Source organism: Chitinophaga chungangae (assembly GCF_017742215.1).
In the GTDB taxonomy this organism is placed as follows: domain Bacteria; phylum Bacteroidota; class Bacteroidia; order Chitinophagales; family Chitinophagaceae; genus Chitinophaga; species Chitinophaga chungangae.
This window is the reverse complement of sequence record NZ_JAGHKP010000001.1, coordinates 865,073-922,743: the sequence shown is the minus strand read 5'-3', so window position 1 is coordinate 922,743 and position 57,671 is coordinate 865,073. Positions and strand designations below refer to the sequence as shown.

At 54.2% G+C, this 57,671-nt stretch carries 44 protein-coding genes (2 of these 44 running past the window's edge); 18 read left to right on the top strand and 26 right to left on the bottom strand.

Annotated elements, in window-relative coordinates:
- The 8 genes from J7I43_RS03950 to rbsK all read right to left on the bottom strand — a co-directional run.
- Nucleotides 1-4, bottom strand: the start of a protein-coding gene (locus tag J7I43_RS03950; RefSeq protein WP_209143465.1) for a TonB-dependent receptor domain-containing protein. 2,462 nt of this gene lie to the left of the window's left edge; only the first 4 of its 2,466 coding nucleotides appear in the window; the start codon lies at nucleotides 2-4; the stop codon falls past the left edge of the window.
- Nucleotides 5-84: 80 nt separating this feature from the next.
- Complete coding sequence (locus tag J7I43_RS03945; protein WP_209143463.1) at nucleotides 85-894, bottom strand: AraC family transcriptional regulator; 810 nt, start codon at nucleotides 892-894, stop codon at nucleotides 85-87.
- Between the two features lie 57 nt (nucleotides 895-951).
- Nucleotides 952-2,466 (bottom strand): ADP-ribosylglycohydrolase family protein, encoded by a 1,515-nt coding sequence (locus tag J7I43_RS03940; RefSeq protein ID WP_209143461.1) that lies wholly within the window; start codon nucleotides 2,464-2,466, stop codon nucleotides 952-954.
- Nucleotides 2,463-3,986: an ADP-ribosylglycohydrolase family protein gene (locus J7I43_RS03935; RefSeq protein WP_209143459.1), complete on the bottom strand. Its 1,524-nt coding sequence runs from the start codon at nucleotides 3,984-3,986 to the stop codon at nucleotides 2,463-2,465. The genes J7I43_RS03940 and J7I43_RS03935 overlap by 4 nt, the downstream gene beginning before the upstream one ends.
- 19 nt (nucleotides 3,987-4,005) lie before the next feature.
- Nucleotides 4,006-5,577 (bottom strand): RagB/SusD family nutrient uptake outer membrane protein, encoded by a 1,572-nt coding sequence (locus tag J7I43_RS03930; RefSeq protein ID WP_209143457.1) that lies wholly within the window; start codon nucleotides 5,575-5,577, stop codon nucleotides 4,006-4,008.
- A gap of 10 nt (nucleotides 5,578-5,587) precedes the next feature.
- Nucleotides 5,588-8,593 (bottom strand): SusC/RagA family TonB-linked outer membrane protein, encoded by a 3,006-nt coding sequence (locus J7I43_RS03925; RefSeq protein ID WP_209143455.1) that lies wholly within the window; start codon nucleotides 8,591-8,593, stop codon nucleotides 5,588-5,590.
- Nucleotides 8,594-8,634: 41 nt separating this feature from the next.
- The gene (locus tag J7I43_RS03920) at nucleotides 8,635-9,639 is read right to left on the bottom strand and encodes a hypothetical protein (protein WP_209143453.1); all 1,005 of its coding nucleotides are present in this window, start codon (nucleotides 9,637-9,639) and stop codon (nucleotides 8,635-8,637) included.
- Between the two features lie 36 nt (nucleotides 9,640-9,675).
- Nucleotides 9,676-10,593: a ribokinase gene (gene rbsK, locus J7I43_RS03915; RefSeq protein WP_209143451.1), complete on the bottom strand. Its 918-nt coding sequence runs from the start codon at nucleotides 10,591-10,593 to the stop codon at nucleotides 9,676-9,678.
- A gap of 203 nt (nucleotides 10,594-10,796) precedes the next feature.
- Here rbsK and J7I43_RS03910 point away from each other — a divergent pair, with 203 nt between their 5' ends.
- From J7I43_RS03910 to J7I43_RS03900, 3 genes are all read left to right on the top strand, one after another.
- Nucleotides 10,797-12,278, top strand: a complete 1,482-nt coding sequence (locus J7I43_RS03910) for a hypothetical protein (protein ID WP_209143449.1) — start codon at nucleotides 10,797-10,799, stop codon at nucleotides 12,276-12,278.
- A 297-nt stretch (nucleotides 12,279-12,575) separates the two neighbouring features.
- Complete coding sequence (locus J7I43_RS03905; RefSeq protein WP_209143447.1) at nucleotides 12,576-13,562, top strand: alpha/beta hydrolase; 987 nt, start codon at nucleotides 12,576-12,578, stop codon at nucleotides 13,560-13,562.
- A 56-nt stretch (nucleotides 13,563-13,618) separates the two neighbouring features.
- Nucleotides 13,619-14,392, top strand: coding sequence for an alpha/beta fold hydrolase (locus tag J7I43_RS03900; RefSeq protein ID WP_209143445.1), 774 nt, complete (start codon nucleotides 13,619-13,621; stop codon nucleotides 14,390-14,392).
- Between the two features lie 100 nt (nucleotides 14,393-14,492).
- Here the strand turns inward: J7I43_RS03900 and J7I43_RS03895 are convergent, their stop codons facing one another.
- Nucleotides 14,493-15,233, bottom strand: coding sequence for an SDR family NAD(P)-dependent oxidoreductase (locus J7I43_RS03895; RefSeq protein ID WP_209143443.1), 741 nt, complete (start codon nucleotides 15,231-15,233; stop codon nucleotides 14,493-14,495).
- Nucleotides 15,234-15,367: 134 nt separating this feature from the next.
- Here J7I43_RS03895 and J7I43_RS03890 point away from each other — a divergent pair, with 134 nt between their 5' ends.
- The 4 genes from J7I43_RS03890 to J7I43_RS03875 all read left to right on the top strand — a co-directional run bounded on the left by J7I43_RS03890 (nucleotide 15,368) and on the right by J7I43_RS03875 (nucleotide 20,629).
- Complete coding sequence (locus J7I43_RS03890) at nucleotides 15,368-15,739, top strand: winged helix-turn-helix transcriptional regulator (RefSeq protein WP_209143441.1); 372 nt, start codon at nucleotides 15,368-15,370, stop codon at nucleotides 15,737-15,739.
- A gap of 95 nt (nucleotides 15,740-15,834) precedes the next feature.
- Entirely contained in the window at nucleotides 15,835-19,011 is a 3,177-nt protein-coding gene (locus J7I43_RS03885) for a sigma 54-interacting transcriptional regulator (RefSeq protein ID WP_209143439.1), read from the top strand.
- Between the two features lie 245 nt (nucleotides 19,012-19,256).
- The gene (locus tag J7I43_RS03880) at nucleotides 19,257-20,021 is read left to right on the top strand and encodes an SDR family oxidoreductase (RefSeq protein ID WP_209143437.1); all 765 of its coding nucleotides are present in this window, start codon (nucleotides 19,257-19,259) and stop codon (nucleotides 20,019-20,021) included.
- 251 nt (nucleotides 20,022-20,272) lie between these two features.
- Nucleotides 20,273-20,629, top strand: a complete 357-nt coding sequence (locus J7I43_RS03875; RefSeq protein ID WP_209143435.1) for a YciI family protein — start codon at nucleotides 20,273-20,275, stop codon at nucleotides 20,627-20,629.
- Nucleotides 20,630-20,725: 96 nt separating this feature from the next.
- Here J7I43_RS03875 and J7I43_RS03870 read toward each other — a convergent pair whose 3' ends face one another.
- The 8 genes from J7I43_RS03870 to J7I43_RS03835 all read right to left on the bottom strand — a co-directional run bounded on the left by J7I43_RS03870 (nucleotide 20,726) and on the right by J7I43_RS03835 (nucleotide 27,758).
- Nucleotides 20,726-21,508 (bottom strand): succinate dehydrogenase cytochrome b subunit, encoded by a 783-nt coding sequence (locus J7I43_RS03870; protein WP_209143433.1) that lies wholly within the window; start codon nucleotides 21,506-21,508, stop codon nucleotides 20,726-20,728.
- A 25-nt stretch (nucleotides 21,509-21,533) separates the two neighbouring features.
- A complete protein-coding gene (locus tag J7I43_RS03865; protein WP_209143431.1) occupies nucleotides 21,534-22,820 on the bottom strand; it encodes an NAD(P)/FAD-dependent oxidoreductase in 1,287 nt (428 codons plus the stop codon).
- Between the two features lie 90 nt (nucleotides 22,821-22,910).
- A complete protein-coding gene (locus tag J7I43_RS03860; RefSeq protein ID WP_262898617.1) occupies nucleotides 22,911-24,155 on the bottom strand; it encodes an RNA polymerase sigma factor in 1,245 nt (414 codons plus the stop codon).
- A 54-nt stretch (nucleotides 24,156-24,209) separates the two neighbouring features.
- Nucleotides 24,210-24,551, bottom strand: coding sequence for a YciI family protein (locus J7I43_RS03855; protein ID WP_209143427.1), 342 nt, complete (start codon nucleotides 24,549-24,551; stop codon nucleotides 24,210-24,212).
- 35 nt (nucleotides 24,552-24,586) lie between these two features.
- Nucleotides 24,587-25,045, bottom strand: a complete 459-nt coding sequence (locus J7I43_RS03850; protein ID WP_209143425.1) for a carboxymuconolactone decarboxylase family protein — start codon at nucleotides 25,043-25,045, stop codon at nucleotides 24,587-24,589.
- 76 nt (nucleotides 25,046-25,121) lie between these two features.
- Nucleotides 25,122-26,129, bottom strand: a complete 1,008-nt coding sequence (locus tag J7I43_RS03845) for a bestrophin family protein (RefSeq protein WP_209143423.1) — start codon at nucleotides 26,127-26,129, stop codon at nucleotides 25,122-25,124.
- Nucleotides 26,130-26,140: 11 nt separating this feature from the next.
- Nucleotides 26,141-26,317, bottom strand: a complete 177-nt coding sequence (locus J7I43_RS03840; protein ID WP_209143421.1) for a hypothetical protein — start codon at nucleotides 26,315-26,317, stop codon at nucleotides 26,141-26,143.
- A gap of 175 nt (nucleotides 26,318-26,492) precedes the next feature.
- Entirely contained in the window at nucleotides 26,493-27,758 is a 1,266-nt protein-coding gene (locus tag J7I43_RS03835; RefSeq protein ID WP_209143419.1) for an MFS transporter, read from the bottom strand.
- A gap of 162 nt (nucleotides 27,759-27,920) precedes the next feature.
- On the opposite strand from J7I43_RS03835, the gene J7I43_RS03830 reads away from it, so the two are divergent.
- Both J7I43_RS03830 and J7I43_RS03825 read left to right on the top strand, forming a co-directional pair.
- Entirely contained in the window at nucleotides 27,921-28,538 is a 618-nt protein-coding gene (locus tag J7I43_RS03830) for a helix-turn-helix domain-containing protein (protein ID WP_209143417.1), read from the top strand.
- A 69-nt stretch (nucleotides 28,539-28,607) separates the two neighbouring features.
- Nucleotides 28,608-29,498, top strand: coding sequence for an alkaline phosphatase (locus tag J7I43_RS03825; protein WP_209143415.1), 891 nt, complete (start codon nucleotides 28,608-28,610; stop codon nucleotides 29,496-29,498).
- A gap of 52 nt (nucleotides 29,499-29,550) precedes the next feature.
- Here the strand turns inward: J7I43_RS03825 and J7I43_RS03820 are convergent, their stop codons facing one another.
- The 3 genes from J7I43_RS03820 to J7I43_RS03810 form a co-directional block, all read right to left on the bottom strand.
- Entirely contained in the window at nucleotides 29,551-30,654 is a 1,104-nt protein-coding gene (locus tag J7I43_RS03820) for a zinc-binding dehydrogenase (RefSeq protein WP_209143413.1), read from the bottom strand.
- Between the two features lie 136 nt (nucleotides 30,655-30,790).
- On the bottom strand, nucleotides 30,791-31,447 hold the full coding sequence (locus J7I43_RS03815; RefSeq protein WP_209143411.1) for a TlpA family protein disulfide reductase: 657 nt from the start codon (nucleotides 31,445-31,447) through the stop codon (nucleotides 30,791-30,793).
- Nucleotides 31,448-31,523: 76 nt separating this feature from the next.
- Nucleotides 31,524-32,756: an ROK family transcriptional regulator gene (locus tag J7I43_RS03810; protein WP_209143409.1), complete on the bottom strand. Its 1,233-nt coding sequence runs from the start codon at nucleotides 32,754-32,756 to the stop codon at nucleotides 31,524-31,526.
- Nucleotides 32,757-33,196: 440 nt separating this feature from the next.
- Between J7I43_RS03810 and J7I43_RS03805 the strand changes: the two genes are divergently transcribed.
- The 9 genes from J7I43_RS03805 to J7I43_RS03765 all read left to right on the top strand — a co-directional run bounded on the left by J7I43_RS03805 (nucleotide 33,197) and on the right by J7I43_RS03765 (nucleotide 48,380).
- Nucleotides 33,197-36,103, top strand: coding sequence for a SusC/RagA family TonB-linked outer membrane protein (locus tag J7I43_RS03805; RefSeq protein WP_209143407.1), 2,907 nt, complete (start codon nucleotides 33,197-33,199; stop codon nucleotides 36,101-36,103).
- An 18-nt stretch (nucleotides 36,104-36,121) separates the two neighbouring features.
- Nucleotides 36,122-37,726: a RagB/SusD family nutrient uptake outer membrane protein gene (locus tag J7I43_RS03800; RefSeq protein ID WP_209143405.1), complete on the top strand. Its 1,605-nt coding sequence runs from the start codon at nucleotides 36,122-36,124 to the stop codon at nucleotides 37,724-37,726.
- A gap of 221 nt (nucleotides 37,727-37,947) precedes the next feature.
- Nucleotides 37,948-38,622 carry a hypothetical protein gene (locus J7I43_RS03795; protein WP_209143403.1) on the top strand — a complete coding sequence of 225 codons (675 nt, stop codon included), beginning with the start codon at nucleotides 37,948-37,950 and terminating at the stop codon, nucleotides 38,620-38,622.
- A 349-nt stretch (nucleotides 38,623-38,971) separates the two neighbouring features.
- Nucleotides 38,972-42,007 (top strand): SusC/RagA family TonB-linked outer membrane protein, encoded by a 3,036-nt coding sequence (locus J7I43_RS03790; RefSeq protein ID WP_209143401.1) that lies wholly within the window; start codon nucleotides 38,972-38,974, stop codon nucleotides 42,005-42,007.
- An 18-nt stretch (nucleotides 42,008-42,025) separates the two neighbouring features.
- On the top strand, nucleotides 42,026-43,690 hold the full coding sequence (locus J7I43_RS03785; protein WP_209143399.1) for a RagB/SusD family nutrient uptake outer membrane protein: 1,665 nt from the start codon (nucleotides 42,026-42,028) through the stop codon (nucleotides 43,688-43,690).
- Nucleotides 43,677-44,765, top strand: a complete 1,089-nt coding sequence (locus tag J7I43_RS03780; RefSeq protein WP_209143397.1) for a metallophosphoesterase — start codon at nucleotides 43,677-43,679, stop codon at nucleotides 44,763-44,765. The genes J7I43_RS03785 and J7I43_RS03780 overlap by 14 nt, the downstream gene beginning before the upstream one ends.
- A 1-nt stretch (nucleotide 44,766) precedes the next feature.
- Nucleotides 44,767-46,047, top strand: a complete 1,281-nt coding sequence (locus J7I43_RS03775; protein ID WP_209143395.1) for an MFS transporter — start codon at nucleotides 44,767-44,769, stop codon at nucleotides 46,045-46,047.
- Nucleotides 46,044-47,441 carry an FAD-dependent oxidoreductase gene (locus J7I43_RS03770; RefSeq protein ID WP_209143393.1) on the top strand — a complete coding sequence of 466 codons (1,398 nt, stop codon included), beginning with the start codon at nucleotides 46,044-46,046 and terminating at the stop codon, nucleotides 47,439-47,441. Before J7I43_RS03775 ends, J7I43_RS03770 begins: the two co-directional genes overlap by 4 nt.
- A gap of 15 nt (nucleotides 47,442-47,456) precedes the next feature.
- Entirely contained in the window at nucleotides 47,457-48,380 is a 924-nt protein-coding gene (locus tag J7I43_RS03765; RefSeq protein WP_209143391.1) for an endonuclease/exonuclease/phosphatase family protein, read from the top strand.
- 120 nt (nucleotides 48,381-48,500) lie between these two features.
- On the opposite strand, the gene J7I43_RS03760 is transcribed toward J7I43_RS03765, so the two are convergent.
- From J7I43_RS03760 to J7I43_RS03735, 6 genes are all read right to left on the bottom strand, one after another.
- The gene (locus J7I43_RS03760) at nucleotides 48,501-48,956 is read right to left on the bottom strand and encodes a response regulator (protein WP_209143389.1); all 456 of its coding nucleotides are present in this window, start codon (nucleotides 48,954-48,956) and stop codon (nucleotides 48,501-48,503) included.
- A gap of 132 nt (nucleotides 48,957-49,088) precedes the next feature.
- Nucleotides 49,089-49,475 (bottom strand): VOC family protein, encoded by a 387-nt coding sequence (locus J7I43_RS03755; protein ID WP_209143387.1) that lies wholly within the window; start codon nucleotides 49,473-49,475, stop codon nucleotides 49,089-49,091.
- Between the two features lie 146 nt (nucleotides 49,476-49,621).
- Complete coding sequence (locus J7I43_RS03750; RefSeq protein WP_209143385.1) at nucleotides 49,622-51,769, bottom strand: hypothetical protein; 2,148 nt, start codon at nucleotides 51,767-51,769, stop codon at nucleotides 49,622-49,624.
- The gene (locus J7I43_RS03745; protein ID WP_209143383.1) at nucleotides 51,766-52,527 is read right to left on the bottom strand and encodes a DUF3823 domain-containing protein; all 762 of its coding nucleotides are present in this window, start codon (nucleotides 52,525-52,527) and stop codon (nucleotides 51,766-51,768) included. The genes J7I43_RS03750 and J7I43_RS03745 overlap by 4 nt, the downstream gene beginning before the upstream one ends.
- Before the next feature lie 16 nt (nucleotides 52,528-52,543).
- Nucleotides 52,544-54,451, bottom strand: a complete 1,908-nt coding sequence (locus tag J7I43_RS03740) for a RagB/SusD family nutrient uptake outer membrane protein (protein WP_209143381.1) — start codon at nucleotides 54,449-54,451, stop codon at nucleotides 52,544-52,546.
- Between the two features lie 4 nt (nucleotides 54,452-54,455).
- Nucleotides 54,456-57,671, bottom strand: the 3' portion of a protein-coding gene (locus tag J7I43_RS03735; RefSeq protein WP_209143379.1) for a TonB-dependent receptor. Its footprint extends 159 nt past the window's final position; the window shows 3,216 of its 3,375 coding nt (coding positions 160-3,375); its start codon lies off the right edge, out of view; it ends in the stop codon at nucleotides 54,456-54,458.

The window sequence follows — 57,671 nt, the reverse complement described above, 5'->3', positions numbered from 1 at the left end:
TCATCCGGATGATTTAAAATCATCGCAAAGATACCCGCCAGAATTTATATCGCTATTGTAATATTCAGGGCAACAGTTGTACAATTATTTTTTGGAAAGCGCCATTTCCCGGTATTGCCCGGGGGTAAGATTGGTGTAAAGCTTGAAGAATTTTACGAAATGCGGCGCGTCGGAGAATTTGAGCGCCGCCGCAATTTCCTTCACCGGGCTGACGGTAGCGGACAACAGCATTTTGGCTTCCAGCAGCACGCGTTCGTTGATTACTGCCGAGGCCGTTTTGCCGCCCGATCTTTTGCAGATCTCATTTAAGGTTCCGGTGGTGGTATTCAGTTTTTCGACATAAAACTTCAATTGCCTGTGGCCGGGGAAATTATCGTTCACCAGGCGTTTGTATTGCTGGAAAATTCCGTCGGAGAACGTAAGCACGTTATTTTTCGTGCGGGACAGCTGTTTAAGTTTTGCGATCAGTAAATGAAGATACGCGCTGTACACCGCATCCCCCGCCGCGGCAACCTTGTATTCCTCGTGCAGGTCTGTCAACAAACGGAATAACGCGGGCTGCTCTTTTAGCGGGATATGCGCTGGCAGATCAAATAAAATGCCGAGATCTTCTTTCAGCAGCAGCTCTTCCCTGAACAGCAGCACGTAACCTTTCGGCAGCGCTGAAAAGTTCCAGCAGTGCGTTTGGCCGGGCCTTATATAAAAAGCGGCGGCCGGCGTTACTTCAAAACTTACGCCGTTGATGTCATGAAATCCCGAGCCCGCATCCAGGAAAACGAACTCATGATAATCCGCATGGCGATGGGGCGACGTGGGCTTTATGACCGTCTTCATCATGCTGATCTTAAACAGGCTTTCCGCGCTGATCTTTGATTTAACCGGGATCGTGTTCATCTGTTTGATAGAATTACCTCAAGATAAACATCCTGGCGATCAGATCAAACTTCAAAGTTAGCGCGCTTCTTCAGGCTGTTTCCAGTACACGGCATCGCCGTAGATCACCGAATCGGCGTACCGCTGGCGGGGCGCGCGGAAACCGGCTTCCTCGAATTTTTTGCGGAAGGCCGCCAGGTCGTTGAAACCTTCGCTGAAAATATTGTTCATCACTTTCCAATAACCGCCGAGCTGCGCCTTCGCTTCCCGCCATGCCTGCGGATGGCTGCGGGCAAGCCGGCGGTCGAAGCCGAGGCATACGGCCATGTAAGCGGCGCGGGCTTTTTCGGGGTTTGTTCCGGTTGTAATGCCCAGCGTCAGCTGCCGGAGCGGATCTTCGCCGGGCAGACCAGCCTGCCGTTCTTTCCCGGTTTTTTGCAGCAGTACCGGCGCCGGCCGCTGTTGCCGGATCAGGTATACCGGCCGGCCGCCGGATAATTCGCGGCGCCCGCCCTGCTGTTCATTTACCATTTCGAACAGCTCCACCAGGCGGTCCGCAAAACTGGTGATCGTTTCATCTGCCGGCATATGGTCGCGGCTGGTATTGGCGTAACGGTCGGTTATTTTCCAGCCATTCGCCAGCATTTTCCGGTAACCGCGCATCGCGCCCAGGATGCTGCCTACCGTGGCGGCGTTGCAATCCGCGTCCCACCCCAGGTTAAACGCCAGCCGCAGGCTCTCCGCGAAGTCGCCCTTCCCGTACAGCAACGCCATCACGATCGCGCCGGTGTTCAGTTCGGTGCCGTTTTTGTCGCGAAGACCGCCGTTTTCCCGGGTGTAACGGTCGTGCAGCAGCTGGCGGGCCTTTTTCCAGTCGCCGGGATTTTGCCGGTGCCAATTGCGGACGCTGTCTATCAGCTGGAAAGTATGGCTGCGGCGGTCTACAGCCGCCATGCCCGCGTTCAGCAGGCTGTCCACATCGTTGTTCACAAATGCCATGGCGATCATAGCGGTGAAAAACTGCGTGGTCTGCGCCGGCTCGCCGCCGATGGCCACCCTTGTATAATGCAGCCCGATCTCCGCGGCGGTTGCGGGCATGGCGGGCGCCAGCAGGCCAAACGTTTCGCAGAGGAACTGGCCGGACACGTTGAAGGCCGCCCAGGGGTTCAGCAACGGGTCGCCGGTTAACGGCGGCAGGAACCCCATGTCCATCAAATGCCGTGCATAGCGGTTAGAGCACCAGATGTTTTTGTTGATGCGCCCTTTCCAGAGCGCGGCGATCGTGTCATAAGGCAGCAGCACCTGGCGGCGCCGCTGCATCTCAAAAATGTACACCCATTCAAAATCCGTGTCGTCGTCCGTCCACGCGCCGCCTGGCAATGCAGGCATGTATTGCTCCACGTTGCCCGGCGCATGGATATATTTATGCTCGTGCGGGATGCCGTTAAGATTGCCCAGCATCTGCCCCAGCAAGCCGCCGCGGATCTTGTCCGTTACAGTGCTTACGGGCAACCGTAATTCAGCGCCGGATGGGGATTGCGCGTGAAGGTTCAATGTGGGCGCCATCGCCAGGAGGATCAGTAACTTTTTCATTTTTTCACCGGGGGATGATCGAATACGATTACTTCCAGCACCTGCACTTTCGCACTGTCGTTTGGGTTTTTCCATTGCAGGGAAGCCACATGGCTGCCGGCGGGCAATTCATAAGCGTACCCCACTTCATCCCTGCGCGTAGTATGGTTTGCGGGCAGGCCCGATGTGCGTAAAGGTTTGCCGTCTACCAGCAGGTCCACTTGCGCAACATAATTCCCGGGGCCCTGTACATATCCTTTAAAAATGATCCCATTGCCGTTGAACTGCACTTCTCCCACTTCCGCAACCGGTTTGTTCACAGCTGTTTTTTTCACGGGGTAATGTCCTTCAAACCCCTCTTCCAGCCTCACGGGCTTCACCGCCTGGTAAGGAATGGTCACATCCGCTCCATTTACTGTTCCGTTATGTTTGCGCACCAGCTGCAATGCATGGTTGTAGCTCATCCTGTACAGATCGTTGAGTGAAGCATCTGTGTACACAAAGTTCCTGGCTTCCACGGGACGTATTGCCGCCAGGTATTTTTCCGGAATGCGGCTGTAACCGATCATCGTGCCCAGGATGCCCGCCGCCGACGCGGGATTGCAGTCCGCATCCTGCCCGCAGCGCATGGAAATATCCATCGTTTTGGTAAAGTCGCCTCCGCCGTACAGCAGGCCGATCAGGATATAAGCGGAATTGGTGGTAGCATCGATGTTGAATGGCGCGAACACGCCATCCGGGCAATGCAGGTCTTCGCTGAAATTGCGCTCCACTTCAAACCAGGTGCGTTTCCAATCGTCGGGGTACTTTTTGTGACCGGCGATAACGGCTTCCATGCATTGGCGGTACCGGCTTTCCTTCGGAATGGCTTGCAGCGCTTCCGTTACGATCCAGTTGATATCGTCGGACACAAACGCCAGCGAATACATGGCCGCGACATAAACGCCGCCGTACCATCCTTCACCGTAATTCATGATATGCCCGATGCTGTCGCAGATGGTAGTGGCGGTGTTCACCATACCCGGCGCCATCAGCCCCGCAAAATCCGCCTCGATCTGGAAGTCGATATCGTCTGCATGCGGATTGTTCCGCCAGTGCCCGCTTTGCGGCGCTTTAACGCCGTTCAGCAGGTTGTAACGGGCAGCCTGGTTGGCGTGCCACAAGGGATAGGAGGCATAGGCAAATGCATTGGCAAAGGAATCCAGCGGCGCGTTGAGGCCGTATTTATCAAATACTTTCACGAAGGTCAGGTCCATGTACACATCGTCGTACAGGCCGGCTCCATGGTCGTACCACCATTCGATGGTGGTGCTGTCCCAGGGCTTTACAGGTATATAATCCTGTACCATGGTACCGTTGAATTTGAACTCGAAGGGCCCGCCGTAGGTGACGCCAATCGTTTGTCCCGCCCAACCTCCTTTGATCTTGTCCTGGAGCACAGCGGTAGTGATCTTTGTGTCCGGGCGGGTGGCGGTTCCCTTGTTTTGCGCGCAGGCTATCGTACTGCACAATGCCACGCATGCGGCGATGATCTTTTTCATATCAGTTTTTTTTGACAGGTTATGGGTTGTAGCCCGGGTTTTGCGGGAAATGTTCTTTCCCCATCACGTTCAGCTCGCTGTTCGGTATCGGCCAGCGCACGTTGTGATCTTTGATGTTGGTGCGCGGCAGCAGGTAATTTTCCGCCGTGTAGGGGTTTTCTTCACCCGCGTGCAGCCGCACCTGGCTAAGCAGCTTGCCGATCCGTTTCAGGAAAAACCAGCGATGGCCTTCCAGCCCCAGTTCTCGCGCCTGCTCGTCCATAATCAGCTGTTCGGAGACGGTGCCCGCAAAAGCCGTATTGCCGGCGCGCTCCCAGGTTTTGTTGTAATATTTCAGGGCGTTAACGTTATCACCCGAACGCATATACGCTTCTGCCGCGAAAAGATACGTTTGGGCGAGACGGTAGACCATGAAGTCTTTGTACGACCAGCCATCGTCTGGCGAAGAAACCGTCCAGGTGTCTACGAATTTGGTGGTGGTAGGATGAAAGGCCGTATAATAGAGGCTTTTATTCGCTTCCGTCACTTTCACCACATCCCCCACCTGCGTGCCGGGCGGCATGCCGGGCACTACTTTCGTTACCACGTATTCCGTTTTGTAGAATTTGGCGTAACGCTGGTCCTTCGCAGGGTCGTAAAGACTGAACAGGTAATCGTTCGGGTACAGCCAGCCCCATCCCCAGCCGCCGTTGGTATAGCTGCGCTCGCCGCATACTTTGTCGTACCAGGGAATAAAATGCGACTGCATCCGGTTGGTGCTCACGTCGTACCCGCCTTTTGCGCTGCGTAACACATACAGCGCCTCGCTGTGATCGAGCCTTGCGCCGGTAAACAGCCTGTCCAGCGACACCAGGGCATAATCCGTGTGTTTAAAGATAGCTTCCGTTTGCGTGATGGCCTCGCTCCAATCCTGCTGCCACATCGCAACATCCGCGCGGATGTGCCTGGCCAGCACTTCCGTTACTTTGCCAGGATCGCGGGCGTCTTTATTGATGTTTTCAATGCTATAATCCAGGTCGCTGTTCAGCAGCGCATACACTTCCGCGGGCGTGGCCGGGCGGTAATCTCTCGGCTGGTTTACGTTTTCGGGCGTGGTGGGCGCAGTGTTGAGCCAGATGCGGTCGTATTTGCGGAACAGCCAGAAGTAGGAATGAGCGCGGAAGTAACGCGCTTCCGCAATGATACTTTTTACTTCCGGGTGTTCTGCGGCCATTTTTTCCCCGTAAAAAATAATCTCGTTTGCCTTGCCGATCACCGAGTAGTGGTATTTCCAGATCGTGGCGGCCACACCGCCGCCGTTCTGCATCTCGATCGGGTCGTAGGTGCGGTAACCGTTGCCCGGGCCGCCATTGGCCACGGTAATGTCCGTGCCGCCGATGATGGACAGGACCTCCGCGCCGTCCCACCACGCGCCGTCGCGCGGGCCGCGCTGTTCGAGGATATACAGGCCCGTCATGGCCTTTTGAAGCCCCTGCGGCGTGGAATATAATTCCACCAGGGTGAGGTTGGTCTTGCTTTCTTCCAGCAGCTGGTCTTTACAGCCGGTGAAAAACAAAACGGCAAATATCATCAGGTTGCAAATCTTTCTCATAACATTCATGTTAAAGTTTGATGTTCAAACCGAACTGGAAAACACGCGGCTCGGGGAAATCCCCGGGATTGGATTCCGGGCTGTAAGACTGGTAGTCCGTGAACGTGAAGAAGTTCTCCAGGCCCGCATACACCCGCACCGACCTGATCCGCGCGGCTTTCGTAAGCTGCGAAGGAAGCGTGTAGCCGAGCGTGATATTACGGAAACGGACATACGAAGCGTCCTGGTAACCGAGCACGTGCAGGTAAGGGTTTTCCATGCCGGTCTCACGCGGGCGCGGCGCGGTATTGGAAGGGTTCTCCGGCGTCCAGTAATCTACTTTCAGTCCGTTGGTAAGCCCCGTGAGCGCGCCGCCCTGGTTGCTGCTGAAAAGATAAGGGTTTTGTTTGTACACCCCGTTCACCCAATACAGATCCCAATACAGGTCGAAACCTTTGAAGCGGAAGGAGGAATTGACGGAAGCCGTGAATTTCGGGTCGCGGCGGTAAATGATCTTGTCTGATTCATTGATCACAAAATCACCGTTGAGATCGGCCACGCGCACGTCGCCGGGTTTTGCGTTCAACGTGGGGTGTGCGTCGGTAAAGTCTTTATCGCCAGTTTGCCAGATGCCGTCGAAACGGTGATCGAAATACACGTTCACCGATTTGCCGATGAACCAGTTGTTGTTCAGATCGTTCACCGGCTGGCCTTTTTCGTCGGTCCTGCCGTCGATCTTCACCAGTTTGTTCACGTTGCGCGAAAACACCAGCCCCACGTTCCAGTCGATATCTTTATGCTGCACCGGCCTGACGTTGATCATTGCTTCCAGCCCGCTGTTCTTCACCTCGCCTAGATTCACCAGCTGCGAAGTATAGCCGAGTATGTTGGGCAGCGATTTGCTCACCAGCAGGTCCGTCGTGCGTGTGCTGTAATATTCGAAGGAGCCGCTGATACGGTCGGCCAGCAGGCTGAAATCCAGGCCCAGGTTGGAAGACAGCGAGGTTTCCCATTTCAGGTTCGGATTGTATAAAGAAGCGGAAGGAAGAAAACCGGAAGTGATGGACGGAGAGCCTGCGTTGTTCATCAGGATGCCCTGGTACAGCACGGTTACGCCCAGCGAATTGTAGGGAGACACTGCCTGGTTGCCCACCGCGCCGTAGCTGGCGCGCAGCTTCAGGTCGGAAAGCCAGTTTTTGTCTTTCAGGAAATCTTCCTGCGAAAGCCGCCACATCAGCGAGCCGGAAGGGAAATAACCGAACTTGTTGTTTTCGCCGAATACGGAAGAACCGTCTGCCCGCATGGTGAACGTGGCCAGGTATTTATCGTGGATGTTGTAGCGGGCGCGCGCCATATAAGACAAAATTTTCCTGTTGGTCACGCTGTGCGTGGGCGTGTTGGGTTTCTGCGCGCTGGCGATGCCGTCTGCCCCGAATTTGTCGTACGGAAAATCGGTGGCGCTCACGCCGCTGGATTCGTAGTCTATTTTGTTGACGCTTTGCACGAGCGTCACGTCCAGGTTATGACCGTTGCTGAAAGAGCGGGCGTAAGACAAAATGTTTTCCAGCAGGAAGTCCGTATTGCGCGTTTCGCTGAGCGAGCCGTTGCCGTTGAAGATCCGGCCGTTCTGATGCAGGCTGGTCTGGTAAAATTTATTGGAAGACGTGTTGCTGTTCACGCTGGTATTGAGCTTGTAACGAAGGCCTTTTACGATTTCCCATTCCGCGAACACGTTGGCCAGCAGGTTGCGGTATTTCGTCTGGTTGGACGATTCGCGGGAGTTCCACAGCGGGTTGGTGCTGTTCGATTCGCCGATGATATAGTTCAGCTCCCCGTTCTCGTTAAAAGGCGTGGCGTAGGGCGGCGCGGTAAGGTGACGGTAAAACCCGTCCCAGGAGCCGTCTTCGAAGGTTTGTGTGGCGAAGGAATAGGCTACATTGGCGCCGAGCGACAGCGAAGACAGGAGTTTATGATCGAGGTTGAGGCGGAAGTTGGTACGATCGTACCCCGCGTCTTTCGCCAGGCCGTCCTGCCCGAGATAACCGCCTGAAAACGCTACGCGGGTGCGGTCTGTGCCGGAGCGCACGCTGGCGTCGTATTTCCGCACCCATGCGTCCCGGAGCATCAGCTTTTGCCAATCCGCGGTTTGACCGTTGCGGATGGCGGAAAGAATAGGAGCGGGAAAAGCCTGTTCGTCCGTCGGGTATACGCCGCCGTTCTTCGTTCTTACCGCTTCGCGGCGCAGCTGCACCCATTCGTCGGGCGAATACAGGTCGAAGTTGCGTTTGAGCTGCTGCAGCGAATGCTGGCCGGTTACTTCCAGCTGGAGGCTGTTGGTTTTCGCGCGTTTGGTATTGACGAGCACTACGCCGTTGGCCGCGCGGGCGCCGTAAATGGCGGTGGAAGCGGCGTCTTTCAGTACTTCGATGGTAGCGATATCGTTGATGTTCACGTTATCGATATCAGACACCGGTACGCCGTCGAGTACGAACAGCGGGGCGTTTCCGCCGTTCAATGAACGCGTGCCGCGAATGGTGATGTTCGCCCAGCCCCCGGGCCTCGCGCTGCCCTGCGTAACCTGCACGCCGGAAGCTTTGCCGCGGATCAGCTCTGCTATGCTGGCGGACGTTTGCGGGGCGAGTTTTTCCGCGTCGATAGACACTACCGAGCCGGAGATATCGCTTTTTTTCTGAACGCCGTAACCGACGATCACGACTTCGCCCAGGTCACCCAGGTCCCGTGCCAGTATTACGTTTACGGCGGAACGGCCGTTCACCGGCACCAGCATGCGCCTGTAACCTACAAAGCTGATCTCGATGGATGCGGTGGTGGAAGAAAGCGTGATAGAATAATTGCCCTGCGCGTCTGCGGTGGCGCTGGCGGAGCCACCTGCTTCACGGAGCGAGGCGTTGGGAAGCGGCTGGCCGCTGAGGCTGTCCGTTACCTGTCCCGTTACCCTGAACTGGGCGGAGGCGAGCTGCGTACAAAGCAACAGCATGAACATGCCGGCCATACTTTTGAATAACCTGTTTTTCATACATGAAATTTTAACGTGTAGCGTGTTGACGAATGGCGGGTTCAGCGGCCTGCGGCTATGATCAGCGCGAGGCCCGCTACAAACAGGACGAACATGCAGGAAACCAGTTTCCGGACGGCGGGCGTGCCGCCTTTAAATTCCTTCCAGATCAGCACGCCCCAGAGCGCGGCAACCAGTGTGGCGCCCTGCCCGAGACCGTAAGAAATGGCCGGCCCCGCTTTGCCCGAAGCGATCAGGTTAAAAAGATTGCCCAATCCCCAGATACAGCCGCCGAGCACGCCTACCAGGTGTATGCCCGGCCTGCCGCGAAACCACGCGGAAATCGCGATGGGCGGCCCTTCCAGCGGACGACGCATCAGGATGGCGTTGAAAATGAAATTACTGGCGAAGATGCCCAGCGAAAAGATCACGAAAGCGGTATAAGGCGTCATTTTACCGGCAGCGGGCGCGTGGAAGTTCTCCAGGTCCATCGCAGCGGCAACGAAAGGATAAAAAGTGGACATCAGCACGCCGGCCACCACGGAAATGACGATCCATTTGCCGACGCCTTTTTTGCCCGTACTGCCCGAATGCCTGCGGTAAGCGAGCGCATTGACGATGATGGCGAGCGTTACCAGCAGCACGCCGGTGAATAGCAGCGCGGGATCGCCTTTCGCGGCCAGCAGGTAATTGAGCACCACGCCGATCACCAATGCCAGTCCAATGCCTACGGGGAAAGCCACCGCCATGCCGGCGCCGGCGATGGCGGCCGTGAGCAGGATGTTGGCGAGATTAAACACGACGCCGCCCAGCAATGCGCTGCGGATGTTGGAAGCCCCGGCCTGCGCGAGGTCGTCCGGGAAAGCGCGCCCGCCGCTGCCCGAGCTGCCAAGCGTAAACGCGCCCAGCAGGGAAAATAAAAGTATGCCGATCACATAGTCCCAATAAAACAGCTCGAAGCGCCATTTTCCGGCTACCAGCTTCTGTGTGTTGGCCCAGGAGCCCCAGCACAGCATGGTTACCAGGCAGAAGATAACGGCGAGGGAATAACTTTCTACGATAAACATAACGTCAGCATTTATTTTGGTCTGTTGGAAGAAAACCTAGGTCATAATATTGAACAACACTTCGTTGCGGTATGGAATGGAAGATTGCGCACCCAGCCTGGTTACCGCGATGGAAGCGGCGTTGCAGGCGAATGCCGCCGCCGCTTCTAAGGGTTTCCCCTCCGCGAGTGCGGTAGCCAGCGCGCCGTTGAACACATCGCCGGCGGCGGTGGTGTCTACCGTTTCCACTTTCGGCGCGGGCACATGGTGAAACTGCCCGTTATGCAGCACCACCGCGCCCTGCCTGCCCAAGGTAACGATCACGCTTTTCACGCCGAGCGACACGATACGCTCCGCCGCGCGTTTGGCGCCGGCAATATCTTTGATCGTGATGCCGGACAACATTTCCGCTTCGTTCTCATTCGGCGTGATCACGTCTACCAGGTGAAGCAACCCGGGAATACGCTCGTTGGCCGGCGCAGGGTTCAGGATCACGAGCAGGCCTTTTTCTCGCGCATAACGCGCGGCATATTGCACCGTTTCCATCGGTATTTCCAGTTGTATCAGCAACACTTTTGCGTCCGGGTGGCGGTCGAATGCCGCGGCCAGGTCTTCCGGCTGCAAATGCGCATTGGCGCCGGGCGCCACCACGATGCTGTTTTCCCCTGCTTCGTCTACCGTGATCATGGCAATGCCCGACGGCGATTCAGGGTCGAACGCCAGCCCGCTGATGTCTACTCCTTCCTGGTCGAATAAATGCGCGGATTGTTTGCCGAAAATATCATCCCCGATCTTTCCGATGAACGCGGCTTTGCCGCCAAGGCGCGCCACCGCAACGGCCTGGTTCGCGCCCTTGCCGCCCGGGTTCATAAAAAACACGCCGCCCAGTACCGTTTCACCCGGCCGCGGAATATGCGCTGTTTTCACCACCATGTCCATATTGATACTGCCTACCACGAGGATCTTGTTTGACATAACCTGGAACTGTTTTGCTGTTGAGTTGAATGGATGACGGCGCACACTGCGGCCGCACAGTTTCAAATATAAAGCGATACATCTCCAGAAATTGGCCACTTTTTCCTATTTTCATGAATGCCGGCAACGGCACAATATGACATAAAAACATATAATTCAATACATTATGATATTCATTCCACTCCATTTTCCTGAATTATAACATGATCGCGCTCGAACTTGAAAAAATGGTCCGCTCCCTGTCTCCCGCGGAAAAAAAACATTTCCGGCTGTCTGCTTCGGGAACCGAAAAAGAAAAAGATTACCTCCTGCTTTTCGACCTGCTGTGTAAGGAAAACAAAAGCCTGGCGGAAGTGGAATCGCTTTTCGGTAAAAAAACGCGCGCCGCATCGTTCGACAATACCGTGCATTATCTTTTCAAAGTATTGACAGACCAGCTGGTAACGGTGCGCGTGGGGCAAGACAAATGGTATGCCCGTCACCACGCTTTCATGAAAGCCCGGCTTTGTTTTGAGCGCTCGTTGCCCGGGCGCGCGCATCATGAATTAAAAAAGACGCAGCAGCTGGCCCTGCAGGCGCAGGACCATACATTGTATTACCAGGCCGTTCGCGAAGAGCTGAATTACCTGGCAGACGTGGGTTTTCCCGGCATGAACGAACAGGAAGTGGTAGACCTGCAAATGCGCTCCAAACAGGCGCTGAAAGAACTGCACCAGATCCACGAGCATCACTCGCTCTACGAATTGCTGAAGCTGCGGCTCATCAACGAACAGATAGGATTGGAAAGGAACGGGAAAATGATCAACGATCTTGTGCTGGGCGAACTGGGCATTATCAGCATGGGCGGCAGGCACCTGTTTGAATCGAGAAAAACGCACCTGCTTTTCCAGTCGTTTTTTCTCGTGCATACAAAACAATATCATCCCGCATTAAATGTCTTCAAAGCGCTGAATGCGTTGTTCGAAGAGAACGAATCATTATGGAACAACCCGCCGTACGACAACCTGTCCGCGCTCGACGGCATTCTCGACAACCTGTACAGCATCGGTTATTATCATGAAATGGATTTTTTTACCGGGAAGCTGGAGCAGCTGATGGCCCGGCCTTATCCCGAGCATTTCCGGAACCTGTGTTACCAGACGTTTTGTTTGCACCGCCTGAGCAGCATGGCAGGCGCGCAGGCGTTCGACGATGCGCTGGCGTTCATCCGGCAGATACACGACACGGTGCTGCTGAATACCGGCTTCCATAAAACGGACAAACAGCTTCAACTGTTATTGTTCGCCACGATCACGTGTTTTCAGCACCGGCAATACGACGAGGCCAACCGTTACGTTTCCTTTGCGCTGAACGGCCACAAGGCGATGAGCGCTGCGCTGGCGTACCGGGCCTGCAGACTGATGCATATCCTTATTCATTATGAAACGGGCAATACGGCCTATCTCGATTACGAGATCAGGGCTTTCAAACGTTTTTACAGCAAACACGGGCGGCATTACCGGCTGGAAAAATTGCTTTTCCGCACCGTGCAGCTGAACCCAAAAATGTGCAGCCAGCCGAGAAAAAAGGCGGCTTATGAAAAGATATCGCCCGCCATCGAAGAAGCGCGTGAAAACCACGATGAAAAACCGATGCTGAAATACTTCGATTTTTTTGAGTGGATAAGCGGTTGTTATACGCGCTGATCTCCCTGTTTTCCCCAACCCCGATTCCACGTAACGCGCAAAAACCGCTTTTTCACTTCCCCATTCCCGATATTCAGGGCCTCCTGTTGCGTTTTTACGAAATACCGCCAAAAAATTCCGGCGCCATTCCCTGCTGCTATTGATTATCAATGATTTGCCAAATGGCGCATCGCTTGCAAATAAGGGAACACGAGAGCAAGGAATAATGTAAAACCTTCAAACCCTTTTTGTATGCAGATCATTTTTACGCGACTAGCGTGCTTGACGATTTTATTCATTCAATTAAACAACACCATCATGGCACAATCCAAAAAACCGGCAAAAGCGGAAAACGACGAACGCATTTTTGTGCAGGTGAGGGGATTCCTGAAACAACTGAATGCCGGTAACGGTAAGCCCATCGAACAGTTGAGCCCCGCCGACGCGCGCAACGTGCTGATCGGCGCGCAAAACAGCGTGACCGTAGATTATTCCGGCATCGAAGAATCGGAAAAGATCATTTCCCAGGACGGCGAAATGGTAAAACTGCACATCGTAAAACCCCTGTATTCCCGGCCCAACGCGCCTGTGTTCATTTATATCCACGGCGGCGGATGGGTGCTGGGCGATTATCCCACCCATCGCAGGATCGTCAGGGACCTCGTTGTGGAAAGCGGCGCCGTAGCGGTTTTCCCCGACTACACGCCTTCCCCCGAAGCGCGATACCCCGTTGCGATCAACCAGGTCTATGCGGCTACCAAATGGGTAGCACAGCATGGCGCCGAAATTGGCGTGAACGGTAAAAACCTCGCCGTTGTGGGCAATAGCGTGGGCGGCAACATGACCGCCGCCGTGGCGCTGATGGCGAAAGATAAACGCGGCCCCGCCATCAAACTCCAGGTGATGCTGTGGCCCGTTACAGACGCGGATTTCAAGACGCGCTCCTACAAAGAAATGGGAAAGGAACGTTTCCTCACCAAAAAGATGATGATCTGGTTCTGGGACAGCTACCTGCCTGACAAAAAAAGGCGGAAGGAGATCTACGCTTCGCCGTTGCAGGCTACCATCGAGCAGCTGAAAGGCCTGCCACCGGCGCTGGTGCAAACCGCGGAGAACGATGTGCTCCGCGACGAAGGCGAAGCTTATGCGCGCAAGCTCGACGAAGCGGGCGTGCCGGTGACCCTCACGCGATACCCCGGCCTGATCCACGATTACGGCCTGCTGAACGCGATCGCCGACGTGCCCGCCGTAAAGACGGCGCTGCTGCAGGCGGCAGCCGTTATCAAAAAAGCTTTACATGAATAACCCTGTTTTACCCCGGCCTTTCATTCCTATTATTTAAAACAAAAAAACCAAATCGTATGTCTATCAAACAAATTGTGACCGCTACGGCCATGACCGCAGCATCCATCGCATCCGATCCCGCCGGCGCGCAATCTACCGCCGCAGCCAAAGGCGTAAAAAATGTCGTGCTGGTGCACGGCGCATTTGCAGACGGCTCCAGCTGGGCCAAAATCATTCCGCAGCTGCAAGCCAGCGGCCTCAACGTGATCGCGGTACAAAACCCGCTGATCTCCCTGGAAGACGATGTAGCGGCCACCAAACGGGCCATCGCATTGATGGAAGGACCAGTGCTGCTCGTAGGCCACTCTTACGGCGGCATGGTGATCACCGAAGCGGGCAACGACCCGAAAGTGGTGGGCCTCGTATACGTTTGCTCCCTGGTGCCCAACGACGGGCAAACCGTGCAGGACGTTACCTCTGCTTTTCCCCCCGGCCCCGGCAGCGCGGAGTTCCGGCAGGATGAATCCGGTTTCCTGAGCCTGTCTCAGAAAGGCATTCACCAGCATTTCGCGCAAGACCTTCCCGCCGAAGAAAGAGACGTGATCTTCGCCACGCAAACGCCCTGGGCGGCGAAAGCCACCGTTACCAAAATTTCCACCGCGGCCTGGAAAACACGTCCTTCCTGGTTTATTATCGGCACGGAAGACGGCATGGTGCCCCTCGATCTCGCAAGAGCGGAAGCGAAAATGATCAAAGCAAAAGTGACTGAGCTCAAATCCAGCCACATACCGATGGTATCGCAGCCGGATAAAGTAGCGAAGATCATCATGGACGCGGCAAAAGAACTTTAACGCCTTGGCAGTATATATCAGTAGAATGTAAAGATGAAAAAACCGGGTACTCTTACCCGGTTTTTTCCAACACTTTCACTGCCTGCCATTCTTCACCTTTTTACGAGATCGATACCCCGCCATCCGCCGGCAGCACGATGCCCGTCGTCCAGTCAGACCAGGAATCGAGCAGCATCACGGCGCTGGCGACGATATCGTCCACATATCCCCTTCTTTGCAGCGGGATGGCGGCCCTTTCCGCTTCGTGGATGGCTTTGACCATTTCATCGTCCAGCCCGGAAGATTTGAGGATGCCGGTTTCGGTGGGCCCGGGTGCAATAGCGTTCACGCGGATACCTTTGGGGGCCAGTTCCAGCGCCCAGATCTTGGTGAGCATATTGAGCGCAGCTTTGGCGGAACCGTACGCGCTGGTTTGCGCATAAGGTTTGATGCCCACGCTGCTGGTGATGTTCAATATCTGGCCTTTCGCCGCTTCCAGGAAGGGAAGGCATGCGGAAGCCAGTATGGAAGGCCCGAACACGTGCGAACGGAACATTGTTTCCATCGATTCGAGATTGATGGCGCCAAGCTCGCTTAACTGCACAATGCCGGCGTTGTTCACAAGAATGTGCAGCTTTCCGTTCCACCGTTCTTTGATAAATGTGGTAATTTTAAGATGATCGTGCTCGTTCGCATTGTCGTATTGCAAGGTTGAAATGCCCGGCATTTCCGTTCCGATCCGTTCCAGCTTTTCTAAGTTCCGGCCGGTGATCAGCACCTGGTACCCTTTCGAAAAGAAATATTTTGCAATACCTTTGCCTATCCCCGACGACCCTCCCGTTATTACTATGTTCTTGCTCATAAAATGTATGTTTTATAATGCAAAAATCAGTCAAAACGAACTGATAAACAATAACTTACACTGACGTAAGCAACCTACGCGGGAGTAGGTATCATTGATTTGAAAGCTTTTATCATGGAAAAAAAATTGCGAAAATGAGTTACCAGAGAATACCCACCCTCAACTGCGAAACCAACCCGGATGCGGATTGTTCGGTAGAAGCGGCCCTGGCGGTATTGGGCGGGAAGTGGAAACTGAAAATATACAAGATCATCCGGGCGAACGAAGTGATGCGGTTCAACGAGCTGGCCGGCGCCATCGGCCGGATCTCCGATAAAACGCTTGCCGCCCAGCTGAAAGAAATGGAGGCGGACGGGCTGCTCATCCGCCGGGTGTACCCCGAAGTGCCGCCCAGGGTGGAATACTGCCTTACCGAACTGGGCAGGTCGCTGGCGGGCGTGTTTTCCGCGCTGGAGGGCTGGGGAAGGCAGTATCTCGATCAGGCGAAGCTGCGGAAAGTGTCTTAATAAAAATTAATGCCGGGATTTGTCCAATTATGGGTTTTCGATTGTTATGTAAATTAACGGGCGCATCCATACGCTGAAAAATCTGTCTATTTAGCATGACAACAACAAAAAGCATCCCTGCCGCCGAAGGGCAGGCAGACCACATCGCATTATTGGAAACGGAACGCCGCATCCTGCTGGAGCTGGGCAACGAGCTGACGAAAGTGCGGGAAAAAACCGACCTGATCATCGTGCTTTCGAAGAAGATCAGGGAGCTTTTTACGTTCTCCCATTCCATCGTTACCCTCATCGACCCCGGGCAGCAAACCTACACGCCGTTCCTGCTCGACCCAAAATCGTCTCCCATCCAGCACCATGCGTTATATCCGAAACTGGTGGCGGGCAAATTCCCGATGAACGAGCCGTTCATCCAGGCGGTGTACAACAACGGCCAGCCGACCGTTTTTATCATGGAAGACATTATCGGCGTGCCCGGCGCGCCGTCGTTCCTCAAAGTCAATTATGAAGCGGGCATCCGCGCGATCATGATGACGCCGTTAAAAGACAAAGACCAGATCATCGGCTTCCTGCATATGTACGCGAAAGACGTGGCCGGTTTCACTGAACAATTCAAAAGCATCATTACCGGCATCGCGCCGCAGATCTCCGGCGCCGTGGCCAATATCCAGAAGAACGAAGCGATGCGGCGCAACGAATCGGTGAACGAAATACTGCTTTCGCTGAGCAACGGGATCGTAAAAGTGCGCAACCGGCAAGACCTGCTGAAAATGCTCGGCTCGCACCTGAAAGACCTGGTGCCGTTTTCTGCCAGCATGATCACCGTGATGGACGAAAAAGAGGAATATTATAAAGCCTACCTGATGGACGGCGACGCCACGCTGAAAGAACTGACCGATTCGATCGACGCGTTCCATATGCCCACGCCGGCGGAAGACGGCATTTACGATATCGCTTCGTTGTATTACAAACCGCTGGTGTTCGACATGCAGGCTTATGAACATGAGAACCTGCCGCTTTGGTTCCGGCTGCATTACGAAGCCGGCGCTCGGGAGATGATCATCAAGATCCTTGGCGGGAACGGTTCTTCCAAATACAGCCTGATGCTGTTTTCCCGCGAAAAAGGCGCCTTTGGCGAAGAAGCCGTCAACATCGTCAACCGCATTTCCAGCCAGCTGTTCGCCGCCATTTCGAACATTGCCGCCAATGAAGAGATCATTAAACGGGAAAACGAAAAATCTTTCCTGCTCGACTTCAGCAACGACATCGCAGCGGTGCGCAGCAAAGCAGACCTGGCAGACGCCGTGCGCAAAAGCCTGAAACAGATCAGCTCGCTCGACGGCTACGTGATCCGCAAGCTCAACGACGACCAGGCCACCACTACCACTTACATTTACGACGATACGCTGAAAATAGAAGACATGAAACTGGTGGAGCAAATGCTCACCGCCCGGCTGCCTATCGACGACGGGTTGCAAAACCGGGTATTGAACAGCGAGATCCCGCTGTTCTTCAGCGTAAACGCGGAGATCAGCCGCGGCAATACCGCTCCTTACCTGCAGATCTGGAAAAAGATCGGGTTCAAAACCGTGGTAGGCACGCCCCTGCGCACCGGCAACCTCAACCTCGGCATTTTGTGGCTCAGTCTTGAAGACATCAATATGCCGCTGCTGCAGGGCATTTGCGCGCAGATCTCCATCGCGATGTACAACATCATCGCCAACGAAGAGCTGATGCGCCGCGAAAAAGAACAATCGTTCCTGTACGAGTTCAGCCGCGACATTGCCGCGCTGCATACGAAAGACGACCTGCAGCGCGCCATCACCAACGTGCTGCATCATGTGCTGGACCTCCGGCTGGCGATGCTGCGCATCATAGAAGACGATGGCGTTACGCTCAGTCCCTACATGTCCGACGAACTGATGCTCGGAAATAAAGACGTTCCCCTGTACAAAGAGCTTTCGCAGGCTTCCTACGATATTCATGAAGAATTGTCCGCCCGCGTGCTGAAAAACGACGAGCCTATCGTTTTTGATGTCGCCGAAGAAATAGCCAGCGGTAAAAACAGTCCTGTGATCAGGCTGTGGACGCAGGTGGGGAAGAAAAAAGCATTCGCTTCCGCGCTGCGCGCCGGCAATAATAATATCGGCACGATGTGGCTGCTCGGAGATGAATTTAATATCGAACTGCTGAAAAGCATCTGTGCGCAGATCTCCGTTGCCATATCGAACATCCGCGCCAACGAAAAAGTGCTCGCGTACAAACAGAAACTGGAAAATGAAAACGATTACCTGCGCGAACAGATCAAAACGATCTACAATTTTTCCGAGATCGTGGGCAGCGGTGCGCAAATGCAGAAGGTATACCGTTTGATGACGCATGTAGCCGAATCTTCCTCCACCGTGCTGCTGCTCGGCGAAACGGGCACCGGCAAGGAACTGATCGCGCGCGCCATACACAACGCCTCCCCGCGCAAAAACAAACTGATGGTGAAAGTGAACTGCGCCGCTTTGCCCACCCACCTGATCGAAAGCGAATTGTTCGGCCACGAAAAAGGCGCGTTCACCGGCGCGATAGACCGCCGTATCGGGAAGTTCGAACTGGCCAACAACAGCACGCTTTTCCTCGACGAGATCGGCGAAATGCCGCCGGAGCTGCAGGTGAAATTGTTGCGCGTGCTGCAGGAAAGGGAACTGGAAAGGATCGGCGGGAAAAGCACCATCAAAGTAGACGTGCGCATTATTGCCGCCACCAACCGCAATCTCGAAGCGGAAGTGCAGGCGGGGCGCTTCCGGTCTGACCTCTATTACCGGCTCAATGTATTCCCCATTCAGCTGCCGCCGTTGCGCGAGCGGCTGGAAGATATCGAGCCGCTGGCGAATTCATTTATCCTGAAATTCAGCAAAAACATCGGTAAACGCGTAACCGGCATTTCCGGGAAAGTGCTGCAGCAATTAAAAAGCTACGACTGGCCGGGCAACGTGCGCGAACTGGAGCACCAGATCGAAAGAGGCATCCTGCTTGCGGAAGGTGATGTGCTGAAAGAAGTGCACTTGCCCGGGCGCCAGCAGGAAGAGAACGGCAGCGAACAACCCGGCTCCGCGAGAACGCTGGAACAGATCGAAAGAACGTACATCATCGAAGTATTAAAACGTTGCAGCGGGAAAATATCCGGTGTGGGCGGCGCCGCGGAAATACTCGAGGTGCCGGGCACCACGCTGCATTCCAAAATGAGAAAACTGAAGATCGCGAAAGCGGATTATTTTATAAAATGAATCGGGAACCAATATACGAAAGGCCGGAACGCACATCGTTCCGGCCTTTTTCTATTTACACGGCGGCATTACGCTGTATTTCGTGAAACACCGGTACGATCCTCTTAATACAGTGAAAAAAAACACCTCATGCCAATATAATTAATTGAACTACAAATAGTTAACCTGCTGGCACTCCTCTTGCAAAGTATTCTGCAAATGAAATAACACAGCCCGCACGGGCGTCATCACTAAACATTGAGAACATGAAAATCGTAGTCATCGGCGGGAGCGGCCTTATCGGCTCCAAAACAGTAACAAAGCTCCGTGAACAGGGTCATGAGGTGCTCGCGGCCTCTCCTGCGTCCGGCGTGAACACGATCACCGGCGAGGGCCTCGACGAGGCTTTGGCGGGCACTGACGTGGTGATAGACGTTGCCAATTCCCCTTCTTTTGAAGACAACGCCGTGATGGAATTTTTCAAAACTTCCGGCCAGAACCTGCTGGCCGCCGAAACGAAAGCGGGTGTAAAACATCACATCGCACTGTCGGTGGTAGGTACGGACCGCCTGCAGGACAGCGGTTATTTCCGCGCCAAGCAGGTGCAGGAAGACCTGATCAAACAATCCGGCATACCGTATTCGATTGTCCATTCCACGCAGTTTTTCGAGTTCCTGGGCGGCATTGCGGCCTCTGCGGCGAAAGACCAGGCGATCCATTTATCAACGGCGGCGGTGCAGCCCATTGCCTCGGACGATGTGGCGGCGGCGGTGGCTGACGTAGCGCTGGGCGCCCCGCTGAACGGTACCTTAGAGATCGCGGGACCGGAAGTGGCGACGCTTTCCGGCCTGGTAGCCCGTTACCTGAGCGAAGTGAACGACCCGCGTAAAGTGATCGCCGATGCCAACGCGCTTTATTTCGGCGCAAAGCTCAGCGATCATACGTTGATACCCGGCCCCGGCGCAAACCCCAGGATCGGCAGGATCGATTATGACACCTGGTTCACGAACCGTCCGCCGGCGAAAGCCTAGCTCTCAACTTTGAAACTTCCGGGGCCTGCCCGGTGCTGTTTGTAACGAAGATGACGGGTGTCAGTTCGTTGAGGCTGTTGTAAATGGCATGCGCTTTCCACCCGTTCGCGCATGATAGCTCCCAAACGCCGGCGCGCCTCCGGGCCGCGACATCCGGTCAGCAACACAACGACACACCGGCGCCCGGCAGGCCGGGAAGTTTCCACCGGCGACATCATCAACGCATATTCATTTTAAAAAACAAAAACAACATGCAGGAATTTCTCTTAGTGATCCACCGGGACCTCACCAGCGCTAACCCGGCGCCCAGCCCCGAACAAATGAAAGCAGCCCTCAAACCTTACCAGGACTGGGTGGCGGGCATCGCCGCGCAAGACAGGTTGGTAGCGCCTCCCAAACGCTGGGACGTAGACGGCAGGGTGATCAGGCACGATAAAAAGAAAGAACAGGTGCTCAGCGGGCCTTATGCCGAAGGCAAAGAATCCATCGGCGGCCTCATCCTGATTAAAGCAAAAGATTACGACGACGCGGTAGAGGTGGCGAAAGGCTGCCCCATCATCCAGTACGGCGCGATCGTTGAAGTTCGTATGGCAGTGCCGGTAGTTTAATCAAAGAACATTTGAACAGTTAACAGGAAACAGTAAACAGTAAACAGAAGAGCCTTTGCGATCCCGCAAAGGCTTCTTTCTGTTCTTCATCGTCCACTACAACAGGCTCTTGATATAAAATACGATTGGCATCGACGCGAATGCAAGCGGAATGATCACCGCGAAGATCCAGATGCCGATGAACTTAATGGCCGGCGTATACTTCCGGCTGGCCAGCCCGGTAGTCTGGAACGCGCTCTGGAAACCGTGATACATATGATAAGCCACCGCCACCATCGCCACCAGGTACAGCAGCACGTACCACAGCAGGCTGAAACTTCCGGATACGATCGCGTACAGGTCTTTCACCCGCACGATCTCCACTTCCCCTTCGGTAAGCACGGCATATTCGAAGTCCGGGGAAGGCGGCACGTAAACCGTTGATGAAATGAGCTTGTCCGTCATCAGGTCCGTACGGTATTCGCGGTACGTGCCTTCGGTGAATTTGTAACGGCCCCAGAAGTTCGTCATGTGAATGACCAGGAACAGGAAAATGATGCTGCCCAACAGCCCCATGTTAAGGGAAGCCCAGCTGGAACCGGATTTGGGGGCAACGGCATATTTCACCGGCCGCGACCGTTTGTTTTTCACCGTCAGTATCAGCGCATACAACGCATGGATCAGAATGGAAATATACAGGATGTACCCGATGATCTCCACCGGTAAAAAGTGCGTCATGAAATGCGCGTAAATATTAAAATTATAACCTTCATCACCCGAAAACAACGTAAGGTTGCCGCCCAGGTGCACGATCAGGAAGAGGCAGAGGAAAAGACCTGTCATCGACATGACCAGTTTCCTCCCCAGCGACGATCGGAAAAATTGTTTGAAACTCAGCATGGGTATAAGTTTTACGGGTTTTGGATCAGCTCACGGTTTCACGGTTGCCCGGTCTGAAAATCATCCGGAGCGCCTGATCTTTCGTAGCATAAGCCACCGCCCAGTTATAAAGCGTTTTTATTTTATTGTTGTAATTGACCAGGGAAAGCACATGTATAAAAAGCCAGCTGAGTAACCCAAGCAGTCCTCCAAGATGCACCTTGTGCTTAAAAAGGTCCGCCACTGCAAATTGCCTTCCGATAATCGCCATGTCTCCCCGGTCAAAATATTTGAAAGGTACCGGCGCCTTGCCTTCCTCCATGCGGACAAGATTTTTCGCAAGGGTTTTACCCTGCTGGATGGCGGGTTGCGCAAGCTGCGGGTGGCCGTTGGGATAAAGTTTGTCTGTAAACTGGATGCTGATGTCGCCGATGGCGTAGATATCTGCATACCCCTGCACCTTGTTGATCGAATCGGTGATCATGCGGTTGCCCCTGCCGATGCTGGCGGGGTCGATGCCGCGGAAAGTATTGGCGGTTACGCCCGCGGCCCATATCAGCGTTTTCGCTTCTATCACGGAACCGTCAGACAACAGCACCTGGTCGTTCTTAAAATCTTTCACCTGCGTGTTCAGCTTTACCTGTACGCCCAGTTTTTTTAACGCTTTATATGCGGCGGCATGTGTTTTATCGCTCATCGGCGCCAGCAGGTACGGCGATCCGTCTATCACGTGAATGTTGCCCATGGCGCGTTTCAGGCTGGGATAATCGTTGCCGAGGAAAGCCTTCGATTCCGCCAGCATGCCGGCCACTTCCACACCGGTGGGGCCGCCGCCGGCGATCACCACGGTGAGCAGTTTTTTGCGCTCTTCCGGGTCTTCCTCCAGCGACGCTTTTTCCAGCGTTTTCAGCAATTCGTTGCGCATGTAGATCGCATCGTCTATTCCTTTCAGCGAAAAAGAATGCCGGCGGATGGCGTCGTTGCCGAAGAAATTGGTTTTGGAGCCGGCCGCGAAAACGAGGATGTCGTATACCAGCTCGCCGCCGTCGCTGAGGCGGAGTTTATGAGCGGCAGTATCCACTTCCAGCAGTTCCGCCATGCGGAAAACGATGTGTTCTTTCCGGAACAGTTTCCTGAACGGGTAGCTGATGCTGGAAGGCTCAAGAAAACTGGTGGCCACCTGGTACAGCAGGGGCGTAAAATAATTGTAGTTGTTTTTGTCCACCACCGTGATGTTGAAATGCCTGCTGCGGAAAAGGCGCTTCACAAAATTAAGCCCCGCAAAACCGCCGCCGATCACCACGATGTGTTTTTTGTTTTCTGTCGTTTTCATAATTCCTGTTTGTAGTGGGCAAAAGAAGAGCCTGCCGACCGGTCCGGATCAATACGGGGTTGCGAAAGAATAAAATAGCGGGATGAAAGTTTATTCGCTCAGCCTGCGCCTGATTTGCCCGATGTTCTTTTCAATCAAGGCGACATCGGCGGGTGTATTCGCCTGCTGCAACGCTGTCTGGTAGTGTTGCATCGCCTTTTTATCGTCAATATATGTGTAGAGGTTTCCCAACAATGAATAATAAAAGTAGTTGTCCGTCAATCCCAGTTTTTCCGCCTCGCGGATCGCTTCCCGTTTGCCTCTGGCTTTAGACAGCGCGAAAGTGCGGTTGAGCGCGGCAACCGGCGAATATTCCAGGATCAGGAGCTGGTTATACAGGTCGAGGATATTGTCCCATTTTTCCGCGGTATCTTCTTTATGCGTGTGCCAGTAAGCGATGGCGGCTTCCAGGTGATACCTTGTTAAAACGGGCGTATCGGCCGCCCGGTTGAGGTAATATTCCCCTTTTCTGATCAGCTCGCGGTTCCAGCGCGATTCGTCCTGTTCTTCGTACAACACCATTTCCCCGGTTTCGTTCATTCTCGCATCGAAACGAGAGGCGTGAAAACACATCAGCGCAAGTAACGCGTTGGCGGCGGGCCGGTTGGTGAGCGGCTGTTCCACCAGCAGGTAACCGAGCCGCATGGCTTCCACGCACAGTTCTTTTCGCAGCACGGTATTATGGGAGATGGAATAATATCCTTCTGAAAAAAGCAGGTAGATCGTTTTCAGCACCGTTTCCAGCCTTTCTTCAATTTCATGCGCGGTGGGCGGCTGAATTTCGATCTTCGTTTCCTTCAGCTTTTCCTTCGCGCGGCTCAGCCGTTTGTAAATAACGGTTTTGGTGGTGAGGTACGCATCCGCGATCTCCTGGGCGCCGAAGCCGCAAAGCAGGTTGAGCGCAAGCGCCACCTGCGATTCGGCGGGAATGGAAGGATGGCATACCGCGAACATCATGGCCAGCTGGCTGTCGGAAATATTGCGCTCGGAAAGGTCGATCTCGATCTCTTCCCCTTCCGGGGTGTTGCGCCGCAGGTCCGTCAGCAGTTGCTGCTGGAAAAAATTATCGCGTTTCAGCCAGTTCTTCGTTTTATTCTTGGCCACCACGTACAGCCAGGCGGTCGGGTTTTCCGGCACGCCTTTCGCGCTCCACGATTCGGTGGCGGCCAGAAAAGTATCGCTCACGATATCTTCCGCCAGTTCTATGTGCTCCATGCCAAACAGCGAGCTTAGTACCGAAACCATTTTCTGATACTCCGTTCTGAATAAGTGCGGTAATAATTCTTTCCCATTCATGCGAACAAACAAAAAGCTTATTGCAAAAATAAGAAAGGATTCCTATCCATCGCGTTACACAACGGCCATACGAATTTCAACCGTCCCGCCCAGTTCGAAGATCGGCGAGCCTTTCGCTATTTCCGCGGCCTCTTCATAGCTGCCGGCTTTGATAACGATAAATCCCCCGATGGATTCCTTGATCTCGGCGTAAGGGCCGTCCGTCACGCTTTTGTCGTTCTGCAGCACCATGCCGCCGGCTTCCCAGGGCTGTACCGGCCTTGCGAGCAGATCGCGCGCCCTGAGATCGTTAAACCATTCCCGCCACCGGCTCAAATGCGCCTGCAATTGCTCCGGCGACGGTTGAATCTCCTTCGTTTTGTAATCTCTCCGGAATACTAATAAGAAATCATTCATATATCATGGTTTTTTTGGTGCTTTTGTGCGGCGCCTTACGCAAATTGTCCTGCCTGGTATGTGCCCACCACTTCAGGGTTCGAAAACGCGATATTGAAGCGGTTCCAGGTGTTGATGGTGGTGATCACCAGCGTGAGGTCCACCAGTTCTTCGTCGGTGAACTGCGCTTTTACCCTTGCGTAGGTTTCATCAGGCACATGACAGGCGGTTACCGCTTCGGCCCATGCCAGCGCGGCCCTTTCCCTGTCTGTAAAGAACGGCGTTTCGCGCCAGGCGCTTACGCAGAACAAACGCTGGTCGAGCTCTCCATGCGCCAGAGCGTCTTTGGAATGCATGTCCAGGCAATACGCGCAGCCGTTGATCTGCGATACGCGGAAGTCTACCAGTTCATGCAATTTCTGCTCGATCAAAGATTTTTTGAGATACGCGCCGGTGTGAAAGAGCGTTTTAAGAGCGCCGGGCCCTTTTTCGAAAAAATTAGTTCTTTTTTCCATCTTTTTAAAATTGGGTGTTTATATCAATAACAATCGCGTTTTCCGGATTGGACAAATTCCCGGAATTTTTTTTTCATCAGACGAGGATTTCGTTTTGCGCCTTCACGGGCGCGGGCAATTCGGTTTCTCCCAGCATTTCCCGGAGATCGATCTCGATAGACCGGCAGATGCTGGAAATGGGCACGTCGTTGGGGCTTCCTTCGAAAGGGTTTTCGGTGCTATCCCCTACCTGCACCAACGAGGTGTACATCCAGGATATGATCACGGTAAAAGGTATCAGCAACCAGATCATATGCCCTTTCATCACCCCGTTCACCACGCCGTTGAGCTTATCGAACTCCTGCAGCATGCCGAACGGCAGTAAAATGCAGAACATGCGCACGAAAATCGTGTTGATAATGGAGTATTGCCGCGGGTAAGGCGTGTCTTTCAACCCTTCCACCTGCGACTGCTGGGCGAAAAAGGCGTTGATCGTCCGTTGCATTTCCACGAACTGCGTAGGCACGATGCCCTGGCTGTCGTGCACCGCTTTGATATCCCTGCTTTGCAGGGCCAGCAGCTGCGTCGCCATGCTGTGCGCCTTCGATACGGATGCCAGTTCTTCTTTGGAAATATATTTCAGCATTTCGTTTTCGCATTCGCTTTTGCGTTCGGGGATCTTGTAAAACCGCTGGTATTCGGCGTTGTGATGCGCATCTACTTTTTCCCATACGCGGTGTTTCCGCAGCTCGAACCGGATGGCGGTGAGCCAGGCGAAATGGCGGTAGATGAGGGTGCGCACCAGCTCAGGGTCTTTGAAGGAATCGCGGCAGATGATTCCCCAGTATTTGCTGGTGTTCACGATGCTGCCCCATACGCCCAGCGCGCCCCAGGTGCGGTTGTACGTCTGAGTGTTCTTAAAACCGACGATAAAAGCAGTGGCCGTGCCCAGGAGCGAAACGACCGTCCAGGGCACTACCATCCATTTGACGCCCAGCACTTGGTACAATACCACCGGCATCGTGCCCAGCACGATAAGCAAATAGATCTCCCTCCGGGTCCAGTAGAGAAAGTCGGTTAACGGGTATGATTTTCCTATGTGCATATGTTCCGGTGCTAATAGATTTCGTCTTCTTCAATATCGTCTGTCCTGATCTGGTCGTCGAGGAATTCGCCGCCCTGGTAGGTGTCTTTCTCATGCACTTCGTGGATGGGCGTTTCGTCGTTGGTTACGGTGGGTTTGGGATCGTCGCCTTTAAAAAGGCCGCGAAGGAGTTGAGAAATTGCAATCATGGCTTTTGTTTTTTGTGATTGAACGCAACACAATTATTGCGTGATAGGGTTTGCAACCTGTGTGCCATGGGGTTAACAATATGAAGATCAATTAAATATGCAATAACCGGTTCTTGACGTGTCACGATATTTCGCCAAGCGCCGGGATTTTACACGGTATATAGTGAGGGAGAAATCATCCAGCATCAACAACGCGCGCCGCCATTTGGTTTTCCGGCAGCCGCGGCCGCGCCGCCAGCAATATCGTCAGCGCGGCCAGCAAAGCGATCAACGCCACTACTAAAAACATCACGGCTTTATTGCCCGTCGCGTCGATCACTTTTCCCATCAGCGGCTCGCCGATAGCGGCGAACACGTAAGCGGACATATTCATGATACCCGTGCCGGTGCCTACGTAACGCTGCCCGAGCAATTCCGGCGCCAGCGGCCAGAAGTTGGCCTGGGGGCCATAAGAGAAAAAACCCGCGCAAAACACGAGCGCACCGATGGTGACGCCGCTTTTTACATTCAAAAAATAGATCAGCGCGGAAAGCATGCAGCAGGCCGTCATGCCCGCGAAAATGGACAACATCCGGTTGCCGCGGAAAAATTTGTCCGATATAAAACCGAAAGCGAACGCCCCCGCCGCCATGCCTATCGGCAATAATATGCTGATCCATACTTTGGAGGGCGCGTCTTCGAAAGTGGCGCTTAAGAAATATAACGGGATCCAGAAAATGAGCGCGTACCGGGCCATGCTTTGGAAACCCAATGCTAGGCAAACGATCAAAAAACGTTTGTTGCCCAGCGCCGCGGCATACGCTTCCTTCCATCCCGGCCGCGTTTCGGCCGCCGTTTTTTCCCCGCCATCATATCGCGGCGCATTGCGCACGAAAATGAAAAAAATGATCACCGCGCCGGCGAGGAACAATACGGGAATACGAAAAATGCTGCGCCAGTTCTCTTCCACGAGCAGGATGGAAAACAGGTAGGTGATAACGGACGATAAACCTGCAGACATGGTGTACAAACCATACGCCATTCCTTTGTTACCGTCGCGCCACCAGTTGGCGATGATCCTGCTGCCGGCGGCCCAGGCCATAGACTGGAAATAACCGTTCAAACACCACAGGATAAGGATCGTGGCGTAATCGTCCGAAAAACTGATGAGGATATTGGCGGAAACAGACAACAAACCGCCTGTTGCGATCATATGTTTCGGGCTGAGACGGTCCGCCAGGTTGCCGTTGATCATTTGCCCCAACGCGTAACCCGCCAGCATGGCGAAACTGATCCACCCGATCCTTTCAAAGGAAATATGCAGGGTTTCCGCCAGCTGATGCGAAGCCCAGCCGAAATTGTGCCGGCCGGTGTAAAAAAACAGGTAGCAGAACATTGTAAGCAGCAACATCCTCCACCGCCCGTTTTCCAGGTGCGCACGCGTGTTTTGTTGGTCCATCATGCAAAAGGTTTAGCCGCGCGCACCTGGAATGGATGCGCTGAAAAAACTTATCATACAAACAATACCCGCCGCGTAAAATGGCGGTAACATTTTCCTAAAACGAAATTATATTTCTTATTCGTTAAATTAGCGGACATGTTTTTAAATAATCGTTAAGTCCATATGAACCAGGAACCACAACAGGATGCGGTGAACAGCGGGCATCTCGTCTATCACAGGATTGGCGGGCTTATCCGCCGTTACCGTAAAGAAAAAGGCCTGAAGCTGCTCGATCTTTCCGGCGTAACCGGCATCAAGTCCGCGATGCTGTCGAAGATAGAGAACGGCAGGATGCTGCCCACCATTCCCACGCTTTTCACCATCATCCAGAAACTGGGCATAAAAACGGAAACGTTTTTTGCCGAGCTGAGCGCGGAACATCATTTCCCGGGGTATATCCTGATCCCGAAAGACAGTTACACCCCGTATGAAAAAGAAGAAGGCGCCACCGGTTTCGAATACCAATCCATTCTTGAAAATAATTTTGAAGGCGGCGCTTTCCAGATCTCGCTGCTCACCCTTCGCCCCGGCGCGCAGCGGCAGCCGGTAACCACGGCCGCTTACGAATATCTTTACGTGCTCAGCGGCAACCTGCAATACCAGTTGGAAGACAAAACCTTCGACCTGTCTGAAGGCGATTCCCTGTTCTTCGACGGCAACATCGCCCACGTGCCGGTCAATTCCCAAAAAACCACGGTAAAACTATTGGTGATGTATTTTTTCGGTGAACTGAACCGGTGACTAAATTTAATAAAAAGAAATTTATTTTCCTATAAAGAAATTTTTATCTTGGGGAAAATCTTTAGTTGTATGATATCCGCAAAATTTGCCAGGGCCTTTTTCCTGTGCATATTATTCGTTTGCCAGCAGGCGGTCGCGCAGCGCAGGCCGCAGCATGTGATCCTTATCGGCACTGACGGTTTTGGCGCGTACGCCTTTCAGCAATCCAAAACGCCGGTGCTCCGGGAGATGATGCGACAGGGCTCGTGGACGCTTCATGCCAGGACCGTGCTGCCTTCTTCCAGCGCGCCCAACTGGGCTTCGATGGTAATGGGCGCGGGGCCGGAGCTGCACGGTTACACTACCTGGGGCAGTAAAAAACCGGACCTGCCCGCGCGGATGCTGGATGAATACGGCATGTTCCCCAGCGTGTATTCGCTGCTGCGCAAAGCAAAACCGCAAAGCGAGATCGGCGTGGTGTATGAGTGGGACGGAATAGGTTATCTTTTCCCGAAAGCGGCCGTGAATAAAGATCAGCACTGCGACAATGACGTTGCCGTATCTGCCGCGGCCTGCGAATACATCAAAACAAAAAAGCCGGATTTCCTGTTCGTACATCAGCATGATGTAGACAGCGTGGGTCATAAAGTAGGTCATGGCACGCCTGAATATTACGCGGCCATCGAGCGTACGGACGCACATGTAGGCGAAATTCTCCAGGCTATCCGCGACGCGGGCATGGAGGAGAACACCGTCGTGATCTTTACGGCGGACCATGGCGGCATCAACAAAGGCCACGGCGCTATTTCCATGAACGAAATGGAAATTCCCTGGATCGTAAAAGGCCCGGGCATCCGGAAAAATCACGAGGTGCAAAGCAGCGTGATGACGTTCGACACGGCGGCCACTATTGCTAAACTGTTCCGGCTTACGCAGCCGCAGGTCTGGATCGGCAAACCGGTTACCGAGATCTTCAAATAAAGAAAAGCCGCGCTGATCGTAGCGCGGCTTTTCCTTTTTTTACAAGTCTTTCTTAAAATTTTATGCCCACGCGCAGCGGCTTTTCAGCGATCGCGTATTCAAATGCCCCTTTCACTTCTTCCAATCGAAATTCTTTTTCCACCACGCTTCCGAAGGGATATTTCTGCCAGTTCCGCTGCATAAAACCGAAGGCATACCTGAAGTCGTCGAAATTATAATTGTGCAATCCTTTAATAGTGAGCAGGCCGCGGATCACCTTTTCCGGGGCGATCTGCAAAGGCCGGGTATTAAAAACGGCGCCGATCCACACCGCGCATCCGCCGATGCCGAGGGCGGCCAATCCAAATTCCATCGCGTCCGGAGAGCCGCTCATATCAAAAACAACATCGATGCCGTTTCCGTTGGTGCGTTCACGTAATGCTCCCAGCAGCGCGGCATTGTCGTCTTTCATATTAAAACACTCACTGGCGCCGAAATGCGGCGCTTCTTCCAGTCTTTTTTCCGAAATATCCGCCGCCGCGATCCATGCCGCACCGGCTTCCCGGCACATGGCCGCGCAGGTGATGCCGAGATGCCCCATGCCTGTGACGAGCACATTTTTTCCTTTTACATCGCCCGCCATCCGCAGCGCGCCGGCCACGGTGGAAACGGAACAGTTCAGCGTAGCTGCCACGGCAGCCGGCATGTTTTCCGGGAGTTTGATAATACCGGTATGCGCCTTCAGCACACAATATTCCGCCAGTCCGCCATGGAAAGCATCTTGGGGGGAAACGCGCGCATGCCCGTATTTAAACAGTCCCTCTCCTTTCTGCGGCATCCCACGGAGCGAATTGGCGGATAACGGGTCGCTGGCGAAGATCGTCCAGGTGATGCGGTCGCCCGGCTGCAGCGTTTCGCCCTGCAGGTCGGTTCCCTCGTGCGCAGGATGCAACTCCACGATCTCCCCGACGATCTCGTGGCCCAGCACGGTAGGACAAGGTTCCTCCCGCAAACCGCAGTAAGTATGGAGGTCGCTGCCGCAAATGGTGGTGTAGACGGTGCGTATGAGCACCTCGCCCGGCTGTAATGCCTGCAGGGGCTGCTTTTCCAGCCGGAACGGCTTGCCGGGGCCGTCGAACAGCATGAGGCGGCCGGTGATTCCCGAGATAGTTGTCATTGCAAATATTTCCTTATGCGAAAATAATATTTCCTGTCAAGAAATATTGCGGGCATTTTTAAATCAGTCAGCCAGCTGTTTAGCCGCGTTCCACTTTCCGGCGGTTGAACAGATCGGTCACTCTAATTTTATTTCATTATTTCCCCGCATATTTCTCCAGGAAAGCAACGAACTGACGGGTTTCATCGTCGTCATGTTTTTTGATGCGTTTCGATTGGCGCATCATGTTATCGATGGATTGTTTCACGTTCCGGTTTTCCCTCGCCTGAACCAGGCTGTATATGGTTAAAACGCCATCTCCCGGCTCGAGGTTTTTTCCCAGCACTTTCCCGTCTTTACCGACGATCAAAAAATAAGGAAGGCCCTGGTTGCTCACGTTGAAATCTTTCATAAAAGCATTATCGTCCGTGATAAAATAATTTTCGCCGGAAATATTGTGTTTGTTTACCAGCGCCTTCCATCTTTCTTTATTTTCCGCATCGTCCGCGCAAATATTAACGATCTCCACGTCTTCATATTCTTTCATTTTTTTTGAGAGCGCGTTCAGGTCGGGCATTCCGTTGATACAGGGCGAGCAGGTGGTAGACCATACATGCACATACCTCACTTTTTGCGAGGGACCGGCCAGGGCAAAAGGCTCTCCGTTGAGCGTTTCCGCGGCCGCGATACCGGGAAATTCCCTGCCGGTTTCGGAATTGTATTTTTTGACGACGGAATTGATTGCGATCGTTTTGCAGGAAGTTACACCAAGCAAGAGCAGCGCAAAACCTGTCAGTACGGGGAAAAATTTCATAGCGTAGATATAAGTTTGAGTTACCGGGAAATCACATAGGCATTCCCGTTACAAATATCAAATTCTGTACCAGAATTCAGGTTGTTTTCGCCTGCGCGATCATGACCTCGAAGAACTGGGTGATACCTTCGGCCGCGTACCCCAGCAGCCGCGATTCGTCGCCCAGCTCGGAGCTCACGATCTGCGCCTTTTCGCGGATCTGCGTCATACAATACGTATTGATCGCCTGTTGCATGGGCAGCGTGATGTATTGTTTCGCCGCGGCGATCTTCCCGCTCAGGATCACCAGTTCCGGGTTAAAAAGCTGGATCAGGATGGAAATGCCTTTGCCCAAATGCGTACCGATGTTGGACAGCAGCTGGATGGAATATTGGTCGCCGTTGTTGGCCGCGCGGATGATCAGTTCCGTTTCGATGCGGTATACTTCTTTGTTGGACAGGTCGTTGATGATGGAGTTCTGCCCTGAAAGAATGCCCTGCCGGGCGGTTTTCGAAAGCGTCATGCCCGAGGCTACCGTTTCGAGGCAGCCATGTTTGCCGCAATAACATAGTTCGCCGTTTTCCGCGAAGGGCATATGGCCCATTTCGCCTGAAAATCCCGAGCTGCCCTGCTGCACCTTGCCATCCATGATAATGCCGAGACCGATGCCCCAGTCCATCAGGATCACGAGCACGTTCTTTTTGCCTTTTGCGTGCCCGAAACGAAGCTCCGCCAGCGCAGAGCCTTTCACGTCGTTCTGGATCACTACGGGCAGGCCGAGATGTTGTTCGAACGCTTCGCGAAGACTGAGGTGGCTGGTTTCGTCGAGCAGGTAACTGAGATTTTCGCCCAGCTGCGTATCTATCAGGCCGGGCATGCCCACGCTGCAACCGATCAGCCGGCTGGATTCGATATTGGCGGCTTCGGCAAGCTCGCGCATATGCACGAGCAGCGTTTCGAGGAACGCGGCACGGTTGCGGGAAAGCGTGACGGGGATGGATTTGACGGGGGTGATGAGGTTATTGTTATTGTCTACGATCACCATGCTGGTCTTAAACAGCTCGATGTCGATACAAATGATGAACAGTACGTGTTTACGCAGTCTGAACAGGTCTGGCCGGCGCCCGCCGATAGATTCGCCCTGGCCTTTTTTCTCGACGATCCGTTCGCGGCTCATTTCGGAAAGCAGTTTCACCGCAGTGGGCGTTGAAATGCCCAGGGTATCGCAAAGGGTTGCGACGGGCGACGGGCCATGGGTGTACAGATGCTGTAGCAGCCGGTATTTCAGCTGTTCCTGTTTCTTACTGTTACTTTTTTGAAACCAGAACAACTCCCGGTTTAACAATTGCGCATTCATTTCTTCAAACATTTTATCTTTTAAGCGTACACTTCCTGCAAATTTTAGATAAAGTTTCTTTCATTGAATAAAAGATCAAAAAACTTTATTCTTTAGCGAAAATAGTACGCATATTTGAAATGCATACGACAATTATTTGAGGTTTTAATGTAACTGAGAGTTAAAGAAAAGCAAAAAATTTCCAACTATTTGTAAGAAAGTGAAACAGCTAAGCCAGCAGGACTGATTGGATCAACAGGCGTCAACAGGAAAACAGCCAGGATCTATTTAACACGTTTGGGAGACTTTCATCCCTTTACCTCATCCATAACATGTTTGTGAGTTCATTCACAGCCCGCCCGCAAAAGAGCGTTTGCGGGCATGGCGGAGCTTTTGCCCACGATCGACCTAGCACCTTCAACACAGCTAATACTATGAAGTATCTACTCTTATTCTCATCGTTCCTGCTCTGCATGCTGCAAGCCCAGGCCCAGCAGCGGACCATTACGGGCAGCGTCGCGGATTCCGCGGGCGCCCCGATACCAGGCGCAACAGTACTGGTAAAAGGCACCAACATTGGTACGGCAGCCGGCGCCGACGGGCGTTACGAGCTCAGGGTGCCCGGAGACAACGCCGTGCTCATCTTTACCTCCATGGGCTTCCAGGACAGGGAAGTGGCCGTGGGCAAACAATCCGTATTGAACGTCAGGCTGCTCCAGGGCGGCAAAGACCTCAACGCGGTAGTAGTAATGGGTTTCTCCAAAGTGGAGCGCCAGCACGTGGCTTCGTCTGTAGCCCAGATGGACATGAAACAGGCCAAAACGCGGCCGGTCATTAAACTGCAGGAAGCCTTCTCGGGCACCATTGCGGGCGTGACCATGCAGCAGGGCACCAACCTGCCCGGCAGCGTGCCCGGCACTATCTCCATCCGCGGCATCAGCACCCTGCAGAATGCGGAACCGCTTGTGATCGTGGACGGGATGGAACAGTCCCTGACAGACATCGATCCTAACCAGGTAAAAAGCATCACCGTACTGAAAGACGCGGCATCCGCCTCCATGTACGGTTCCCGCGGCGCCAACGGCGTAATCATCATCGAAACGGAAAGGGGCACCACCGGCAAGTTCAAGGTAGACCTCAACACCTGGACCGCATTCCAGCAGCCGATCGACCTGCCGAAATTTGTGAACGGCGCGGATTACATGCGCCTGAACAACGAAGCGCGCATACTCCAGGGCCAAACGCCTACTTTCTCCGAAGATTCCATCCGCAAGATGGAAACCGGAGAGCTTCCCAGCGTTGACTGGCTGGATGAAGTGATGCAGCGCCGCGCCAATTCGCAGAACGTTGCCCTCAGCGTATCCGGCGGCGGCGGCGTGGGCACCTTCAACCTGATGCTCGGCCATCTTCGTGAAAACGGCCTCAATAACATCGAAGGTTCCCGGAAATATTCCGCCCGTTTTAATACGAATATCAATATCGCGGACAAGTTCGTGCTGATGGCAGACTTCTACGCGCACCGCCTGCAGGTGGACCGCCTGTACGCCAACGACGACGGCAACGGCCTTTATTCCAATGCCTGGAGAATGAACGCCTCCCAACAGGTATTTTATCCCGGCTCAACCCTTCCCGACCACTACATCCTGCACAACAACCTCAACCCTCTCGCCTCTATCGAGCGCGGCGGCGTTAAGAACTACCTGCACGATAACAGTTCCATCAACCTGCGCCCCAGGTACAACATCACCAAAAACCTCAACATCGAGGGCAACGTGTCGTACCTGATCACCAAATCGGCCAACAAATGGAAACGCGAGACCTTCAAGTTCTACGATGGCAACGGCAAACCCGTGACTACCTGGGCTAACGCCGTAGGAGCGGAACAGGGCGTGAGCAACAGCCAGGTGACCGGCCGCGTGCTCGTGAACTACGTTGGCAATCTTCGCAAAAACAAAGACAAGATCTACTTTACCGCGGGCGGTGAGGTAATGAGCTGGAACTATACCGATTTCAAGGAGATCAGCAAAGCTTCTTTCTTCGGCAAACTGAACTACTCCTTCGACAACCGTTACATTCTTGAGTTTACGCCCCGTGCAGACGGCAGCAGCAAATTCTCTCCCGAAAACCGCTGGGGCTTCTTCCCCTCGGGCGCGCTGGCCTGGAACGTGACCAACGAATCGTTCATGCGGCCGATCGTGGAATCGGGCAAACTGAACAGTTTGAAATTCCGCGTGTCTTACGGTTTGATCGGTAACGAAAACGTAGATCCCTATCTCTGGGAAGAAATCGTGAACACCTGGGGCTGGACGATGCGCCTGCCCAACCCGAACTTCTCCTGGGAAAAACAGAAACAGGCCAACCTCGGCATGGAAGCCACTTTGCTGGACAAACGCCTGACCCTTACGGCCGATATCTATAAAAAACACTCCTTCGACCTGATCTATGCCAACTTCCCCGTACCGCCGCTCACCGGTTCCTATTACCTGGAATCTGCCGTGAACATCGGGCAGGTAGACAACAAAGGTTTTGAAGTATCCGCCACCTGGAGCGACCGCATCGGCGAGCTCAACTATTCCATCGGCGGCATGCTTTTCGACAACCGCAACGAAGTGATCAAAGCAGGTTATAAAGACAACGATACGCTGATCTTCAAAGACAACAACGACAAGATCTGGTACAGGGGCATTGCACTGGACAACTACTACGGTTACCAGACAGACGGCTTCTACCGCAGTGCGGAAGAGGTAGCCGCTTCCCCCGCGAAGATGCCCAACACGCTGCCCGGAGACATACGTTACATCGACCAGAACAAAGACGGCGTGATCAACAACGAAGACCGTGTGAACCTCGGCGATCCGTTCCCGCATATGAACTATTCCGTTAACCTGAACCTGAGCTTCAGGCGCTGGGACTTTGCCGTGCTCGGCCAGGGCGTAGGCAAACGCACCGGCCGCCTCGGCGGGATGGAAGGTTACCCGATCCTGGTAGACGGCGCCACCAACGCGCTCGGCGCGCCCCGCCAGTATTATGCGGACAACCGCTGGACGCCGGAAAACCCGGACAGCCGCTTCCCCCGCGTATGGACCGGTACCTCCACCAACACCAACCTGGCAGATGTCTGGCTGAGCGACGCCTCCTTCTTCCGTTTCAAAATGATCCAGCTGGGTTACACCATCCCGAAGATCGGATCGCAGATCCGCAACGTGCGTGTATACGTGAACGCGCAGGACGCCATCACCATCACCAAATGGGAAGGCCTGGAGCCAGAGCGTAACGGCGGCAACGGCACCTATCCCCGCATGGCTATTTTCAGCCTTGGATTAAAAGCTACAATGTTCTAATCAACTTATTCACCGCATATGAAGATCAAGAAATTAATTTGCGCTTCCCTCCTGGTCACCGCGCTGACGGGATGCGAAAAATTCCTCGATAAACACGACCCGACGGCCACGAAATTCTCCGAGTTCTTTAACACCGAAGAAGACCTCCGCCGCGTAGTGTATTCCAGCATGCTGGACGTATACACCAGTCCTACCCTGCTGCAGCGCCTGCCTTTTATGGAAGACGGCAAGTCCGACGACGCATACAGCCGCACGGAAAGCCATCACCACCAACGTATCGCCAACGGCAACTTCAACTCCAACACCACCGCGTTCCTGTATCACTACGAGCTGCACATGAAACACCTGGGCCGTCTCAACGTGTTCATCGCGAATGCGGACATTCCGTACGTGGAAGACGAAGCCGTTCGTGAAAAATACCGCAACATTCTCGAAGGCATCCGCGCATGGCATTATTTTGAGCTGGTAGCGCGCTGGGGCAGCGTTCCTTTTTTCCTGGAACCCGCAGATCTTACCTCCGCCCTGCAACCGGCCAAACCGAAAGAAGAGATCCTCGCCGAGCTTTTCCCGCTGGCTGAAGCCATTGCCGACAGGCTGCCGCCGGATGAATACGGCTCAGACGCCTACATGTTCAACCGTTATTCCATGAAAGCGATGATCATGCGTTACGCATTGTATTTCGAACGCTGGGATATGGCGGCGCGCCTTGCCAAAGAGATCATGGATTCGCAGAAATACCAGCTGCACCCTGTATACGGCGACCTGTTCAGCTACAAGGCAGACAAAACCAACAAGGAGTTCATCCTGAAAATGGACATGGAAAGCCACGCCAACAGCGCCACACAATCGTTCCAGTACCTGGCGCCACAGTACCGCACCGGCAACGGCCAGTCGTACCTGGTACCGCTGAAAGCGCTGGTAGACGCTTACTGGACGCTGCAGGGCGACCCGATCGACGCCAGCCCGCTGCACACCAAACAGGAATACGAGCTGAACCCGAAACTCAACCGCGACCCGCGCCTGGCCGCCAGCATCTTTATTCCCGGCGATATTTTCGTGAACGAGCCGATCGAAATTTACGACCCGAACAACCCGATGTATTACGAAAAAGCCCGCGCAAGCCGCTCCGGCTTCTGGTACAAAAAGTTCGTGGACGTAACCGACGCGTTCAAAACCGGCGGCAACATGCACTTCCCTTTCATCCGTTACGCGGAAGTGCTGCTCACATATGCCGAAGCGAAGATCATGCAGAACCAGGTGGACGACCTCGCCAAAAAATGCATCAACGACATCCGCAAACGCGGCGGTCTTGATATGACGGCCGCAGATGTTACCCTGCCGAAATACGCCACTTATTCGCAGCAGCAATGGATCAGCCTGATCCGCAACGAGCGCCGCGTTGAGCTCGCCGGCGAAGGCCGCCGCTATGACGACATCATCCGCTGGAGGATCGCCGAGCAGGTATTGAACCAGCCCGCGCTGGGGCACTCCCGCATGGTGAACGGGCGCATGGAAACGTTGAAAGTGGAAGACCGCGCATTCCGCCCGAACAACTACCTGTGGCCGTTCCACGAGAACAGCCTCAAAGTGGAACCGGGCCTGCGTCAGAACGAAGGGTATTAGTATTAGTTTCATATTCGCATTTACCCGAAGGGGCCGGCCGCAAAGCCGGCCCTTTTTTTCGCGGGCCAATAACACGAGAATACAACGCCCGTTATTGTTGTTAACCGCCGTTCTACCACTTTAGGGGTACCATTGCGGCCGGTGAAGGCTATATCTTTGAAAAGGAATACATTACTATCTGTGAAAAACCTATACCTGATCATTGTAAACTGAAACCGAATATGCCTGCATTTACCGACACCGAACTGCAAAAGAAATTCTGCGAAGGATTTTCCTTCTTTCCTTTCAAATATCTTGAACAGCACGATACGCTGATCTATAAATGTTATACGGGGAAAGACGATCTGAGGAAGCTGCTGGAATGGCACAGCCGGGAACATGATTCGAGCCATTACAGCGTCAAGATCACCAAAAAACTGAAACATACCGACATACCCGCGGCGGAAGAGCTGTTGCAGCTGCTGCAGCAGGCGGGCGAGTGGTGCACGGCGCGCGCTTTTGCCGCGAAGCTGCACCCGGCCGCAAGAAAACTCACCGCAGGCATCGGTAAATGCCACAGCCTGGTGGCCGCGTACCTGATAGAAACGCTGCGGCCTGTTGCCGCGAAGCTCGCCGATAAATACCTGGGCACAGACGTTGAGGGCGTCGAACAGATCGAACGTACGATTCAGGCGTTTATCCGGAGCACAGACGAGCCCTACGCTTTGCTGAAAACGCTTTCCTCCAAAAAAACGAGCGCCTCCGGCCGTTCTTTTGGCGAGGAAGACCGGGAATATCTTTCGAAGATCACCGCGGCGATGGAAATATTCCAGGCGCACCAAACCAGGAACATCGACCTGCTTGATGCCTGGAAACACCGGCAGATGATCCACAACAACTGCCGCGCGCTGAACTGACGCGCATTCCTAAACATACTTTTTATAAAAAAGAGACGGCCGCCCGGTCGTCTCTTTCTATTTTTTGCCCCAGGGTCTTTTCCCACCTAAACTTAAATTTTATTTAATTTTTATTAAATAATGTTAATTTTACTTTCACTGTGATTATTAAATAATCACCCGTTCCACGTAGAAGAAGGCATCCTGTGCGACATCCATGGCCATTTTACCTATTACTTGTCGTCTATTAAGTTATTATTAATTATTGTTTAATTTCCTGCGTCAACGGATAAAATGCAGCATATTTAAACATTTTTAAACATCAAAGGCATGATTTAGGCACCCGCCATGTACCAAAAATTTGACCGTTATGAAACAACAAACAGGCATCCAACGTCCTGGCAAGTTCCTTTTGACCCGATGCGCAGCCCTGCTGCTATGCGCATTGCTCCTGTCCGCCCGCGCCGCCGCCTTTCAACATGCGCCGGTCATTATTAAAGGGCATGTTTCCGAAAAAGGCGCCGCCTCCCTCCCGGGCGTGACCATTACGCTCAAAGGCAGCAGCATCGGCACCACCACCGACGAAAACGGCAACTTCAGCATCAGCCTGCCCAACGACGCCGGCACGCTCCTGTTCTCCTACGTCGGTTACCTTCCGAAAGAAATGCCCGTAAAAGGCAAAACCCTCATCAATATCGTGCTCGAGCAAGATGCCACCGGTCTTGGCGAAGTAGTGGTAGTGGGTTACGGCACGCAAAAGAAAGTGAACCTCACCGGCGCCGTGGAACAGATCTCCTCCGCCAGGCTCACCGACCGCCCTGTTACCCAGCTTTCCACCGCCCTGCAGGGCATCGCGCCCGGCGTAACGGTTACCACCACCACCGGCGCGCCCGGCGCGGACGCAGGCACCATCCGCATCCGCGGCATCGGCACGCTCAACAACGCCAACCCGCTGATCCTGATAGACGGCGTGGAAGGGAACATGAACGAGATCGACCCGAACCTGATCGAATCCGTTTCCGTATTGAAAGACGCCGCGTCTTCAGCCATCTATGGTTCCCGCGCCGCCAACGGCGTGGTATTGGTGACCACCAAAAGAGCGAAAGGCGACCAACTCAGCATCAGCTACAACGGCTACGTCGGCTGGCAATCGCCCACCAACCTGCCCGACAAAGTAGACGCCCTCGACCATATGCGGCTGCTGAACATGGCCTACAAAAACACCGGTCTTACCCCGCTTTACTCCGACGCACAGATCGAGGAATACCAGCAGAAAATGATCACCGACCCGGACAACTTCCCCAACACCGACTGGCAAAAGGAAGTGCTGACCGGCTCCGGCGTCATGCAAAATCATTATGTGGGCATCAGCGGTTCGTCCGGCAAGCTGCGTTTTATGACCTCCCTCGGTTATCTCAACCAGAACGGCATCATCAAAACTTCCGGTTTCGAGCGGTATACTTTGCGGAATAATGCAGACATCCGGTTCAACGACAAACTATCCATGAAACTCGACCTGCAGCTTATCAACCGCACTACCACCGAACCGGGCCGCGGCATGACGAACGTGTTCCTTCAAATGAACCGCATTCCGGCCGTACAGCCCGGCAGGTTCCTCAACGGGCAATACGGCGAAGGATGGAACGGCAACAACCCGATTGCCATGGTGGAAGACGGCGGCGAGCTGCGCAACAATACGCTCAGCCTGTTCGGCAACCTGCAACTCAATTATCAGCCCACCAAATGGCTCACCGCCGAAGTGATGGCGGCGCCGCGTTTTAATAATTCCTACGACAACAATTTCGTGAAAGCCGTGCCCACTTATACCGCGGCGGGCAACATCGCGTACACGCAACCGGCCAAAAGCGAACTGACCAACGGCACAGACCGCGGATTTTATGGCAACTACCGCGCAAGCCTCACCGCGCATAAAACTTTCAGCCGCCACGAAACCAAACTATTGCTGGGCGCTTCCCGCGAAACATTCTCCGGCAACGGCTTCACCGCTTTCCGCGACAACTTCCTGTTCCCGCAATACCCCGTGCAGGACGCAGGTTCCCGCGAAAACATGCAAACCACCGGCACTGCTTCCGAATGGGCGCTGCAATCGTTCTTCGGCCGCCTCAACTACGGGTATAACCAGCGTTACCTGTTCGAGGCCAATGCACGGTACGACGGCTCGTCCCGTTTCCTGCGCAGCCGGCGCTATGGATTCTTCCCCTCTTTTTCAGCAGGCTGGCGCGTTTCCGAAGAGAACTTCATGCAGTTCATCAAACCCGTCGTAAACGACCTGAAGCTGCGCGGCTCCTGGGGCAAACTCGGCAACCAGAACATCGGCACCTATCCCTTCGCTTCCAACCTGGCCATGGGCGCGTATTCCATGGGAGGAGAAGTAGTGTCCATCGCAGCGCTCAACGATATGGGCAACGAGGAGATCACCTGGGAAACCACCACCATGACCAACTTCGGCGTAGACGTGGCGCTGTTCCGCAACCTGACCGTTACCGCCGACTGGTACCGCAAGGTTACCAGCGACATCCTGCTCAAGCTCAACATCCCGCTCAGCATCGGCCTTAACGCGCCTTACCAGAACGCGGGCAAAGTGCTGAACCAGGGCTGGGAACTCGGCCTGAACTATTCCAGCAACATCGGCGATCTCAACTACGGCATCAACGCCAATATTGCGGATGTGCACAACGAAGTGCTCGACCTGCGCGGTATCAACAGCACCGACCTGCTCATCAGCCGCGAAGGATATTCGATCAATTCCATTTACGCGCTGCAGGCGGACGGTTATTTCCAGTCGCAGGCGGAGATCGACGGGCATGCCAAACAGATCGGCATCCTGGCTCCCGGCGACATCCGTTACGTGAATCAGAATAAAGACGCGGCCATTACCAACGAAGATTACAAAGTGATCGGCAGCACGATCCCGCGTTATACGTACAGCTTTAATCTCAACGCATCGTTCCGCAACTTTTCGCTCAATGCCTTTTTCCAGGGCGTGGGCAAGGCAGACGGTTACCTGTATTCTTACAGCGTACAGCCATTTTATTCAGGCGGCACGGCACACGAGCAGCATAAGGATTCCTGGCGGGAAGACAACCGGGAAGCCAAATTTCCCCGTCTTACCTACGGCGATAACGGCAACAACTACCAGCCGTCCAGCTTCTGGATGAAAAGCGCGGCATACCTGCGCCTGAAGAACCTTCAGATCGCCTATGCATTGCCGCAAAGCGTAATTGGCAGGCTGAAGCTCAAATCCGCCCGGGTGTATGCCGCGGGACAGAACATGTTCACATGGGACAAATTCTGGGACGGCTATGATGTGGAAGCGCCTGTGGGCACGGGCAACCGCTACCCGCAGGTAAAAGTGTTCACCATCGGCCTCGACGTCAAGTTCTAAACCGTTAAATTGAAGATCATGAAACTCAACATAGCCGTTATAACGATCGGCTGCCTCGGCTTCCTGGCCGCGGGCTGCAATAAACAACTCGACAAACTGCCGCTGGACAGTCCGTCGTCCGCCTCGTTCTACAACGACGCCACCGAAGTGGAACTGGGCGTGCTCGGCTGTTACAAGGCGCTTACCTGGGAACTGAAGTCTACCCGGCCCTGGCCTGTAATGATGGACAACACCACCGACGTAAGCTGGAACCGCAGCTCGCATCCTTCGCAGGAACTGGGCAACGGCACCGCCACCAGCACGAATGAATCCGCGCAGAACGCATGGGCCGGTTTTTACAAAGCCATCGGCCGCGCCAATTTTTTGCTCGACAATATCGATAACGCGAAAAACAACATCGACGAAAAATATTTCCGGCAGGTGGTTGCCGAAGCCCGCTTCGTAAGGGCTTTCAGCTACGCGATGCTGACCGAAATGTTTGGCGGCGTGCCGCTGGTAACGAGAATGCTGAAAGTAGAGGAAGCGCAGATGGAAAAAACATCCAAAGCCGAAATAGCCGACTGGATCTTGCAGGAGCTGGACGAAGCGGCGCCCGACCTTCCGCCCTTCAACACCGGCAATATTACCGGCCGCGCCACGCAAGCTGCCGCTTACGCATTAAAAGCGCGCGTTGCGCTTTACAACGAAAAATGGGACATTGCCGCGGAAGCCGCCAATGCGGCGAGAAGAACCGGCAAATACGGGCTGTACGAAAATTACGGCAACCTCTTCAACTACACCGGCGAATATTGCAAAGAGCATATTTTTTCGTTGCAATACCTGAAAGGCACGCTCACGCATTCCAATTCTAACTTCATTTCATCGCGCCTTGCAGGCGGCGTATCCAACGAAGTGCCCACGCAGCAGATGCTCGATTCGTACGAGTGTACGGATGGTCTTACCATCGACAGATCGCCGCTGTTCGACCCGCAGCATCCTTTCAACAACAGGGACCCGCGGCTGGCGATGAGCATTGCCGTGCCGGGCAGCGTGTATTACGGCTACCAGTTCGAAACCCACCCGGACAGCACATTTGTGTGGAACTATAACGTAACGCCCGCCATCCGCATCCGCAATACCGACGCCACCAACACTTACGCGACCTTCACGGGGTATCTCTGGCGCAAATGGACAGACATCAAAGACATGCCCGATGATGAAAACTGCGAAGGCGACATCGTGCTGATCCGTTATGCGGAAGTGCTGCTTACTTACGCGGAAGCGCGCATCGAAGCGAACAGGATCGACGAATCCGTATACCTCGCGCTGGATTCCGTGCGCGTGCGCGCGGGTATGCCCGTTGTGCCACGCAACAGTTCGCAGGCTTATCTCCGTTCGCTGGTGCGCCGCGAGCGTAAAGTGGAACTGGCGAATGAAGGGCTTCGCCTTTCCGACATCCGCCGCTGGCATATCGCCGAAAAAGTAATGAAAGGCCCGCGTTACGGCCGCATCCGTACCGCATGGCTGAGCAAAGCGCCTGCGCTTGACGAAAATACCATTCCCGATTATTCCGGCGTGCCGAACGCAGGCAGCATGCGTATTATCGAGAACATGGTATTCGATCCCAACCGCGATTACCTCTGGCCCATCCCGAACATCGAAATACTGACGAATAAAAAACTGGAGCAAAATGCGAACTGGTAGAAAACCGAGGGAGATCATCTGCTGCCTGCTGCTGTTTGTTTTCACCGCAACCGCGCAGGAAAAAGACAGCATACAACCCGCGCTCGGCAGCGAGGGTTCCTGGTCGGTAGTGGTGCTGCCCGACCCGCAAAACTACGTCAAATTCAAACGCAACCAGCCTTTGCTGGACATGATGATGAACTGGATCACGGATCAGCAGGAGCGCCTGCAGATCAAAATGGTACTGTGCACCGGCGACCTGGTGGAGCACAACGACATCATCAATCCTGACGGAAAAAAAATGGACCAGACCGGAAAACAGCAATGGCAGGCCATTTCAGCCGCCTTCGGCAAACTCGACGGGCGACTGCCTTATGTGGCCGCGGCGGGCAACCACGACTACAACATCTTCAGCTATTCGCACTGGCCGAAATACACTTCTTATCCTGATTATTTTCCCGCGGATAAAAATTACCTCAACCAGCAACTGCTGCGCGAAGTGACCAAAAACCCGGAAGGCCGCCTGAGCCTGGAGAACGCCTGTTTTGAATGGCAATCGCCGCAAGGGAAGCCTTACCTGTTCATGACGGTCGAATTTGCGCCGCGCGACACCGTGCTGCAATGGGCCAGAAGCGTGGTATCGCAGGAAAAATACAAAAACCATACGGTGATCCTGCTCACGCATGCGTACCTTAATTACAAAAACGAACGGATCGTACAGGCAAAATACGATCTGCAGGATGCGCATTACGGCCGGGATATCTGGGAAAAACTCGTGAAACCTTCCGCCAACATCCGCCTCGTGATCTCGGGGCATATCGGCGAGAAAAACAATGCGCGTAAACACGTCGGTTTCCGCACCGATACAAACAACGCCGGCAAAACCGTTCACCAGATGACCTTCAACGCGCAGGCCATGGGCGGCGGGCATTATGGCAACGGCGGCGACGGCTGGCTGCGCATACTGGAATTTCTGCCGGACGGAAAAACGGTAAAAGTGAAAACGTTTTCACCCTTCTTCGCCGCATCGCCCAGTACGGAACACCTGGCGCGGCGGCGGGAAACATTCGATCAATTCACCTTCGAACTGAACTAGCATGACCACAGCGGAACAACAAAAGGGCGGATGGCTCCATAAAAAAAGACGATGGTTCATTGTTGCGATCATTTTTACCGCGATCGTTTTTAATTATGTAGACAGGCAAATGGTATCGATCCTGAAACCCTTGCTGAAAACGGAATTCAGTCTCGACGACGCCGGGTACGCCGTGATCGTGAACATCTTCACGATCTGTTATGCAGTGATGTACCCTGTTTCCGGCTGGCTGGTGGATAAATTCGGCGCAGGCAAAGTGATGTTCTACAGCATCCTGCTGTGGTCCGTTGCCAGCATTGGCGGCGGGCTTTCGCGCACCATCGGGCAGTTCGGCATTTTCCGCGGGTTGCTGGGCGTTGCGGAGCCGGCCAATTTCCCCGCACAGCTGAAAACGGTAGCCATTTGGTTTTCCGGCAGCGTGCGCGCCACCGCCAACAGTTTATGCGTGGCAGGAAGTTCCATCGGCGCCATCATTGCGCCGCCGCTCATTGCCTGGCTCACGCTTACGTTCAGCTGGAAAACCGCCTTTCTCGTATGCGGCGCAACCGGCATCGCGATCGCCGTGCTATGGAAACTCATTTACCGCAACCCGCCCGCTTCCGTGGCGAAAGACATCATAGACCCTAACGACGGTGCGGGTTTCAGCTGGTGGCAACTGTGGGGCACAAAAAGCCTCTGGGGCATTTTGCTGATCCGTTTCCTTAGCGACCCGGTGTGGTATTTCTGTCTTTTCTGGCTGCCCGGCTATCTGCAGGAAGGTTCAGGCCTTACGCTGGCGCAGGTGGGCATGGTAGGCTGGATACCCTTCCTGGTGGCCGACCTGGGCAGCATTGGCGTATCCGCCTGGTCGGACAAAATGGTGAGCAAAGGCATGCAGCCGTTACGGGCGCGCAAAGTGATGCTCAGCACTACCGCTGTGGTGGCGCCGCTTTGCATGCTCATCAGTTATCTTCCCGGCGTTGCCGGCACGCTCGCCGTATTCAGTCTTATTGCCGTGATGGCGCTCAGCTGGCTGTTCAACGTAAGCGTGGTGGTGGCGGAAGCTTTTCCCGTGAGAAACGTAGCCAGCGTACTCGGAATAGCGGGCGGTTTCGGCGCATTGGGCGCAGTGGTGTTCAACTATTTCGTCGGGCAGATGATCGGAAGTGTGGGCGCAGGAAATATTTTTATGCTGATGGCCTTCATGCACCCGCTCGCCGTGGTAGTGCTGTGGACGATGGTGCGGCGCGAACATTCCTTCAAACCGGTAGTTAATAAAAACATTCAAATAAACACTGTATGAACAATCAAGTCATCTCAGAACCAGCGAGGTCTATTCCCGTAAGAAAAACCGTAGACGTATTAGTGGTAGGCGGCGGGCCGTCAGGCATCATTGCCGCGCAGGCGGCCGCGGAAGACGGCGCCAAAGTGCTGCTCATCGAAAGCCGGAGCTTCGTGGGCGGCAACATGACGATCGGTTTGCCGATACTGGGCTTTCTCGGCCAGAAAGGCAACCAGATCATCAAAGGTCTTCCCCAAAAACTGATCGACCGCTTAAAAGCGCGCAACGCGGCCAGCGAGCACCGCCCCTGCCCGCTGCACATGAGCCTCACGCTCGTGGAGCCGGAAAGCGTGAAGACCGTGGCGCTGGAGATGCTCGTGGAAAGCGGCGTGGAAGTACAGTTCTACACATTCTGCGCCGGCGTGGTAATGGAAGGCGACGAATTGAAAGGCGTGATCGTGGAAAGCAAAGCCGGCCGCGAGGCCATTCTCGCCAAAGTGATCATCGACTGCAGCGGCGACGCGGACGTGGCCTTTAAAAGCGGCGTCCCCTGCGATTATGGCAACGAACAGCAAGGCGTGCAGCCGCCCACCCTCATGTTCTGCCTCGGTGGCGTAGACACCGAAAAACTGCGCCTCAGCATCGCGGAAGAACCGAGGACCTACCTCACCGATTTCATTCCCGCCGAATATTTCGGGCAGAACAACCAGTTCGTGCTCGTAGGCATGCGCAACCTCATCAAAAAAGCGCAGGACGCGGGCCTGACGCTCACCACCGAGCGCACCATTCTCATCACCGGTTTGCGTAAAGGCGAAGTGTGGGTGAACATGACGCGCGTGAGCGGCGTGAACGGCACCGATCCCGACAGTCTTACCTACGGCGAGATCGAAGGCCGCAGGCAGATCTACGACATCCAGCAATACCTGGTGGAATACGTGCCTGGATTTGAGAACGCTTACTTCCTGAAAACCGCGCCGTTCCTGGGCATCCGCGAAACGCGGCGCATACAGGGGCAATACACGATGACGCGTGAAGACATCATGAGCTGCGCGCATTTCGACGACGCCATTGCCGTGGCCAGTTACCCGCTGGACATCCACCACCCGCAAGGCGGCGGCTGCACGCTGGAATGGTGCGGCGATTGTTACGACGTTCCCTACGGTTCGCTCATCCCGAAAAAGGTCAAAAACCTGATCGTGGCGGGCCGTTGCATTTCCACGACACACGAAGCCATGTCTGCCATCCGCGTAATGGCGCCCTGCATGGCGATGGGCGAAGCGGCCGGCCGCGCGGCGAAAATGGCGCTCGCAGACGGCGTGCAGCCCGCTGATGTGGACGTGCGCAAGCTCCAGCGGGAGCTGATCGCCAAAGGCGCCTACCTCCGCACGCCGGTAACCGAAAAAGCGAACAATTAACATCAAACACAACGCATGAGCCATACACAATCCAGGCGGCGCTTCCTGGGCAACCTGGGCGCCGCGTCACTCGCGTCTCTCCTTCCCCAATGGTCCGCCGCCGCAAGCAAACCGGCGGCGGCTTTCCACCGCGTGCTCACCTGCAACATCCGCGTGGCGCTGCCGGAAGACGAAGCCAACGGCCGGGGATGGCCGCAACGGAAAGACATTTGCCTGAAGATCATCAAAAACCAGCGGCCGGACATCGTCGGGTTCCAGGAAGTGTTGAAAGTGCAGGCGGAAGACATCCGCAAGGCATTTCCCAAACACGGTCTTTTTGGTTACGACGGCCCCGAGATGGACGCACATACCGAAGGGTATCACGGCATCGCGAAAAACCCGATCCTTTTTTCGGAGGAACGTTACGAGCTCACCGGCGGCGGCATATACTGGCTGTCTGAAACACCGCTGGTCGCCGGCAGCATGTCCTGGGGCACCGCGCGTGCCAGGCATGCGAACTGGGTGCGGCTGCGTGAAAGAAAAACCGGGCAGGAACTGCGGGTGATCAATTTACATCTCGATCACGTGTCCGCCGAAGCGAAACGGCAGCAGGCAAAAATGATCGTGGAAGAAAGCGCGCAATATCAAAGCGATTTTCCGCAGATACTGACCGGCGATTTTAATTCGAAAGCAACGAGCGACGTTTTTGAGCCGGTGAAAACCGGCGGCTGGGCGGATACTTATTCCGCAGTTCACGGCAGCAAACCTGTGAGTTTTACGGCGCATGCTTTTGAAGGGGAGCAGTATACGAAAGGCAAACCAGACGGAAGGATCGATTTTATTTTCAGCAAAGGCCCGGTAACGGCGCTGGCGGCTAGTGTGATCAAAAACAAGATGGAGGGACGGTATCCCAGTGATCACTTTTTTGTTTCCGCCGATGTAACTATCCATACGCCGTAACAGCAACGGCATTTTTTCCTACGATGAAACACGGGTCTTTCGGGGCCCGTTTTTTTATTGCGGGTTACGCCGGGATGTTTAAAGCTTCTCTTCCCGTAGAAATTACTTTCTGATATTTCGTTAAATGCCGGAGCTCGTTGTCACGATAAACTTATCGCGCGGGGGCTGTGCGATCTTGTTCCGCTCAACGAATGCAAGCGATTGCCGAAGCACGTCTTTTATCTGTGAGAATTGGTTGGGCTTTCGTATAAAAAGGCTGGCGCCTTTATGGTAAAGCAAATTGGCCGCGTCCGCATCCATGGAGGTGGAATAGATCACCACTGGAACGTCCTTCAGCTTATCGCTGGTCTTTATTTCAGACAAACATTCAAACCCCGTCTTGCGCGGCATGTTCAGATCGAGGAATAAAATATCGGGCAGCTGCGGGCTACCGGAAAGATGCGACATGAGGTGGTCCCCGTCATGCACCAGCATCAGCTCAAACCCGATACCCAGTTCCTTTAACGCGTCGTCGAATAAAAAACAATCGTCGTGGTCGTCGTCGGCAAGAATGATATGGAGTTTAACGTTACTCATTACCTCAATTTAACAAAAAAAACGGGCGAAAACAGAAATTGTTAACGGTACCACCTTACTGTTGTTTAACAGCAATGAAAAAGACGGCCAATGGCCGCCTTCATATAATAGTTTGATGAATTTTGATGATGTCTACATTTGAAATACATTGAACTTGTGACCATCAGGATCGGTAAACACAAAACCGTAATAGCCTTCTCCAAACGCTTCCGGTTTGGAAACGATCGTTCCCCCGGCTTCCCGCACTTCCTTTTCCCAATTGTCCACCTCTTCCCTGGTATCGGCGGAAAGGGTGAAGACGATCTCATTCCCGGCTTTCGCATTGATTATCGTTCCTTTTATGTTGGGCTCAAGTACGTCTTTCAAAAAAAAATGAATGATAAAGTCCTTCTCTCCGAAAAAGAAGCTGGTCAACTGGTCCGACGCCCCGTTCTGTTTAAACCCGATCCGTTTATAGAATGTAGTAGTTCGCTCCAGGTCCTGGACGCCGAAATTGGCCCATATTCTTTTTGTATTCATACACTGAAATTTTTTTTGATGAAATAGCTTCCGCTTTTTTTGATGCGTTGATTTGTCCCGCGTTGTTAAATCAAAGATAGATAATAGGCATATCAAATACGGCGGCTATTTGCGAAATCTTTTGGGGTAATTTCTGCCATTTCGTCTCACCACCCGATCGCCACTTTTACCCCCTCCGGACTGTTATCAAACTGCAACAAAAGCGTTTTTGACCCCGCGTCCCAGGAAGCGGGCGCTTCCAGCTTCGATCCATCCGCAGCGGTAACGGTGGTCTCTTTCGGCGCTGCGGGCAGCAGGATGCGCATGACGTTGATCGTTTTCGCGGGGCTTTTCGCCGTGAAATGATAAGAGCCCGTTTTACGCTCCTCGTCGTATACACGGCAAGCGGCGGCCAATACCTGCGGTCTTTCAGGATGCTCCACGCGGCCCACATTCAGCAGCAGCGCCTGCGTGCCGGGTGTCACGGATTTGCTCTCCAGCACCGGCAGTTTGGGATCAAACAGATCGATCACCGGGCCTTTTACCACGAACGGCTCCGCGCCCGTGCTTTCGTCCATCACCGCTACCACATCGTACATACCTCTCGATACGTGCAAAGTATTGCTGAAAGAGAGTTTCCCGGCCTTCGCATTTTCCTCGAACGCCTTTTTTACCAGCGCCACAAATCCTTTTTCCCCGCCGGCATTCATCACAAATTCTTTCGGATGCTGCCGCACGATGTATACAAAACCTTTCCCAACACGGGCTTCAGGCTGCGCCGCATTTACGCCCAGCAAACGGAACAGGTGCTCAGACGGGGATTTGAACGTATTGCCTTTTGTATTCCACCATTCCCGCACGGACTGGTACGGATCATCGTCTGCACCGCAGTAGATCAGCACGCCGCCTTTTTTCACCCAGGCCGCCAGGTGCTCGTGCACTTCCGGGCTCATGGGTTTCATGTTGGAATAACTCATCACCAGCACTTTGATATTTTTCAGCGTGTTCTCAAAAGGCAGGTTCTCCATATGCACCGTTTCCACCGGAACGCCGAGTTTCAGCAGCGGCAGCGTTTGCCCGTAAAAGTTGGAGAACTGCGGGTCTTCAAAACCCTGGTGCGTGGGGAAGCGCTGGAACATCATGGAGTTGCCCATCAGCACGCCGATGCCGTGCACGCCGGATACCTTGTTCTCAGACACGGGCATGCTGTTCAGCGCGTTCACCATGATCTGCATCTGCGTGGAATAATATTTCGGGATCAGGATGCTGGAATCGCTGTCCGGCAGTTTGTACGGCCGTGTATAGATCCGCTCCGGCCAGGGCATTACTTCGTAATCCGCCACCATTGGGTATAGCAGCTTGGCCGTGAAAGTGGCTTCGTAGTTGCGTTTGTAATCGCCCCAGTCGCGCGGCCAGTCTTCGATGGGGTCGGTGAGCAGGAAAATTTTCCGGTTGGTGGGCGCCGTCATGGAGATCATGGAACCGTATTCGAGGAAGGCGTTTTCGAACACCCGCTCTTTCCGCAGGCCGTTGTAAAATGTCGGTTCGCGGGAAGTGCCCGTCCATACCTGCGCGATATACCCGTCTATGCTCGGCAGCGATGCAAGACTGGCTTCAGGGCTTACGATGCGCCACGAAGAATAATTCACGAGCGAATGCGTGGGAATGTACACTTTTACGTCCATGCCCTTTTGTTTGCCGTAGGCTTTGGCGTATTCAGACACTTCTTTAATGGCGTTGAAATAAAGATAATACTTTAATTTGCTGGACAAATACGTATTCTCCGGCGATTCATGCTGCGGCCGCCAGGGGAAACCGTAATAAACCTGCCATTCCTTTTTGAACGCTTCGCTGTAACCCGCACGGGCCCAGAATTCCGGCTCTTCCAGGTGAATGTGGCTGATGCCCGCGTCTATCACCTTTTTCACCACGCCTTCTTTCATGTAACGGATAAAAGTGCTTTCGGGCACCACATAGGGCACGTTGCGGCCATGCCAGATGGTATCGCCGTCCTGCTCCACCTGGCCGATACCGAAATGGTTCTTGCCATCCCATTTCCCGGTAAAATATTCCTCGTACGAGCCCCAGGCGATGCCGGTCATGAAGTGCGTCTGGTAGCCGCGCTCGCGCCACGACCGCACCCGTTCTTCGAACGTCATATTGCGGCGGTCGTTGGCGCCGTAAACGATGGCGATATCCGAGCGCACATCGATCTCAGGGGTCCACGCACTGCTGGTCTGGAAGGCCGTTTTCTGCTGCGCCGATGCAAGGACGAAGCTCAGGCTGCAAACAATCGTGAATGACGTTTTAATCATGGTATGTCTATGGTTTTAACGGTGGTATAGTTGTAGTATTTCAAACCGTAATCGATGCGCGCGCCAACGCGGAGGAAAAATTTACGCGAAGCAGGCAGCTTGTCTTTCGTGGTAAGCGTAACGGTCTGCCCCAGCTGGTCGTTGCCGGATGTGCCGCCGTAGTTCACCTGCACGGAATATTTGTTGTCGTAGTTGTTGTTGCCCACATAAGTGTTCGGGCTTACGAACAGGAACACGTCCGTTACATTTGCGTGAAACGCGGTGTTGGCAGTGCCGCGCGTAAAACGCACCTGCACGGAAACGGTCTGGTCTGTGCTGTTGTACACCGGTTCTCCAATCCATTCCACGTTCAGGAAGGGCTCCACTTCGAAATCCACGTTGGTGTTGCCCGCTACGTCCATGGTCTTGCGATTGTCCACCGTTATGGCGCCGGAGCCGTCGTATTGCAGCAGCGGCACGAAGGGGCCTTCCACGGAAATGCGGTATTTGCCTTTGAAGATCTTCGTGTTGCGGAACGATCCGTCCTGCATCGCGAAAAAATAATACGGCGTGGGCGTGGCGCTCCAGCTCAGTTCTTCCAGCACCAGCCGCATGCCCCTGTCTCCTGCCTCGGATTGCAGGTTGTTTTTGGAATTAGCGTCTTTGATGTTGCCGGCGAGCGTTTCAGCGGGCTCCGGGTAATCGTCGAATTCCTTGTTGCAGGCGCCTGTCAATAAGATACAAACAAACAGCGCAATATGATAGATCAGCTTTTTCATGATTTTTCTTTTTACGTTAATAACCCGGGTTCTGGATCAGGTTCTGGCTTTTGGAAATTTCCGAGCCGGGAATTTCCTGGTAATACCAGCGGTTATCGAAAGTGTAGCGGGAATTGCGTTCGTCCGGCCGCGCATCGAAAAAATATTTGTTGGCGTTGGCCGCGAAAAAGGGCATCAGGGTGCGGTACACCGTACCGTTCTGTTCCCTGTCAAGAATGCGCCATCTTTTAAGGTCCCACCAGACTTTGTTTTCAAACGCCAGCTCCTTCCTCCTTTCATTCCGAACGATATTGATGTTGTTCAGCGCCGCCGCGGAAGCCAGCAGGTTGGCGCCCGCCCGCTCGCGGACCTGGTTGATCAACGTAAACGCGTCCTGCAGGTAATTACCGGCCTGCCCGGCCGCATACAGCTCGTACGCCGCTTCCGCGCGGTTCAGCATCACTTCCGCATACCGCATTTCGATCCAGGTCTGGTCTGAACGGTTTTCGAGCACTTCGGCGGTGGGCCTTTCCGGGTCAAGGTATTTCCTCACGGAAAAACCCGACACAGCGCAGGTGCCGTCTGCAGTGAACACGCCGCTGCGGCCCGCAGGGTTCTTTTTCGTGTTGTCCGGCAAGGTGTACGGCGTTTGCTGCGCATTGGGAGAAGATACGATATTCGCCGCGGGATACGGCGCAGTGGAGCCTTCCGGCAGCAGGCGGCTGATCCCGCCCGTAACAGGGCCGGTATAAATGCCGCGGTAGATCTCGATGCTTTCATTCTTGAATATATCTCCCGGAACGATCACCGTGGCGCGCAGCCGCGGTTCCGCATCCGCAAAGAGGTCGAGCGTATTGGTGTACAGGATGTATTTCCCCGCATCGTCCAGCGTTTTGATCGTGCCGTCCGCATTTTTCGGAATGCCATCGAACAGCTCCACGAAATTAAGCGTGGGGTTCACTTCTGCGGAATACCCGTTGCCGCCCATCAGCTGGCGCGGAACGTTGTATGCATCGTATCCGTGAACGGTTTCCGGGTATTTGTAATCCTTCACCAAAATGTTTTCCGGGCTGCTTTCATCAAAAAACAGGTTGATGTAATTGTCCATCTGCGCCTGTTTGTCCCCGGCCGCCCAGGTCTTTTTGTACAGGCTGTATTTGCCGTCCAGCAGGCCCGCCGCATCGTAGGCGGCTTTGAAATATTCGTTCGCTTTCGCCACGGGTATACCGCAGAGGCGGTTTTGCGAACCGTCGAACAATTGGATCTGGTTGTATTTGGCGATGGAACCGGCGTACAGCATGGCGCGGGACTTAAACGCCGCCGCGGTGTATTTGTTCGCGCGGCCGCGCTCGCTGGATTCTTTCATGTTGCTGTACGCGAAATCCAGGTCTTCGGCGATAAAATCATACACTGCTTGTTCAGACGAGCGCGGAACCTTCAGTTCGTCGATGCTTTCTTCCGGGTAGTTCAGCACTTCTTTCACGATGGGCACGCCGCCGTAGCGTTTCACAAGCGCCATGTAAGTGAACGCCCGGATAAAATGTGCCTCTCCCAGCCAATGGTTCACATCCGCTTCCGGGAAATTTTTAGCGTAAGCAGGCATCGTTTGCAGGAAATAATTCGCTTCGCGGATCAGCGGGTATGCCCGTTCCCAGAAGTTGAACTGCTCGGCGGTGGCGCCGTTCAGGTCGCGGCTCAAAGCCTCGCCGGTATTGGCCGGCTGCGGATTGATGATCCAGAAATGGTTGGTGCCGCGGGTGGGCGAATAACGGAAATCTTCCATCGCCAGCTCGCTGTAACAACGCGCCATATAGATCCGCACGCCGCCTTCGGTATTAAACACGTCTTTGTCCTGTATCACGTTCATGGGCGGAATGTCCAGGTCGGTACACGCGGCGTGGCTGGTGATCAGGATGATGGAAAGCAGGAATATCTTGAGTTTCATAACATTAAAATTTAACGTTCAGGCCTACGGAAAATGTCCTGTTGAGCGGATACAGGTAGCTGTACAAAGTAGCCGGGTGCTCGGGGTCCACATACTTGATGTCGGTGATCGTGATCAGGTTGTAGCCGTTTACGTATGCGCGTACGCCGCCAAGACCGATCCTTTTCATGAGCGATTCCGGCAGCGAATAACCGATCTCCGCGCTTTTCAGGCGTACGTAAGCGGCGTTCTGCACATTGAAGCCGGAGTTTTCGTCGGGCACGGTGCCGGTGTACGCATATTTACCGGGTATCCACTCGATATTGGGATCGTAAGGGTCTGCCTTGGGATCGGCGGGATGCCACCTGTCCAGGAACAGCGCCAGGCCGCTGCCGCCGCCCCAGAGCGATTCGCGCAGCTGTTCGTTGTAACCCACGTTCACCATCCCGGAGCCTTGTATAAGCAGGTTGAAATCGATGCCTTTCCATTCGCCGCCCAGCATCAGCCCGTAATTGATCAGCGGGATGCCGTTGTAAGCGATGGGATGCACGTCCAGGTCGCTGATCATGCCATCTCCATTCCAGTCTTCGTAAGCATAATCGCCGGGCAATGCACCTCTTCCCACATAGATTTTGCTGTCGAGAATATCCTGCCAGGAAGCGAAACGGCCGCCGTCTCCAAGGCCCCAGCGGGCGTTGTTGAAGCGGTTGTTGGAATTCTGCCGCCAGTTTTCGTAGGAATTGCCCGCCGCCGCACGTTCCACAAACTGGTTACGCGTACGGGTATACGAATAGATCGCTTTGGCGTAATACATAAAATCGCCGATCTTATTCCCGTGGTTCACTTCTATCTCGATGCCCTGCGAACGGTTGCTGTTAAGGTTTTCTTGCGGAAGCTCCGCCCCTACCACGCCGGGCAGGCTTTGCGCGCGGGTGGTGAGCAGGCCCGTGCCGTTGCGGCGGAACACGTCTACCGTTACGCCCAGCATACCGCGCCACGCATCGATGTCGATGCCCAGGTTGGCGGTTTTAGCCACGAACCAGGTGATGTATGGATTGGGGATGCCTTTGCTTTGCAGGCCGTTGATAAATTCATTGTCGAACATGTGCCCTGGCGGCAGCTGGTTGTTGTTGCCGGACGCAGGATAAGTGTAACCGGTGATGAACTGGTAAGCGACCGCGCCATCGTCGCCCAGCTCGCCGTAAGATGCGCGCAGCTTCAGGTTGCTGATCATTTTTAAAGCGGAAGAACCTTTAAAGAACCCTTCCTCGGAAATTCTCCAGCCGATAGACGCGCCCGGGAAAAACCCGAACCGTTTGTCTTCCGGGAACTTCGACGAGCCGTCTCTTCTGAAACTCGCTTCCAGCAGGTATTTCTGTTTGTACGCGTAATTGATCCTGCCCACCAGCGCGCGGTTGGCGTTGCGGTAAAGGTCGTTCAGCGAAGACGACATATTCCCCTGCTGGTTGGTGCTGTTGCCCGCCATCAGCTGGTCTACCGCCAGGGAAAGCTCGCGCAATGCGTAGAAGTTGTCGCCGCTGCGCACGCTGTTTTCGTACAGCAGCAAAGCGCTTACGTCGTGCACGGAATTAAACTGGTGGTCGTAGTTGGCAGACAGCTGGAACAAGGTGTTCGGCCGCTCGAAATATTCCCTGCGCAAACTGCTGGGCGATTGCTGCGGCCGCGCCGTGTATACGTCAGACGCGGCGTCGTAAGTGTACTGGTTGTATTGCTGCTGGTAAATTTTGTTGGTGAAACTGTTGAAGTCGTAGCTGTACATGCCCTTAAACTTCAGCCCGTTGAGGAACGGCGCCTGGTACGTGGCGGATACGGACGATTGGAACCAGCGGTTCATAAATATCTTGTACCCCGAAATGTTTTTGTCAGACATCGCGATGGGGTTGGTGCCGTCTACCGGCGTGTGCGCGAGATATTCCGGGTTGTTGTTGGCGTAAACCGGCTCCAGCGGGTTTTGCCGCCAGAAGGACCGGATGATCCACCAGGCGTCCTGGTAGGGCTGGTTCTTCTGGTCGAGAATGCCGGTCAGGTTGAGATCTACGGTAATATCTTTAGTTACTTTTCCGGTAACGTTGGTGCGAACGTTGTAACGTTTGTAGTTGAGGTCGCCGCTGCGCAGGAAACCCTGCTGTTCGGTGTAACCGAGGCTCACGTAATAACTGATATCTTCGCTGCCGCCGGACGCGTTGAGGTTGTGCTGCATCTGCGGCACCACGTTTTTGATGGTGGGCGTGTACCAGTCCGTGCTTTGTTTGCTGCCGTTGTGGTATGCTTCGAAATCGGCGTCCGTGTACGCCAGGCGCCCGCCGTTCACATTATGCATCAGTTTTTCGTTCACCAGCGTCATGTAACCGATGGCGTCGAGAGAACGCGGCAGGCCGGATGGCGTTTGCCAGGTGTAGGAGCCGTTGTAGGTAAGCTGACGGCCGATCTTGCCGCGTTTGGTGGTCACCAGCACCACGCCGTTCGCCGCGCGCACGCCGTACACGGCGGCGGAAGCGTCTTTTAGCACGGATACGGATTCGATGTCGTTCGGATCGAGGCGCGCGATGTTATCGCGGGGAATGCCGTCGATGATCATGAGCGGCGCGCCGAAACCGCGGATGTCGAAGTTGTTGTCGAAAGAACCAGGCTCCGCGCTGTTTTGCACAACGCGCAGGCCGGGCACTTTACCGGTCAGCATATTCACCACGCTTTCGTTTTTTGTGGTGTTGATCTCTTTCGAAGTAACCGAAGCTACCGAGCCCGTGAGCGTCGCTTTTTTTTGCACGCCGTAACCCACTACCACCAGGGTGGTCAATGATTTGTTTTCCACCGCCAGTTTTACGTTAAGGGTGGTCTTTTTTTCGATCGGTATTTCCTGGCTGGTATAACCGATGAAAGAAAATACGAGCGTTTCCGTTCCGAGGGGTACAGACAGCACATAAGTGCCGTCATCCCGCGTGGCCGTGCCTTTGGATGTGCCTTTCACCGCCACGCTTACGCCGGGCAGCGGCTGGCCGCTTTCGTCCGTCACTTTTCCTTTTACGGTGAATGCAGCCTGTATGGGGCTGCTGCGCGGTTTCACCACGATGGTGTTTTCGCGGATGGTATAATCTAACGGCTGGTTTTCAAAACAGAGATCGAGCACTTCCTTTACCGTGGCCTTTTCCACGGAAATGCTCACCGGGCGGGCGGATGCCAGCTGGGCATCGTTGTACAGCAGCCGGTAGCCGCTTTGTCG

Excerpts from the sequence above, each read along its gene's own strand:
- J7I43_RS03865 (WP_209143431.1), bottom strand. The coding sequence starts at position 22,820 with ATGAAAACGACAGAAAACAAAAAACACATCGTGGTGATCGGCGGCGGT.
- J7I43_RS03870 (WP_209143433.1), bottom strand. The coding sequence starts at position 21,508 with ATGCTGAGTTTCAAACAATTTTTCCGATCGTCGCTGGGGAGGAAACTG.
- J7I43_RS03930 (WP_209143457.1), bottom strand. The coding sequence starts at position 5,577 with ATGAGAAAGATTTGCAACCTGATGATATTTGCCGTTTTGTTTTTCACC.
- J7I43_RS03760 (WP_209143389.1), bottom strand. The coding sequence starts at position 48,956 with ATGAGTAACGTTAAACTCCATATCATTCTTGCCGACGACGACCACGAC.
- J7I43_RS03790 (WP_209143401.1), top strand. The coding sequence starts at position 38,972 with ATGAAACAACAAACAGGCATCCAACGTCCTGGCAAGTTCCTTTTGACC.
- J7I43_RS03815 (WP_209143411.1), bottom strand. The coding sequence starts at position 31,447 with ATGAAATTTTTCCCCGTACTGACAGGTTTTGCGCTGCTCTTGCTTGGT.
- J7I43_RS03905 (WP_209143447.1), top strand. The coding sequence starts at position 12,576 with ATGGCACAATCCAAAAAACCGGCAAAAGCGGAAAACGACGAACGCATT.
- J7I43_RS03900 (WP_209143445.1), top strand. The coding sequence starts at position 13,619 with ATGTCTATCAAACAAATTGTGACCGCTACGGCCATGACCGCAGCATCC.
- J7I43_RS03800 (WP_209143405.1), top strand. The coding sequence starts at position 36,122 with ATGAAGATCAAGAAATTAATTTGCGCTTCCCTCCTGGTCACCGCGCTG.
- J7I43_RS03890 (WP_209143441.1), top strand. The coding sequence starts at position 15,368 with ATGAGTTACCAGAGAATACCCACCCTCAACTGCGAAACCAACCCGGAT.
- J7I43_RS03845 (WP_209143423.1), bottom strand. The coding sequence starts at position 26,129 with ATGCACATAGGAAAATCATACCCGTTAACCGACTTTCTCTACTGGACC.
- J7I43_RS03775 (WP_209143395.1), top strand. The coding sequence starts at position 44,767 with ATGACCACAGCGGAACAACAAAAGGGCGGATGGCTCCATAAAAAAAGA.
- J7I43_RS03795 (WP_209143403.1), top strand. The coding sequence starts at position 37,948 with ATGCCTGCATTTACCGACACCGAACTGCAAAAGAAATTCTGCGAAGGA.
- J7I43_RS03945 (WP_209143463.1), bottom strand. The coding sequence starts at position 894 with ATGAACACGATCCCGGTTAAATCAAAGATCAGCGCGGAAAGCCTGTTT.
- J7I43_RS03885 (WP_209143439.1), top strand. The coding sequence starts at position 15,835 with ATGACAACAACAAAAAGCATCCCTGCCGCCGAAGGGCAGGCAGACCAC.
- J7I43_RS03855 (WP_209143427.1), bottom strand. The coding sequence starts at position 24,551 with ATGAATGATTTCTTATTAGTATTCCGGAGAGATTACAAAACGAAGGAG.
- J7I43_RS03935 (WP_209143459.1), bottom strand. The coding sequence starts at position 3,986 with ATGAAAAAGATCATCGCCGCATGCGTGGCATTGTGCAGTACGATAGCC.
- J7I43_RS03880 (WP_209143437.1), top strand. The coding sequence starts at position 19,257 with ATGAAAATCGTAGTCATCGGCGGGAGCGGCCTTATCGGCTCCAAAACA.
- J7I43_RS03925 (WP_209143455.1), bottom strand. The coding sequence starts at position 8,593 with ATGAAAAACAGGTTATTCAAAAGTATGGCCGGCATGTTCATGCTGTTG.
- J7I43_RS03910 (WP_209143449.1), top strand. The coding sequence starts at position 10,797 with ATGATCGCGCTCGAACTTGAAAAAATGGTCCGCTCCCTGTCTCCCGCG.
- J7I43_RS03830 (WP_209143417.1), top strand. The coding sequence starts at position 27,921 with ATGAACCAGGAACCACAACAGGATGCGGTGAACAGCGGGCATCTCGTC.
- J7I43_RS03840 (WP_209143421.1), bottom strand. The coding sequence starts at position 26,317 with ATGATTGCAATTTCTCAACTCCTTCGCGGCCTTTTTAAAGGCGACGAT.
- J7I43_RS03750 (WP_209143385.1), bottom strand. The coding sequence starts at position 51,769 with ATGATTAAAACGTCATTCACGATTGTTTGCAGCCTGAGCTTCGTCCTT.
- J7I43_RS03875 (WP_209143435.1), top strand. The coding sequence starts at position 20,273 with ATGCAGGAATTTCTCTTAGTGATCCACCGGGACCTCACCAGCGCTAAC.
- J7I43_RS03785 (WP_209143399.1), top strand. The coding sequence starts at position 42,026 with ATGAAACTCAACATAGCCGTTATAACGATCGGCTGCCTCGGCTTCCTG.
- J7I43_RS03745 (WP_209143383.1), bottom strand. The coding sequence starts at position 52,527 with ATGAAAAAGCTGATCTATCATATTGCGCTGTTTGTTTGTATCTTATTG.
- J7I43_RS03920 (WP_209143453.1), bottom strand. The coding sequence starts at position 9,639 with ATGTTTATCGTAGAAAGTTATTCCCTCGCCGTTATCTTCTGCCTGGTA.
- J7I43_RS03860 (WP_262898617.1), bottom strand. The coding sequence starts at position 24,155 with ATGAATGGGAAAGAATTATTACCGCACTTATTCAGAACGGAGTATCAG.
- J7I43_RS03740 (WP_209143381.1), bottom strand. The coding sequence starts at position 54,451 with ATGAAACTCAAGATATTCCTGCTTTCCATCATCCTGATCACCAGCCAC.
- rbsK (WP_209143451.1), bottom strand. The coding sequence starts at position 10,593 with ATGTCAAACAAGATCCTCGTGGTAGGCAGTATCAATATGGACATGGTG.
- J7I43_RS03850 (WP_209143425.1), bottom strand. The coding sequence starts at position 25,045 with ATGGAAAAAAGAACTAATTTTTTCGAAAAAGGGCCCGGCGCTCTTAAA.
- J7I43_RS03835 (WP_209143419.1), bottom strand. The coding sequence starts at position 27,758 with ATGATGGACCAACAAAACACGCGTGCGCACCTGGAAAACGGGCGGTGG.
- J7I43_RS03755 (WP_209143387.1), bottom strand. The coding sequence starts at position 49,475 with ATGAATACAAAAAGAATATGGGCCAATTTCGGCGTCCAGGACCTGGAG.
- J7I43_RS03895 (WP_209143443.1), bottom strand. The coding sequence starts at position 15,233 with ATGAGCAAGAACATAGTAATAACGGGAGGGTCGTCGGGGATAGGCAAA.
- J7I43_RS03780 (WP_209143397.1), top strand. The coding sequence starts at position 43,677 with ATGCGAACTGGTAGAAAACCGAGGGAGATCATCTGCTGCCTGCTGCTG.
- J7I43_RS03825 (WP_209143415.1), top strand. The coding sequence starts at position 28,608 with ATGATATCCGCAAAATTTGCCAGGGCCTTTTTCCTGTGCATATTATTC.
- J7I43_RS03805 (WP_209143407.1), top strand. The coding sequence starts at position 33,197 with ATGAAGTATCTACTCTTATTCTCATCGTTCCTGCTCTGCATGCTGCAA.
- J7I43_RS03820 (WP_209143413.1), bottom strand. The coding sequence starts at position 30,654 with ATGACAACTATCTCGGGAATCACCGGCCGCCTCATGCTGTTCGACGGC.
- J7I43_RS03770 (WP_209143393.1), top strand. The coding sequence starts at position 46,044 with ATGAACAATCAAGTCATCTCAGAACCAGCGAGGTCTATTCCCGTAAGA.
- J7I43_RS03940 (WP_209143461.1), bottom strand. The coding sequence starts at position 2,466 with ATGAAAAAGTTACTGATCCTCCTGGCGATGGCGCCCACATTGAACCTT.
- J7I43_RS03765 (WP_209143391.1), top strand. The coding sequence starts at position 47,457 with ATGAGCCATACACAATCCAGGCGGCGCTTCCTGGGCAACCTGGGCGCC.